The following is a 57671-nucleotide window of genomic DNA, read 5'->3' on the forward strand; positions in this document are numbered from 1 at the left end:
TACAGTCCGGATTTGAACCCGATTGAGCAGGTCTTCTCACAGATCAAAGCACATTTGCGCAAAGCCGAAGCCCGGACCGTCGAGGCGCTCTGGCGGGCCATCGGCGACATCTGTGATCTCGTCGAGCCCGAGGCATGCCGTAACTACTTCACCGCAGCCGGATACGGATTCGTCTGAATGACCGGTGCTCTAGTAGCAACTAAAACGGCGCCCTATCGCCCATAGATCCGGTCGAGCACCTTTGCGACGTCCACCAACTGCTCCGCAGCCGGATCGAAGCGTTCACCGGCCGCCAAGCGTGAGGCCCAGTCCGCAGCCGCGCGTCCGCCCCACTCGTCCGGTGGCGTGGTCACCGTCTCACGTGATGTTCCCCGGTAACGCTCGGCGGTGAAATCATAGAACGAGCCGTTCACGTTGCGCAGTGATACGCCGCCTTGCGTCCCATAGAAGGAGGCGGAGATCATCGCATCGCACCCTGCCTGAAGCCGCCAGGAGCAGGCGAGCTGAACCACGGCACCGGTCTCCAACTCCATAGTCGCGACGGCATAATCCTCCACCTGTGTTGTGACATCGGTCAGCGGCGCACCGCCTGAAAGGAGCTTGCCCGTGACACTTGCGATGTCGGGATTGTCCAGTGCCCACAGTGCAAGATCGACAAGATGGACGCCAAGGTCCATTACACAGCCGCCGCCGGAGAGTACCGGATCATAGAACCATGGCTTGTCTGGCCCATAGGCGTTGTGGAACACGAGATCCACCGCATAGACATGTCCCAGTTCGCCTGAATCGATGATTTCGTGGATACGGCGCATTCCTTCCGTGAAACGATAAGAGAGATCGACGCACAACAGCCGGTCGGCGTTGCGTGCGGCGTCGACCACCGCCTGCACCTCCACGGCCGTCCGGCCAAGTGGCTTTTGGCAAAAAACGGCAACGCCACGCTTCAGAGCCCGGATCGACTGTTCTGCATGCATGGCGCTCGGGGTTGCAATCACGACGCCATCGACACCGAGATCAAGAATGTCATCGAGGGTCGCAACCGGTTGCGCATCAGGCGCAAACTTACAGGCCTCAGCTACCATCTCTGGCGATGGATCCGCGATGGCTGCAACATCGATGGCTCCGGTGCCGAGAATCGCCTGCATACGATGCCGGCCGATCCAGCCGACGCCGAGGAAGCCAAGGCGCGGACGAGCGGGAGGGGTCTCGGGAGCAGCCCGATGTAAGATCTGTCGCGTCATCAAAACGTCACTAGAGCTTTGAGAAAACCGTCTGGCCGGTCTCGCGTGTCATTCAGTGCCTCATCAAGCCTCTCCAAAGGATAGCGGTGCGTATAGAGAGAACTCGGATCGAGACGCCCCGACGCGATAGCATTCACCGCCTCGCGCAGCCCCCGGACATAGACCTTCGGGTCGCGCTCATGAGCATTGATCACATCGATACCACGCCAGTTCCAGAGCCACATATTGACCTGACGCGGTCCGTCCTGATGATAGCCTGCGACAATGAGCTTGCCACGTTCCCGAGTCAGTTCGCCCGCGAGATCGAGAGGCCACTGCTTGCCGACGGCCTCGATAACCCGCTCGCAGAATGTGCCGTTCGTCAACTCCCTGACCCACTCGATGATCGCAGAGTGATCCTCCATCGGGATGGTCTCGGCTGCGCCCATGCTGCGCGCGAGATCGAGCGAAAATGGACGCCGCGAGATGGCAATCACGCGCGCGCCAGCGTCTGTTGCAAGCCTCGTCAGGATCGCGCCGAGAAAGCCGATGCCGATGATCGCGACCGTCTGCCCGGCTTTGATCTCGCTGCGATGAAAGATGTTCATGGCGCAGCCGAGCGGCTCGCCGGGAAACGGTTGGCCCAGGAGGGCATCCGGCAGGCGCACCACCGCATCGGCCTCGGCCAGATCGTATTCGGCATAGGATTTGTAGGAGAGTGCCGCAACCCGGTCGCCGATCGAAAGCCCTTCAACACCCTCGCCGACAGCATCCACGAAGCCCCAGGCCTCGTGGCCGAGGGCGCCTGGCTCGGTGGGATACTGCATCCATTCGGGGCCGGCCCAAGGCGTCAGGTTCGAAGCGCACACGCCACACCCCTCCAAGCGTAGCCTTACCTGACCGGGGGCCGGTTCGGGACGTGCAACCTCGCTGATCTGGATTTGCCCGGGGCCTGTGACAATGGCGGCCCGCATGCGCGGCGGAATCGCGGCCTGCCCATCGCTCCTCTTGCTCAGGGAAGCAGAAACGTCGCTACTCGCACCATTCTCGTTCAGCAAGTTTGTCCCTCCACCATACAGCCCGAGCAATTAGGAACCGGGGAGGAGACTTCAAGGCTTGGCTTTTTGTGTCGTGATGCTGCCCGTTCCGTGGCAGCGTTATCGGGATCATGCCGTGGTCTGGACACCCGTCTCAGCAACGTATTTGATGCGCGCTGCGCTGTCCGGCTCCAAGCCCTTTTCCCTACACCACTTCGCGAAGGTTTCAGGCTCAATCATGGTGCGCGAGATCTGGAGACCCGCCTGGCGGCCGACATTCTCGTTGTTCTCGGCCGCTGCCAGCCAGGCATCGTAGGTGGGGGCAAGATTATGCCGGTCGATCATCATGTCGCGGATGCGGGGATAATCCTCTCGGCTGTACCAGGGCAGCCAGATCCGACGGGGCGTCGCATCCGTCATTCATGGTCTCCAGATAATCGGCACCGGGCCCGATTGATTACTGGGCTCGGTGCCGCAGCATTCCTTCAGCTCAACAGGTAGAACACCGCCGGCGCAGCCGTCAGGAGCCCGGCCGTCGTGAGCAGCATGAGCCGATGATCGGGATTCGCAATGCGATGAACCTTCCGCGCCGTGGAGCCTGCTTCCATGCTCCAGCCATTCATGCAGGAGCAGAGTAGGCGATGGGAGGCTCCATCGGACAATTCAAAGAATTCCATGGCATCCCCGAGCGTGTCACCCTTCAGGCCGGCAGCGCGCAGGACCGGATCCTCGAAGGCCACCGTGATCGGAGATTCGTCGGACCTCAGCTCCGGCCGTTTGTCCTTGGGGACGAACTCGATCTCACCCAGAGATCTCAAGCGCCGCTTCGGCTGGCGCTCCAACACTTCGGCCCAACGCTCGAGGCGTTCGCGCCGGGACAGGAAACCTTGGCTCAACTCATGCACTTCAGCGACGCTACGCAGCTTCTCTACAGGCTTGTGTTCCATAGGTATTCTCCTGCAAGGGAGCCGACCCTCGAAACCAGGGCCGAGCCCAGGGAAACCTATGATCGCGTGAGTCCCTGGCTTTTTTGCGTCAAAGTAGCCCCTCAGAAGAGCGTTTCGTGCGGGTGGGCCACGTGCTCCTGGAAGATCGCTCCGGTGGCCGGCTCCACCTCTTTCAGCACGACTGCATAGCCCCAGAGATTGGCTACCATCTGGAGGACCCGCTGGGCATCGTCCTTGTGCAGCAGGGTCCGATTGAGGACATGATGGTGCAGGATCAGTCGCCGATCCCCGGCAAGATCCACATCGATCACCTGGATGTCAGGGTCACTCCAGCCGACATCGTAATGGCGCGACAGCGAGCGCCGCAGGCGCCGGTAGCCCCGTTCATCATGGATGGCCTCGATCATGAGCTCCGGCCGATCCGGATCGTCGACCAGATGGAACATGCGCCATTTCCGAATCAGATGCGGGCTCAGGAATTGCGAGATGAAGCTCTCGTCACGGTAGTTCGCCCACACGTCACGCAGCACTGCCATTGCGTCGCCGCTGTCGGCGATGTCGGGGAACCATTCTCGGTCCTCCTCCGTCGGCTTTGTGCAGATGCGCTCGATGTCCTGCATCATACCGAAGCCGAGCGCATAGGGATTGATGCCACCGTAATGCGGATCGTCGAATTCAGGCTGGCGAGTGACGTTGGTGTGTGACTGCAGGAATTCGAGAAAAGCTCCATCGCTGATCTGCCCGCGTTCGTGCAGGCGGGTCATGATGCGGTAATGGCAATAGGTGGCGCAGCCTTCGTTCATGACCTTGGTCTGGCGCTGCGGGTAGAAATATTGTGAGATCTGGCGCACGATGCGCAGGATCTCGCGCTGCCAAAGCTGCAGGCGCGGCGCGGACTTTTCGAGAAAGTACAGAAGATTTTCCTGCGGCAATTCGAGAAGGGCGCGGCGGCGCTCCTCGCTCAGTTGCGGCTTGGCGGCGGCACCCTTGGTCGGCACCGTGCGCCATAGATCGTTGAAGGTCTGCTCCAGATGAAGCTGGCGCTCGCGTTCCCTGCGCTCCTCCGAGCGCAGGTCGGGCCGCTTCTTGCGCGGATAGCGGTGAACGCCGTGGGACATCAGCGCATGGGCAGCGTCGAGCACGCGCTCCACGGCGGCATGCCCATAACGCTCCTCGCAGCGCGTGATGTAGCCTTTGGCGAACTCGAGATAGTCCAGGATCCCGTCCGCGTCGGTCCATTCCTTGAACAGGTAGTTGTTCTTGAAGAAATGGTTATGGCCGAAGGCCGCGTGGGCGATCACGAGGGTCTGCATCGTCGCCGTGTTCTCCTCCATGATATAGGAGATGCACGGGTTCGAGTTGATGACGATCTCGTAGGCGAGGCCCATGAGTCCCTGGCGGTAGCTCGATTCATGCAAGGCGAAGCGCTTGCCGAAAGACCAGTGCTTGTAGAACAGGGGCATGCCGATGGAGGCATAGGCATCGAGCATCTGTTCGGCGGTGATCACTTCGATCTGGTTGGGATAGACGTCGAGTCCCAATTCGCCGACGCCAATGGCCTCGACAGCATCATGAATGCGCTGGATCGTCCCGAAATCCCAATCGGGTCCATGGAAGAGCAGATTGTCGTGCTCGATCACGGTCATGGCACCCTTGCTCCGGCTTCCGCATCGCGCCGGCGGAAGAGTTCGCGGAAGACGGGGTAGATCTCTCGACGATGGTTCACCTTGCGCATGGCGAGATTGGCCCCTTCCACCTGGAGCGTTTCATAGGTCTGCCACAGAGACGTCTTGTGATTGATGAATCCGGTCTGCATCCGGTCGCTGTCGCTGCCGACTTCGAGATAGGCATAGTACTGGCAGACCGGCAGGATCACGTCGCGCAGCAGGGTTGCGCTGGTCGCGCCGTCGTTCGGCGAATTGTCGCCGTCGGAGGCCTGGGCCGCGTAGATGTTCCACGCATCCGGCGAATACCTTTCCTCCACGATCCGCTGCATCTCCCGCAAGGCCGAGGATACTACAGTTCCGCCGGTCTCCGGGCTGTTGAAGAAGGTCTCCTCGTCTACCTCCTTCGCCTCATGGGTGTGGCGGATGAAGACGATCTCCACGTGCTTGTAGCGCCGCGTCAGGAAGATGTAGAGCAGCATGTAGAAGCGCTTGGCGAGATCCTTCATGTGCTCGGTCATGGAACCCGACACGTCCATGAGGCAGAACATCACCGCCTGCGCGACGGGCTTCGCGACCGGTTCGAAGCGGCGATAGCGCAGATCGATAGGATCGATGTAAGGAAAACGCTTGGTGCGCAGCTGCAGCTGTTCGAGTTCGAGTTGCAGCGCGGTCAGGCGCTCCGACGGACCCTCCTGCTCCTCGAGCCGATCGATCTCTTCCTGAAGGCGGAGCAGGTCTTCGGATTTGGGTCGCCGCATGGCGATGCGGCGGGATAAGGCATTGCGCATGGAGCGCAACAGCGCGAGGTTCACGGGAGAACCGGTGACCGTATAGCCGGCCCGGCGCAGCCCTTGCGTCTCAACGGTCGCGACGCGCCGCTTGGCGAGGTCCGGCAGTTCCAGATCGTCGAGGAAAAGATCGAGGAACTCGTCGCGGGTCAGGACGAAGCGGAAATCGTCCTCGCCCTCTCCGCTGTCACCACCGGCCGCGCCACCGCTGCCGCCGGGCGGCCGATCGATGGCATCGCCTTCCACGAAGCGCTTGTTTCCGGGAAGGATGTGATCATGCACCCCGCCTTCGCCGGACCGCCGGAAGCTGGGCTCGCGAACACCATCAGCCGGGATCGAGACCTCCCCTCCCCGTTCGAGATCGGTGATGTCCCGATCGCCTGCAGTCTGGCGTACGGCCCTCTGAATCTGCGCCTTGGCTCGGCGAAGAAAACGTTGGCGGTTCGCCAGACTCTTGCCCCCTGGGTTGAGGCGCCGGTCGATGATGTACATAGGAACGCCTGATCTGCCTCCGTCCTCTGTCAGCCCGCCTGCTTCACACGCATGTACCACTCCACCAGGCGCCGCACCTGGCGCTCGGTGTAGCCGCGCTCCATCATCCGGAGCACGAACTCGCCGTGCTTCTTCTCGGTGTCGCTGTCCTTCTTGGACCCGAAGCTGATCACAGGCAGCAATTCCTCGACCTGGGAGAACATACGGCGCTCGATCACGTCGCGGATCTTCTCATAGCTCGTCCAGGACGGGTTACGTCCATGATTGCCCGCCCGTGCGCGAAGCGAGAACTTCACCACCTCGTTGCGGAAATCCTTCGGGTTGGCGATTCCCGCCGGCTTCTCGATCTTGGTCAGCTCCTGGTTCAGGAGCTCCCGGTTCAGGAGCTGGCCAGTATCGGGGTCCTTGAAGTCCTGATCCTCGATCCAGGCATCGGCATAGGCCACGTAGCGGTCGAAAAGGTTCTGGCCGTAATCATGGTAGGATTCGAGATAGGCCTTCTGGATTTCGTGGCCGATGAAATCGGCATAGCGCGGCGCGAGCTCGGCCTTGATGAACTCCAGATACCGCCGCTCCACATCCTGGGGCAGCTGCTCGCGCCTTAAGGATTGTTCGAGCACGTACATCAGGTGAACCGGATCAGCCGCAACCTCGATGGTGTCGTGGTTGAAGGTGGCGGAGAGGACTTTGAAGGCGAAGCGGGTCGAGATACCATCCATGCCTTCGTCGACGCCGGCGGAGTCCTTGTATTCCTGTAGGCTACGCGCCCGGGGATCGACCTCGCGCAGGCTCTCACCGTCATAGACGCGCATCTTCGAGTAGAAGTTCGAGTTCTCGTGCGCCCGGAGCCGCGACAGGACCGAAAACCGCGCCAGCATTTCCAGCGTAGCTGGAGCACAGGGCGCACCTGCCAGTTCCGAGCCGCGGATCAACTTCTCATAGATCTTCTGCTCTTCCGTGACCCGCAGGCAATAAGGCACTTTGATCACGTAGATGCGATCGATGAAGGCTTCGTTGTTCTTGTTGGCCCGGAAAGTCTGCCATTCCGCCTCGTTGGAATGGGCCAGAATGATGCCGGTGAATGGGATGGACCCGATGTTCTCCGTACCGACGTAGTTCCCCTCCTGTGTCGCCGTGAGCAGGGGATGAAGCATCTTGATCGGCGCCTTGAACATCTCGACGAATTCGAGGATGCCCTGGTTGGCGCGGTTCAGGCCGCCGGAATAGCTGTAGGCGTCGGGATCGGCCTGGGACAGGGTCTCGAGCTTGCGGATGTCGACCTTGCCGACGAGGGACGAAATATCCTGGTTGTTCTCGTCGCCCGGCTCCGTCTTGGCGACAGCGATCTGCCGCAAGCGGGACGGGTTGATCTTGACGACGCGAAACTTGGAAATGTCGCCCCGGAACTCATCAAGGCGCTTGATGGCCCAGGGACTCAGAAGATTGGTCAGACGCCGCTGGGGAATGCCATAGCGCTCTTCCAGCACGGAGCCCATCTGTTCCGGGTCGAAGAGCCCGAGCGGACTCTCGAAGACCGGGCTGATCTCGTCGCCCGCCTTCAGGACATAGATCGGATTGACCTCCATCAGAGATTTCAGGCGCTCGGCGAGCGAGGATTTGCCGCCGCCGACGGGGCCGAGCAGGTAGAGGATCTGCTTACGCTCTTCCAGCCCTTGAGCAGCGTGGCGGAAGAAGCTCACGATCATTTCGATCGTCTCTTCCATGCCGTAGAATTCGGAAAAGGCCGGGTACACCCGGATCGTACGGTTCATGAAGATGCGGCCGAGGCGCGGGTCCTTTGACGTATCGACAAGCTGGGGCTCGCCGATCGCTGCCAGGATGCGCTCAGGAGCGCTCGCATACATCATGGGATCGTTGCGGCACCCTTCCAGGTAGTCCGCCAGGGACATCTCCGCCTCGCGGCGGGTTTCATAGGTCTTCAAGAAACTCGAGAACAGGTCGTCGGAATGAAGCATGGCGCCACCGAAATCCAATCCCTCTCAGAGACAACTATTGTGCACCGCTAAGGTTGCCCAGACCATGCGATACTATGATGCGGTCGAAGTGATGCGGCGTACTCCTTTTTGTCGTGGCGGAGAAAAAACAGGTCGCGACAGGTTCGCTTCTGTCCGGGCTGAACCCGTGCGCCTTGAAAATATGCCCGCCCTCGACAACCAGCCTCGCGGATTGCGGGCAGGACAGCAAGTTAAAGTTACTCACAACAACCCGAAATCCACTGTGCCGCATTGCCGCCTGCACATGATGTGGTGGTCTGCTGCGAGCGCCCGCAAGGCTTTCACCGGCAGGCACCCATCAATTGAGCGTTACCGTCATTAAACCGCGCCAGTTCTTAACCAAGGCTGAATCCGGATCGGCGTTCAGGGGATGAGCGGGTCCTAAGCCTCGGTCGGCTCAACTTCCCGAACAAACATCCCGTTCGTCGGTTGACGTCGGCTCGATCGAACCTATCGTCTGTTGCGCTTGAGTGCTCAGCAGGGTCATCGCGCGGTGGCAGGATCTGCTCCGTCCCACGACCGACAATTCGGAGAACTTTCCCGTGATCAAAGCTTTCGGCTATGCCGCCCAGGACGCGACCACCCCGCTCGCCCCCTTCAGCTTCGAGCGTCGGGAGCCCCGCGAAAGCGACGTTCAGATCGAAATTCTATATTGCGGCGTCTGTCATTCCGATCTGCACACCGCCCGTGCAGAATGGGGTGGCACTCTCTACCCCTGTGTGCCAGGACACGAGATCGTCGGCCGTGTCACGGGCGTTGGACCGGGTGTGCAGAAGTTCAAGGAAGGCGATCTTGTCGGCGTCGGCTGCATGGTCGATTCCTGCCGCACCTGCCGCAGCTGTCGTGAGGGCCTCGAGCAGTACTGCGAGGTTGGCTTCACCGGCACCTATAACGGCCCGGAACAGGGCACGGGCGCCAATACCTATGGCGGTTATTCGAACACCGTCGTTGTCGATGAGAGCTTTGTCCTGAATGTGCCGGACGGAATGGACCTTGCCGCCGCAGCGCCTCTTCTATGTGCTGGGATTACCACCTTTTCCCCCCTGCGCCGCTGGCGTGTGCAGCCCGGTCACAAGGTGGGCGTCGTCGGCCTCGGTGGCCTGGGCCATATGGCCGTCAAGCTCGCCCGGGCCATGGGCGCGCATGTGGTGCTGTTCACCACCTCGCCCAACAAGCGGGAGGATGCGCTCGCCCTCGGCGCGCATGAAGTGGTCGTGTCCAAGGATCCGGAGGCCATGAGCGCGCACCGGAACAGCTTCGATTTCATCCTCGACACCGTTGCCGCGCCGCACGACCTCGACAGCTATCTCGTGCTTCTTGCCCGCGACGGGGCCATGGTGCTGGTGGGCGCTCCGGCCGAGCCGCACCCCGCCACGACGGTGTTCAACCTGATCATGAAGCGGCGCCAGCTCGCCGGCTCTCTGATTGGCGGCATCGCCGAGACGCAGGAAATGCTCGATTTCTGCGCCCAGCACGGCATCACGGCCGAGATCGAGATCATTCCGATCCAGCAGATCAACGAAGCCTATGAGCGGATGCTCAAGAGTGATGTGAAATACCGCTTCGTCATCGACATGGCGTCGCTGAAGCAGGAGACTGCGGCTTAAGCCCCAGAGGCCGCCTCTCGATGCTGGTCTACGGGGATGTCGAGCGCACCGAGACGGTAGGAGCCAAGCAGGCTTTCATCAGGGAGGTCCTGTTGGGGATCCGTTCCATGCCGCCCGGAATCGAGCGGCATGGAACGCTTGTGACAGCCTTTATCGGCGCCAGCGAACTCGTCCAGGGCTTAATTGACGCCGAGTTTGGGGACCGCGGCGCCGATACGCTCTCCGCCATCCACCAAAACGGCATGGAATGCCTCTCCCTTCTTGCCCTTGCCATCGAGCAATCGTGGCGCAGTGGGTTCAAGGAAGGCTCCTTGCCGCAGGATTTTCTCGAAAAGCTCCTCAGTTTCGATCCATCCCGGACAATCTGCACCAAACAGGCGGAAGGCTATGCCTTCTATGCCCTCTATCCGGAAGGCTATCTGGAAGCGGCCAGGGCTTCGGGGTTGGGCCCGGACACCCAGGTCGTCGGCATCCGCAGCATCGGCACGGGGCTCAGCACTCTCGTCGCCGCCGCCATCGGGGCTCCGCCCCCTTTCACGCTGCGCCCGATCGGTCACCCTTTCAAGCGTGAGGTGAAAGTCGATCCGGGACTTACGGAGACGCTTGCGGCAGACCATGACAGGTCCTTCGCCATCGTCGACGAAGGGCCCGGCCTGTCCGGCAGCTCATTCGGTGCTGTCGCCGACTGGCTGGAAGAGGCTGGCGTGCCGCGCCACAGGATCCATTTCTTCCCGAGCCACGATGGCCCGCTCGGACCGCAGGCCGGCGCCGGTCATCGGGAGCGATGGGGCACGGCTTCACGCCACATCCACACCATGGATGATCTTCTCCTTCGGGGATCGCCCCCTCACCATCTCACCGCCTGGATCGAGGACCTGATCGGCCCGCTGGATGGCCCGCCCGAGGACCTTTCGGGCGGAGCCTGGCGCAGGCGTCGTTATCGGGACGAGGCGAATTGGCCGCCATGCAATCTCCAGCAGGAGCGCCGGAAATTCCTGGTGTGGAGCAATGGCGCGCCCTGGTTGGTAAAATTCGCAGGCTTGGGGGAGACCGGTACCAGGCAGCTCCGGATGGCCCGCCAGCTGCACGAGGCAGGCTTCACGCCCGAGGTCGCAGGGTACCGCCACGGCTTTCTTGTGCACCGCTGGCTTGAGGATTCCCGAAGCCTCGATCAGGCGACCTTTGATCGAGATCGGCTGATCGAGCAGGTCGGCACGTATCTAGGCTTTCGCACCCGTCATTGTCCCGCAGCCGGGCAGCAGGGTGCATCGTTGGGCGAGTTGCGCCGCATGGCGGTCTACAACACCCGGCAGGCACTAGGGGACGAGGCAGGCACAGCCCTGGACCGATCTCTGCCGCATCCGGATGTTCTCGATGGCAAGGTGCGCCGGATCTGCACCGACAACCGGCTGCACGCCTGGGAATGGCTGGTCTGCGGCGACCGGATCATCAAGGCAGACGCGCTCGATCACAGCGCAGCCCATGACCTGATCGGGCATCAGGACGTCGGCTGGGACATTGCTGGAGCCATCGTCGAGTTGGATCTCTCGGAGGAGGAAGCCATCCGGCTTTGCACCATCGTCGAGCGGGACGGCGCTCACCCGGTTTCTCCCGAACTGCTGGCCTTCCTGCTTCCCTGCTACTGCGCCTTTCACATAGGCGCTCACCTCATGGCCGCAGCCACGCTTGAGGGAGAGGAAGGAGCCCGCCTGCGCAAGGCCGCTGATCGCTACGGCCACCTTCTGCGGCGGCACGAAACCTGAGGCCGCGGCCTTTGATCTTGGCAGGAACAAGGGAAAGTTCCTGCTCGTTAACGGCCAAGTCAACGCGTTTACGGTACCGGGCTCGATCGCCCGGTGGGATCGGCCCTGGTATGCTCTCCGACACATGGCGGCTTTTGAAGGTGGCATTCGCGGGATGGTGGAACGACCGCGCCATGAGCCTCGGCGCATCCATCGCCTTCTTCACCGTCTTTTCTCTCGCCCCCATGCTGCTCGCCGCCATTGCCGTTGCAGGGCTGGCCTTTGGGCGGGAGGCCGCACAGGGCGCCATTGTCACCGAGCTTGGCGGCCTGATCGGGGCCAACGAGGCCTCCGCCCTTGAAGCGATGATCGCCAGCGCCAGCAATGTGGGATCCGGCATCCTGGGCACCATGATCGGCATCGTGACGTTTCTTCTGCTGGTCACCGGAGCCGTGGTGGAACTGCAGGACAACCTGAACATCATCTGGAAGGCAAAGCCGCCGGCGAATTTCGGCATCTTGAGTTTCGTTCGCACCAGGCTCGTCAGCCTGGCCCTGGTGCTGGGGATCGGATTTTTGCTGCTGGTGTCGCTCGTCATCGATACGGGCCTGTCGGCCGTCGGGCACTATCTCGAGGCGAATTTCTCGGGTGCCACCATCATCCTGCGCTTCCTGAACAGTCTCGTCGCCTTTGCCGTCGCGACACTTCTGTTTGCGATGATGTTCAAGCTCCTGCCGGCCGTGGACCTCCGATGGAGCGATGTGTGGACAGGCTCCCTGGTCACAGCGCTCCTGTTCACCCTCGGCAAGTTCCTGATCGGATATTATCTCGGCAAGAGCAACGTTGCGTCGAGCTACGGGGCCGCCGCCTCCATCATCACGATCCTGCTCTGGATCTATTATTCGTCCCTGATCCTGCTCTTCGGGGCCGAGTTCACGAAGGCCTACGCGGAGAGCCGCGGGAGCCTGGGCTCGGGGCACGCCAGGGAGCCTGAACGAGAAACGAGCCGGGACATTCCGGCTCGCCTCCCGTAGACGCCGACTTGGGGCCTACTCGGCCGCCTCCCCCATGGCCGGGGCGGTCGGGACATCGCGCATACCGCCCAAAACCTCCTCGGCCGAGGCCTTGTAGTTCTTCACGGAACTCGTCCATTGGCCCCAGACATTCGGGTCGATCTTGTCACCGTTCCTGCCGAGGTTCTGCAGGCGGCGCTTGTCCTCGTCGGTCAGGGCCTGCTTCGGCAGCGGCGGGAGGTTGCGGACATCGCCGGCCGTGATGCCGAGCATCTCTCCGACGCGGTTCCCATAATCGTCATGCACCATCAGGAAGTGCCACACCATGCGCTCCTGCACGTCCCGCTCGCACTGAGCCAGAAGAGTGCCCATGTTGAGAACGAGATCGTCACGCTCCCAGTCCATCATGGTGCAGTAGCGCCCCCTTGCATGGATGTAATCGTTGCGCCGCTCGATCACGCTGCGGGTCAGCCGTCCGCGAATCTCGGGTGGGTTGTTCGGCTCCTCGCGAGGCGACTCATGCAGGCCGTTATGGATCGACGGCTCGAAGTTCACATGCGGGTTCTGCCCCGGCGCCAGATCGCGGCGGAAGGACATCTGCCCGCCGTTCAGGTTGGTGGATACCCTGGCGTTCTTGGCCTGGTTCACCGGCAGTTGCAGGTAATTGGTGCCGACGCGGTAGCGCTGGGTATCGGAATACGAGAAGGTGCGGCCTACCAGCATCTTGTCGTCGGAAAAGTCGAGCCCATCCACCAGCACGCCGGTGCCCATGGCGATCTGCTCGTTCTCGTTGAAGTGATCCTCCACATTGCGGTTCAGGGTCATGACGCCCACGTGCCTCAAGGGAAAATCCTTCTCCGGCCAGATCTTGGTATCGTCCAGCGGATCCCACTCGAGCTCCGGATGATCATGGTCCTCCATGATCTGCACGTACATGTCCCACTGGGGATACTCGCCGCGCTCGATCGCCTCATAGAGGTCCTTGGAAGCCGAGCCGAGATCCTGGCCCTGCACCTTGGCCGCCTCCTCAGCCGTCAGGCTGGCCAATCCGCACCGTGGATGGAAGTGATACTTCACCAGGACGGTGTCACCCTGGGCGTTCACCATCTTGTAGGTGTTTACGCCAAAGCCCTCCATATGCCGGTAGCCCGCCGGAATGCCGCGCGGGCTGAACAGATGGGTCAGCATATGCATGGATTCGGGCGTCTGGCTCATGAAGTCGAAGATGCGGTTCGGCTCCTGGCGGAAGGTGATTGGATCCGGCTTCAGGGAGTGGATGACATCTGGAAACTTAATGGCATCGCGAATGAAGAAAATTGCCAGGTTGTTGCCAACCAGATCCCAATTGCCGTCCTCCGTGTAGAACTTCACCGCAAAGCCACGTGGATCGCGTGCAACCTCGGAGGAATCGCGCCCGCCGATCACGGTTGAGAAGCGGATAGCGAGCGGCGTCTTCTTGCCGGGGGTCTGAAACAGCTTGGCCCGGGTGTACTTCGAGGCAGGTTCGTCGCCGATCTTTCCGGTGACCTCAAGTTCGCCATAGCACACGAAGCCGCGAGCATGGACGACCCGCTCCGGGATCCGCTCACGGTCGAAATGGGTGATCTTCTCGAGGAATTGATAGTTCTCCAGCGTGGCCGGGCCGCGGCTGCCCACGGTTCGCTGAGACTGATTATCGGTGATGGGATGCCCCTGCCTGTTCGTCAGGACCCGATCGGACGTTCCCGACGGTGCGTTAGGGTTCTTGGCCATGGCGATCTCCCTTGAATGACCGGATGATTGCAGCGCGCCCCCGCTAAGACCGTAAGAGCTTACGGCAATCAGCACCAATCGATAATCCTGCGGTGCACGATCAGATTATCTGATTGAGAACTGCTCACCGGAGGGAGCGTGTTTGCGGAGGCAACATCCATAAACGGCAATGGTTGCGCGTCTCATGCGAATGTGGAGCAGGAACTGGTTCGATGCGGCCCAAGCCAAGTGACCGCCGTTCTCCAATACGCTCAGGCGGATCCATTGTTATCGCTCGAACCATTTGAGAACAGGCTCTCAGCGAAAGATGCGGTCACCCTGCTCGTCGATGATCTGCTTACCCTTGGTGATCGCAAAAGTGACGGCCTCGTCCTTGCTGGGATGCGTCTCGGCCCGCACGAAGCGATGCTCCTTCATGCCCATCTCGAAATCCTTCTCGATCACACCAGCCGTCTGGTACCCGCCCTTGGCGGAGTACGGCGCCGGCCGGATTCGAAACCCCTTGTACTCCACAGCCTCGGCGGCAGGCTCCTCACGCACGCCTGCACTGCCTCCGCCTGCCAGACGGTTCCAGAGGTCTTTCAAGATCGGCGCCATCGCTGCCCCTGAACAAAGGTTGATTCGTGAAGCCGCAGCATACCCGGGACGGTGCAGAGGAGCGAATCCTCCGGGTTCCCCCATCACGATCCGATGATCTGCGCAGGCTCCGCTTTCAAACGCCTTGACGCCAAGCCTCCTGCAGCCAACTCTGACCGCCTGGTCTGGCTCAAGAGACACAGGGGTCCATCATGAAACTTCCTCTGTTCGCATCATGCCTCTCCGGGGCACTCCTGACCGGCGGCATCGCCTTCGCGCATCACGGATGGGGCAGCTACGATGCGACCCGGCTCATGACGATCACCGGCAATGTCGAGCGAGCCGACTGGCAGAATCCTCACGTCCTGGTGGTGGTGCCGTATCAGGGGAAAAGCTGGGAGGCGGTGCTCGCGCCTCCATTTCGCATGAATGCGCGCGGACTGGAGCCCGATCTGATCAAGCCGGGAACGCAGGTCAGGCTCGAAGGCTATCCCTCCACCCGCACGGCGACGGAAATGAGAGCGGAACGGATCAGCGTGAGTGGTAAGACCTACGAGCTGCGCTAGGCCACAATGTATCTCGATCTCCTTGCCGCATTGGAGAGTTCCTGGCTCGGCCATGCGGGGCGCCACTCGGCCTGGCTCTACACAGGTGCGAATCTGCTGCATGTTCTGGGAGCAGCCTTCGTCGTCGGCGGCATTGCCGTCTTCGACCTGAAGGTTCTGGCAGAGCACGGGAAGCATGCCTGGCAGGTCGGGCGCTATGCGATCCCGCTCGCGGCCACCGGTCTCGCGCTTCAAATTCCAACCGGAACGCTTCTTCTCGCCGTGGAGGCTCGTGCGCTCGGAGTGAACCCGGCCTTCTACCTGAAGCTTGCCTTCATTGCCTTGGGGCTCATCAACGTCGCCCTCTTTCACGCCCGCTTCGGAGGGCCCTTGCGGACAGGCGCCTTGCCGTCGGAAGCCCGTGTCTACGCCCTTGTCTCTCTCATCGCCTGGATGGTCGTACTCTTGGCAGGACGAATGATCGCCTATTTGTAGCTTGGCACGTGGCTTCCATTCATTCGATCATCCGACCTTTCAGAGAGGTCCTTCATGCGCTTGTGGCTGGCGCTTTGCGGAATTGCCCTCTGCTGCGGCACGGCCTGGGCCAATCCGGGGGCGTCAACAGAGACCGTCGAGCAGGCCCTGTGCCGACTGATCGAGGGGGCCGCCCGCACCCAGCGAATTCCGCACGATCTGCTCACCAGGTTGATATGGCAGGAAAGCTCATTTCGCCCACGCGTCGTCAGTCCGGCAGGCGCGCAGGGCATCGCTCAGTTCATGCCCGGCACGGCACGAGAACGGGGCTTGGCCGATCCCTTCGATCCCGAGCAGGCCATACCAAAGGCCGCCGAATTCATTGCCCATCTGGCAGAGCAGTTCGGCAATCTCGGACTTGCGGCGGCCGCTTATAACGGAGGGCCCGCACGGGTAACCTCCTGGCTTGCAGGCCAGGGAGGATTACCTGCCGAGACCAGGAATTACGTAATCGCAGTCACAGGCCGATCCGCCGAGGAATGGGCAGCCGATGCCAAGGAGCGAAGAGACGCCGACGACCTGAGTTCATCCGGGCAAAGCTGCCATCAGATCGTCGCCACGCTGCGCCTTCCTGGGCGCGGAGATACCCTCGAAGCGCCGTTTGCGCCTTGGGGCGTTCAGCTTGCCGGCAACTTCTCGAAGGAACGGGCTCTCGCCACGTTCAGGCGCACGAGCCAGTCCTACGCTTCCCTCCTGAAGGATGTCCGCCCGATGATCATCGGAACACGGCTGCGCTATCGCGGCACACGCACCTTCTACCGGGTCCGCGCACCAGCAGAAACGCGGCAGGCAGCGGAGCAGTTGTGCCGGAGCATTCGCACGGCTGGCGGCAGCTGCATCGTACTTCCGAGTTGAAAAGGCCTGCACCACATGAATGGTGCAGGCCTCTTCTCGGATGGATCTCTTCTGGAGCGAACGATCAGCGACGCTGAGGCCGAAGCGAACGGGCGAGCTCACGGATGACGTTGTCCTCGATGTTGAGGTTCAGATCGTTGTCATCGCCAGCATCGTCATCACCCAGATCCGCATCGACCGGAGCAGCGGGCCTCGACAGAACGCCCCGTTGAGGCTGCGCCGTTCTCTCGTTGGCTTGGGCAGGAGCGGGCGGAGGCGCATTGCGCTGTCCTGCCCCGGCTTCCGCCGAGCCACGCGCGGGTGCGTGTGGAGTATAACCGCGTGGTGCGGAGTACCGATTTTCGAGCGTATCGAGCAGGCTGTTGAGAGCCGCGTTCGACATGGGAACGTCAGGCGCCTGAGGTGCGCCTTCCAATGCAATGGACCGGTTCTGATAAGCCACTTCCGTTGTCACATCCGGACCGAACCAGGACAGAGGACGAAAATCCCTGGCCTCTTCGTCGCTCTCGAACGGAACGGAGATCAGGTCCAAAGGTCCTGGTGTCACGAAGCGGACGATCTGAATGTCGCGCGTACCGACAGTGAGATGGGTGAGCAGATAATCGAGCTTTCCGGGCGTAACATCGAGGAGCGCCTCAGCGTGAGCGCGCGGAACCTCTGTACGCTCCTCGCTCGGCCCGTTGGGTCCGGTGTGAAGCAGAACCAAGCTGCCCTTGTCGCCCTCCACAACCACGAAGGAGCTGCGATCAGCCTGATTGGGGAAGTGGCCTTCCGTGACACGATTGCCTCCTCTCTCCTTGCGGATCAGACGCGCAAGCGAAGAAGCAATGAGATAACGCCGGGAAGTAACCATATTAAGTTCTCTACTATTAACGGAGCGCCACTCACCGGCTCGCAGCACTAGCAGCATCCATTTAAATTAGAACGAAGTTGCATTGCAATCTTCCACACTGACAAGCATGGATTTGAACGCAACAATGTTTGCCGCTGCAGGGGTTTGAGCCTGTAAGTACGAGTTCTCTTGGATGCCTATGATGGCGTTCCCGTGGCAAAGTTCAATGGACAGGGCCAAAAGCTGCCCGAGTTTTGTCGATAAAGTTAACACTGGTTCGAAGTGCAATGTCGGCGGCGTGCTGCAATCTAAGAACACGCACCACAGCGCTTGTAAGGGTCACTGTCCGCATGCGTTCAGCCATTACATAAATTAATGGCCTCAGCATCTCGACTGGCGGGATGCTGAGGCCATGCGCCGCGCATGAGTAATTCAGTTACTCGCTTGATTGGGTCTTTGGCACGTATGGGCCGTTTCCGTCGAATGTGTAGGCGGTCTTCACCGTGGTGTAGAACTCCTGCGCGTAGCGGCCCTGCTCGCGCGGACCATAGGACGAGCCCTTCCGTCCGCCGAATGGCACATGGTAGTCCACGCCGGCCGTCGGCAGGTTCACCATCACCATGCCGGCCTCCGCATTACGCTTGAAATGCGAAGCGTGTTTCAGGCTCGTGGTGCAGATGCCGGACGACAGGCCGAACGGCGTATCGTTGGCGAGTTCCAGGGCCTCGTCGTAATCCTTCGCGCGGGTCACGGTCGCCACCGGGCCGAAGATCTCCTCGCGGGCCACACGCATCTGGTTGCTCACCTCCGTGAACAAAGCAGGGGCGAGATAGAAGCCGGGGGTGTCGCGCTTCAGAAGCTCGCCGCCGGCCACGAGCTTGGCGCCTTCCTCCTGTCCGATCCGGATGTACTTCAGATCCTGATCGAGCTGGCTCTGATCGACGACCGGGCCGATCTGCGTGCCGGCCTTCAAGGCATCATCAATGACGAGCCCTTGCATGCGCTCCTGCATGGCGGCCACGAACCGGTCGTGGATGCCCTCGGTCACGATGAGGCGGGAAGAAGCGGTGCAGCGCTGACCGGTGGAGAAGAACGCGCTGTTGACGGCGCATTCCACCGCCACCTTCAGGTCGGCATCATCGAGCACCACCATCGGGTTTTTGCCGCCCATCTCGAGCTGAAGCTTCTTCATCGGATCGGCGGTGATGCAGGTCTGGGCCACCTTCCGGCCGGTCGGTACCGAACCGGTGAAGGAGATAGCAGAAACCTTGGGGCTCTGCAGCATCGCTTCGCCCACCACGGAGCCGCGGCCCATCACCAGGTTGAACACGCCCGCCGGCACGCCGGCCCGGATGATGATCTCGGACAGCGCGTGGGCCGAACCCGGCACGAGATCGGCCGGCTTGAACACCACGGTGTTGCCATAGGCGAGCGCCGGCGCGATCTTCCAGGCCGGAATCGCGATGGGGAAGTTCCACGGCGTGATCAGGCCGACGACCCCCACCGGCTCGCGGGTGATCTCCACATCGATGAAGGGCCGCACGGACGGCACCTTCTCACCGGCCATCCGCAGGCACTCGCCGGAGAAGAAGAGAAAGATCTGCGCGGCGCGGGTCACCTCGCCGATGCCTTCCGGGAGGGTCTTGCCCTCCTCGCGCGAGAGCAGGCGGCCGAGTTCCTCCTTGCGGGCGAGGATCTCGTCGCCGACGGCCTTGAGGATATCATGGCGCTGCTGGATCGAGGAGCGCGACCAGGCCGGGAAGGCATCGTAAGCAGCGGCGATCGCGCGCTCGGCCTCGGCCACCGAGGCGCGGGCGTACTCGCCGACCACATCGTTGGTGTTGGACGGGTTGACGTTCGCTGAAGCGTCCGACGCCGACAGCCACTCGCCTGCGATATAGTTCTTGGTCATCTTTAACCTGCCAGTCTGCTGGTGATAAGGCCCCGTTGGGCCAGGTTGGACATGAAAGCGCCGATGCCGAAGGTCCAGGGCTCACATTCGGAGCTCGGCTTCATGCGGTTGACCAGCGCTCCGAGCTTGGGAGCCGAGATGGTGACGATGTCGCCACGCTTATGCGTGAAGCCCATGCCGGCATCGTCCCGGTCCTGCGTCGGCGCGAACATCGTTCCGAGGAACAGCGCGAACCCATCCGGGTACTGATGGTGGGGACCGACGGTCTGCGCGACGAGATCCTCGGGGTCGCGGCTGATCTTCGTAATCGACGACGAACCTTCGAGCTTAAAGCCGTCCTCGCCCTCGACCGTGAGCGTCACTGTGGTCTGCCGGACATCGTCGAGGGAGAATGTCTCGTCGAAGAACCGGATGAACGGGCCGACCGAGCAGGAGGCGTTGTTGTCTTTCGCTTTCGAGAGAAGCAAAGCGGAGCGCCCCTCGAAATCACGCAGGTTCACATCGTTTCCAAGCGTGGCGCCGACGATCTTCCCTTGAGCGGTGACGATCACCACCACCTCCGGCTCGGGATTGTTCCAGGTGGATTTGGGATGCAGGCCCGCATCCATGAAGGCTCCTACAGCCGAGAGAGTTGGAGCCTTGGTGAACACCTCCGCATCTGGACCGATTCCGACCTCGAGGTACTGGCTCCACGCGCCTTGCGCGACGAGAACCTCCTTCAGAGCCATGGCTTCAGGCGACCCGGGCTTGAGCCGGCTCAGGTCGTCGCCCACGAGCCGCAGAACCTCGGACCGGATGGCCGCTGCCGCACTGGCATCGCCCCGCGCTCGCTCCTCGATGACGCGCTCCAGCATGGAAACCGCAAAAGTGACACCAGCCGCCTTGACGACCTGAAGATCGATGGGGGCCAGAAGCCAGGGCTTCGACGCATCCCGGACGTCCGGGGCAGTGTTGCCGGCAATCTCTTCGAGAGACCCGATTCTCTCGCCTCGAGCGGACTTCGCCACGTCCGCTGGATTATCGACGGCGGCAAGCCCGCTCACCGTGGAGCAGGCGGAGGAAATATCGAACAGACCATCCTCCCGAACCGCGACCACGGAAGGCCCGATACCCGGGCGCCAGACGCGTCCGACAAGGGCTCCTTGGAACCCATCGGCTGGCAGAATTCGGGCTATGTTCATCGAAGACAGGTGGTCCATCGGCTGGCGCTCGCTTTCCGTTCAGGGCCGTTTCCCGACCCTTTCCCTGGAGCATCAGCCCCAACGGGTCCGATGCTCCTTCTTCCGATAGGCGCATCGTTCGGAGCGGAAAACCGGATCCCATTTCCGCACGATGCGCTCGTGCGCCCTTGATATAGCCACCGAGGCGCGAGCGGCTATAGGGAAAATGACTTTCCTCGGCTTCGACCGGGGAAAGCTCGGAACAAAGCCAGTTGGTCGTCGGTTGCGCAGCGCGGTTGAAAGCCCTCTCCCCTTCAAGATCCTGTTATTTCATTTCGCCTGCCCTCGAGAGGTTCCGTTCCAGCCGAAGGGGAGTTAACCCGACTTCGAAATTGTGCTTTGTGCAAGCCGCATGAAAGGAGTCCTATTTCATGGATGACCGCAAGCCTTCGAACGCAGCAAGTCTCAACTCGCCGTCCTATCGTCTGGCCGCGATGGACCAAGACTTCCTCCTGGGTGATTCCATGCGTGGCGTCCGATTCATGCTGGAATACGCCAAGGCCGAGGAAAGTCTGCGAATCTGGGGCGTGCGCTCCACCATCGTCGTGTTCGGCAGCGCCCGGATTCGGGAGAACGGCCCCGGAAAGCACCCGTTCTGGTACGAGCAGGCCCGCGCCTTCGGCGCCATCGCGTCACAGCGAGGCGGCGCGCTGACCGTCACCAGCGGCACTCGGGACAACGTGATCGCCACCGGCGGCGGCCCCGGCATCATGGAGGCGGCCAACAGGGGCGCGTTCGATGTCGGCGCTCCCTCCATCGGCTTCAACATCACCCTGCCCCATGAGCAGGAACCCAATGCCTATTCGACCCCGGACCTGACATTCCGCTTCCACTACTTCGCCATGCGCAAGATGCACCTGGCGATGCGGGCCAATGCTCTTGTGGTGTTCCCCGGCGGGTTCGGAACCCTGGATGAATTGTTCGAAATCCTGACCCTGCGCCAGACCGGCAAGGCGCCCCCCCTGCCGATCGTTCTCTTCGACAAGGCCTACTGGCAATCGGTCATCAGGTTCGATGCCCTGCTGGAACATGGCATGGTGAGCGAGCGCGACCGGGAACTCGTCAACTTTGCCGACAGCGCCGAGGAGATATGGACCGCCCTTATCGAGAACGGACTCGTCGTGCAGACCTTGGAAAGAGATTCCGAGCAGGATTTCTGATCGATACGGCCCCGTCGAATTGATTTGACAAATCCGGAAGGTTGAACTGTGATCCATGCCATGGGGATTGCGATCTCCCCACGAGGCGACATGCCCAAGCATCGCATCCGATCTGAACCAATACGGATGCAACCATGTCGTCGTTCAACACCATCTCCCCTGAAAGGCTCGCACGCCTTATCGGCACGCCGAAATGCCCTCTCCTCATCGATGTGCGCACCGATGATGACTTTGCTAATGATCCTCGCCTGATTCCGGGTTCCAGGCGTCGATCCTTCGATACCGCCGCAGATTGGGCGCATGAACTTGCCAGTCAGTCGGTCGTCGTGATCTGCCAGAAAGGCTTGAAGCTCAGCCATGGCGTTGCAGCTTGGCTCCGCCATGCCGGGTTGTCGGCCGATTCCCTTGAAGGCGGAACATTGGCTTGGGCGCAAGCCGGTCTTCCCATGGTCCCGGCAGATCGGATCCCACCGCTCGATCGTCAAGGGCGGACAATCTGGGTCACGCGCTCGCGCCCCAAGATCGACCGGATTGCCTGCCCCTGGCTGATCCGCCGCTTCGTCGACCCCTGTGCCGTTTTCCTGTTCGTCCCGGCCCCCGAGGTCCAAGGCGTGGCGGAACGCTTTTCAGCCATGCCATTCGATATCGAAGGCGAAGACATCTTCTGGAGCCATCGCGGCGAGCTGTGCACCTTCGATGTCATGGTCGAGGAGTTCGGCCTTCGAACTGCCCCTCTGAAGCATCTCGCCACCATCGTCAGGGGAGCCGACACAGCCCGGCCGGATCTGGCGCCGGAAGTTCCCGGCCTGCTCGCCGCCTCGTTGGGATTGTCACGGATGTATGCGGACGATCTCGCCCAGCTCGAGGCTGGGCTCCTGCTCTACGATGCCTTCTATCGCTGGTGCCGCGATGCTACGGAAGAAACGCATAACTGGCCCTCGAAGAAGCCGGGAGCCTGACGTGAGCGAGACCCTGCAGAACTCGAACCAGCCTGTCGCTAAGGTTGTGCCCAATCATGGGATTTCGCTGGCTGAGGCTTTTCGGGTCTGGCTGCGAGTCGCGGCCCTGAGTTTCGGCGGGCCGGCCGGGCAGATCGCCGTGATGCATCGGATCCTGGTCGAGGAGAAGCGCTGGATTTCCGAGGGCCGTTTCCTCCATGCCCTCAACTATTGCATGCTGCTGCCGGGTCCGGAAGCGCAGCAGCTTGCCACCTATGTGGGCTGGCTCATGCACCGCACCCTCGGCGGCATCATGGCGGGTGGGCTGTTCATCCTGCCCGGCATCGTGGCCATCATGGGCTTGAGCTGGATCTATGCCCTCTACGGCAAGGTCGGCATCGTCGCGGCGCTCTTCTTCGGCCTGAAGGCAGCCGTGCTCGCCATCGTGCTTGAGGCGGTGGTGCGGATCGGCAAGCGGGCGCTGAAGAACCGCATCCTGATCGGGATCGCTGCGGCAGCCTTCGTGGCGATCTTCTTTCTCGATGCGCCATTTCCACTGATCATTCTCGCTGCCGGACTGATCGGCTTTTGCGGCGGGCGGGCGGATCTCCCGGAATTCCAAGTTGGCGGACATGGCAATGACGCGCAGGACAATGACAATCTCCTGGGTGAGCATCTTCCCTCGCATGCTTCTCCAAACATAAGACGAAGCGCACGTGTCGCGACGATCTGGCTGACGCTCTGGTTCACGCCGATCCTGGCCCTCCTGCTGATCCTTGGACGAGACGACGTCTTCACTCAGATCGCGATCTTCTTTTCCAAGATGGCGATGGTCACCTTTGGCGGAGCCTACGCGGTCCTCGCCTATGTGGCACAGCAGGCTGTGGAAACCTATGGCTGGCTGCGGCCCGGCGAGATGCTGGACGGTCTCGGCATGGCCGAGACGACGCCGGGACCATTGATCATGGTGCTGCAATTCGTAGGCTTCATGGCGGCTTTCCGGGAAGCCGGCCCGCTGCATCCACTGCTGGCAGGGACATTGGGCGGTCTTCTCGCCACATGGGTAACCTTCGCTCCTTGCTTTCTCTGGATCTTCCTGGGCGCACCCTACATCGAAATCCTGCGCGGCAATCGGGCCTTGAGCGGCGCCCTGTCCGCCATCACGGCCGCCGTGGTCGGCGTGATCCTGAACCTCGCGATCTGGTTCGGGATTCACACGATCTTCAGGGACATTCGACCCGTCGAATGGGGGCTTCTCGAATTCGATGCGCCTTTGTGGGGAAGCGTGGATCTCTGGGCGCTGCTGCTCTCGGGGGCAGCCGTCGTCGCCATGTTCCGCTTCAGGATAGGGATGCTGCCGACGCTTGCGGCAACGTCCATAATAGGGATTGTTCTTTACTGGGCAGGGATGATCGCATGAGGCGAGGCGTTTTGCGCCCCACCTCATGCTTTGTCACCTTCAGGTCGTGGACGAAATCTGTCCGCCGTCGACGCGCAGGATCGAGCCTGTCATGAATGAGGCCTTCTCGCTCGCGAGGAAGACGGCCGCTGCCGCAAATTCCTCGATCTCGCCGTAGCGGCCTGCCGGAATGCCGGCGCGGGCAGCCTTCGCCACCTCCTCAACGGAGCGACCGGTGCGTTCCGCATTGGCGGCGTCGAGCTGCTTCAGGCGATCGGTGGCGATGCGGCCCGGCGCGATGGCGTTCACGGTCACGCCCGAGGAGGCCACTTCGCTCGCCAGCGTCTTGCCCCAGCCTACGAGCGCAGGCCGGATGGCATTCGAGATCGCGAGGTTCGGGATCGGCTGGATCACGCCGGACGAGATCACCGAAATGATGCGGCCGAACCTACGCTCGATCATGCCGGGGAGAAGTTGATCGGCGATCCGCACGAGATTGACGAACATGGCATCGAACGATTGACGCCACTGGTCGGACGACACCCCCTGCGCCTTGCCGGGCGGCGGGCCGCCGCTGTTGAGAACGAGGATGTCGATGCCGCCCAGCGCTTCCGTCACATCCTTGACCAGGGCATCGACCTGATCGACCTTGCCGGTGTCGCAGATGAAGGGCAGGACGTCCCTGCCGATCTTGTCGGCGGCGGCCTTCGAACCGTCCATCGTGCGGCTGGCGATGGCGACGCGCGCGCCCTCCTCCGCCAAGCCCTGGGCGATGCCGAATCCCAGCCCCTTGCTCGCGCCGAGAACGAGCGCGCGCTTTCCTTTCAACCCTGTTTCCATGCGTGAAACTCCCCTTGTGGTATTTAAGAGCGCTCGATGCGCTCCATCAGCCATTCGATATCGGCAATGGTTTCCGGGCTCAGCTTCGGCCCGGGCTTGCGCAGCGTGTCCGACGCGATGATCCCGCGCCGCTTCAGCACGAATTTACGCACGGCGAGACCAACTCCGGGCTGCGTCTCGTAGCGCACCAGCGGCAGGTGACGGTCGAAGAGATCATGCGCCTCCTTCCGCTTTCCCTGGTTGATGAGATCGACCACACCCACCAGCATTTCGGGGTAAGCGTAGCCCGTCATGGCGCCGTCGGCGCCACGTTCCATCTCGAAGGGGAGGAACATACCGCCATTGCCGCAGAGAATGGATACGCGACGTACCTGACCGGCATCGCTTGCACGGCGCAGGGCCGTGATCTTGTCGAGCCCCGGCCAATCCTCGTGCTTCAGCATCACGCAGGAGGGGTGCTGCTCGATGATCCGCATGATCACCTTCGGCGTCATGACCACATTGGTGGTGAGCGGATAATCCTGGATCACCCACGGTACCTCCGTACCGATGGCTTCGACCGCATCAGCATAATAGGACACGATCTGGTCATCGGTCTTCAGGGTCGAGGGCGGCGCAATCATGACGCCGGCGGCGCCCGCATCCATCACCTTGGAGGACAGGCCCGACATGGCGGCAAAGCCCGCGGCCGACACGCCGACGATCACGGGAACGCGGCCCGCCACCGTGGCGATCACCTGACGGGCGAAGGCCAGCGCCTCATCCGCCGCCAGCTTGGGTGCTTCACCCATGATGCCGAGAATCGTCAGTCCGGTGGCGCCGGCTTTCAGATAGGCCTCGACCATCCGGTCGGTCGAGGCGACGTCCACCCGCCCGTCGCTCTCGAAGGGCGTGGGGCAGATGACGTAGACGCCGGCGGCAGAACTCGTGAGCAAGGCTTCCTCCATGGCAGAGCGGCGAGAGAGATCAGGGCCCCTCCATACACCCGCTATCCGCCCGGCGCACTACCTTAGCTGCCGCCGACGATACGTCTTTAGCCGCGACCGGAACCACTCTTCTTGCCGCCGCCATCCTGCTTGTTGACGGTGGCCCAGGCGCGCCGCTCGGCTTCCTTCTCCGAGAGGCCACGGCTCTCGTAGCCTTCCTCAATGTGCTCGGCCTTCCGCTTCTGCTTGTCCGTATAGGCAGACTTGTCACCGCGAGACATGGTGTTCTCCTCTCAAGCTGAAATCCTAGGATGCATCTCCGCTGGAATGCGCTGTTTAGGACACAACCGGGAAGCCAGGGCTCGGTTCCGAAACTGTGTTTCCTAGCCGCTGTTGCGCAACCCGGCCGCAATGCCGTTGATGGACAGATGAATGCCCTGCACGACCTGCTCGTCCGCATCGCCGGACCGATGACGCTTCAGCAGTTCGATCTGCAGATGATTCAATGGGTCGAGATAAGGGAAGCGGTTGCGGATTGATCGGGCCAAGAGAGGATTGCCGTCGAGCAGGGATTGCTGCTGCATGATGGCGAGCAATTGCCCGATCGAATCCTCCCATTCGTGGCGCAGGCGCGGGAAGATGGCCTCGCGCAGCGCCTCGTCCTCGACAAGCTTAGCATATCGCGAGGCAATGGCGATGTTGCTCTTCGCCAGCACCATGTCCATGTTCGAGAGCAGCGCCTGGAAGAAAGGCCACTCGCGGTACATCTCTTGCAGAAGAGCCAATCCGGTATCGGGCCGCTTCTCGAGCCATTCATTGACCGCTGATCCAAACCCGTACCAGCCCGGCAGCATGAGGCGGCATTGCGCCCAGCCGAACACCCAGGGGATGGCACGCAGATCCTCGATGCGCCGCGAATTGGTGCGTGAGGCGGGCCGGCTGCCGATATTCAGGTTGGCGATCTCGCCGATCACCGTCGATTCCCAGAAATAGCGCTCGAATCCTTCGGTCTCATAGACGAGTGCCCGATAGGTCTTGAAGGCGCTGTTCGAGAGTTCCTCCATGGCCTTCAGGTATTCCTCGCGGGGAGCGGGCTGGCCGGAATGCAGGAGGGAGGCCTCAAGGGTCGCGGAGGCCAGGATTTCCAGATTGCGGCGCCCGAGATCCGGGTTCGAATATTTTCCAGCGATCACCTCGCCCTGTTCGGTGATGCGGATCGCGCCCTGCACCGCCCCGCCCGGCTGCGCCAGAATGGCCTGATAGCTCGGCCCGCCCCCGCGACCCACGGAGCCGCCGCGGCCATGAAAGAGGCGAAGCGCCACGCCATGGCGCTTGAACACCTCGATCAGTTCGATCTCGGCCTTGTAGAGCTCCCATCCCGACGTGAGGAAGCCGCCGTCCTTGTTGCTGTCGGAATAGCCGAGCATCACCTCCTGCGCCTGGCCGCGGCTGCGCAGGAGCCGCATGTAATCTGGCAGCGCGAAGAGCGCATCCATCACACCGCTGCAATGGCGCAGGTCCGCGATGGTCTCGAAAAGCGGAATGATGTTCACATCCATCTCGCCTTCGCGTGGACGCAACAGACCCGCTTCCTTCAGAAGAAGAGCCACTTCCAAAATATCGGACGGATCGCTCGCCTTGGAGATGACGTAGTTTGGCACGGCCGCACGGCCGTAACGCCGATGGGCTTCAGCGGCTTCGTGAACGATGGCTAGCTCGGATGAAGTTTCCGGCGAGTACTCAACATAGGGCGATGTGAGGAGGCGCGGCGTACGGAGCTCTTCGAGGAGAAGGGCGACACGCCTGTCCTCCGGCAGCCCTTCGTAATCGGTGCCGGGAATCGCCTTCTCGAAGAGCTCGGCAATCACACGCTGATGAACGTCGGAATTCTGACGCATGTCGAGGCTTGCCAAGTGGAAGCCGAACACATCGACGGCGCGGCGCAGCTTGCGCAGGCGGCCTCGCGACAGGGAACCCGATCCATTCGAGCGCAGGGAGCGGTGCAGGATCGAGAGATCGCCTTCGAACTCGTCGACACCGTCATAGGCACGCGCCTCGCCCACCGCATGACGCGCCACGTCGCCGTGCCCCAGCCGGACGGCGGTTGCCGCAAGGCGCGCGTAGATGCCCGTAATGGCCCGTCGATAGGGCTCGTCCTGTCGATGAGGAGAAAGATCTGGAGAGGCCTTGGCGAGCTCCTGAGCCTCGTCGGAAACATTCACATAGCGCTCGTCGAGCGACAGTTCGGCGCCCAAGCAATGGAGTTCTTCCAGATAGAAGCCGAGCGCGTGCTTGCTCTGCAGTAGCAGAGCCTGTCGCAAAGCATCCGCTGTCACGAAGGGATTGCCGTCGCGGTCGCCGCCGATCCAGCTCCCCATGCGCAGAAAGGAGGGAACTTCCACCGTTCCCCAGGCGGGATCCATGGCCGCGAGCTGATCCTCCAGGGAGGCATAGACCTGCGGCAGCTCCTTGAAGAAGGTATAATCGTAATAGGAGAGGCCGTTCATGACCTCGTCGATGACCTTGAGCCTGTTACGGCGCAGGATGCTCGTCTGCCAGAGGGTGAGGATGGCGCGGCGAAGAGCCTCCTGGCAGGCCACCTCCTCTTCTGGAGTGAGGTTCTGCCGGTCACGCTGCGCCAGGATCTGCGAGATCTCCATCTCCCGGTCGATGGTGCTCTTGCGGCGCACTTCCGTCGGATGCGCCGTCAGGACCGGGCAGACAAGGGCGGAAGCAAAGAAGGCCTGCAGGGCCGTATGGCTGATGCCCGCCTCCTGGATAAGCGTGAGGGCACGGGCTACCGTTCCCTCACGCGGCGCCGCCGCTCCCATGGCGTGAGCGCCCGCCATCGCATGGGCACGGGAGCGGCGGACATGGTGCTGGTCCTCGGCAAGGTTCGCCAGATGCGAGAAATAGCTGTAGGCCCGGATGATCTGGTTGGTGCGCCCCCGCGAGAGGCTGTTCAGGATCGTCTCGAGCTCGCGGCGGGCGATTTCGTCCTCGTCGCGGTGAAAGCGGATCGAGGTCTGGCGGATGCGCTCCACGATCTCGAAGGTCGCCTCGCCCTCCTGCTCGCGAATCGTGTCGCCGAGGATTCGCCCCAGAAGCCGGATGTCGTCGCGAAGAGGAAAATCCTTCTCAGGGGTGACGTCGGGATTGATCAGGGACATGGGAGGGCTCCCGCTTCAGGCGCGTTTGCTGCACTGCGAAATAAAACCCTTTGTCACCACACGGCAAGCGTAATTTCGTTTTAAATTCAGCCTAATTCGTGACGGCCCAGCGCTCCGGCGCCTCCGTCTGGCCGATGAGAGCCAGCCCATAGGCGATGGATTCGAACTGATCGGCAGAGGTCAATCGAGCCTCGCCGAAGCGATCTACGAACAAGCGGCGGATGGCCGGGACAAAGGACGTGCCGCCGGTCAAGAACACGCGCTCGATCTCCTCCGATTTCACCCCGGCCTCGGAAAGCGCCTCGTCAATCGTACCAGCGATCCGGTCCACGTCTTCGGCAATCCATCCTTCGAAGTCCGTGCGCGTGATTCTGGCTTGGATATCGACGCCCTCGCCCTGGAATCGGAAAATCGTCTCCTCCTCGCTCGATAGCGCGACTTTTGTCGACGACACGGCCCTGTACAGGGCAAAACCCAGATCGTATTCGATGATATCGATGAACTTTTCGAGCGGCTCAGGCTCGAGAGCGACGCGAGCCAGCTCGCGCAATTCCTTCAGGTCGCCGCTGCCCTTCATCATCGCGAGCTGATTCCAGCGTGCAAAATTCGCGTAGTAGTGGTTGGGGATCGACAGGATCTTGTCCATGGAGCGATAGAGCCCACCTTTGCCTAGGCGCGGCGAGACGACCTTGTCGACGATCCGGTAGTCGAAGGCATCACCGGCAAGGCCGATGCCGGCGTGTCCCAACGGCTCGGCCCGCATCACGCCGCCGGCTTTCGTGAAACGCATCACCGAAAAGTCACTGGTCCCACCGCCGAAATCCGCCACGAGCACCGTGGCATCGTGATCGAGCTGGCGCGCATAGAAGAAGGCGGCCCCCACGGGCTCGTAGACATAGCGGGCCTGCTCCGCCCCGAGCCGGCCGAATGCGGCCCGATAGCGCTGCATGGCGAGGTCGTCGTCCGGATTGTAGCCGGCGAATCGGACCGGCCGGCCGATGACGACGTTTCTCGCCCCCCAATTCAGCCGAGAGCCGCCGTGACGCGCGAGCGTGCGCAGGAACGCGCTCAACAGGTCCTCGAAGGCGTATCGCTCGCGAAAGATCCGGGTTTCCTTGAAGGTGGCGCTGGCCGCGAAGGTCTTGAAGGACTGGATGAACCGATGCGCGTGAAGCCCCTCCAGGAACTGCTCGATGGCCCAGGGGCCACCCTCGACCTCGGTGCGCAGGCCGTTGCCGTGCCGCTCGTCCCAGAAGCAGAGCGCCGTGACATAGACTTTGAGGCTCTCCCCGCCATGGTCGAAGGTCAGCGCCTCCACATGCCCTGCCGGATCCGCGATGGCCACGACCGTGTTGCTGGTTCCGAAATCGATGCCAATGGAAAAATCGTGGGACGGGGGCATGGGGACCTCGGAGGATGGCTTGGAGGGCCGGACGGTCTATACGCCAAGGCTTCCCGAGCCAAGAGGAAACGTCAGAAATTCACTTTCCCTACCGGTACTGCGACCCTGGCGCTGTGGACGGGCCGTTGACCCGGAGGCGCCCCGCACCGTAGAAGCCGCGCCTTATGCTTCTTCGGAGACTTTCATGCTATCCATCGGTCAGCGCATTGCGAACGAACTGAATGTTCAGGAATGGCAGGTCAAGGCAGCCGTCGAGCTGCTCGACGGCGGTTCCACCGTTCCCTTTATCGCGCGCTACCGCAAGGAAGTCACGGGAACCCTGGACGATGCGCAATTGCGCACCCTGGAGGAGCGCCTGCGCTACCTGCGCGAACTGGAGGACCGCCGCAAGACGATCCTCGACAGCATCCGCGAGCAGGGCAAGCTCACCGACGAGCTGGCGCTCCAGATCAACACCGCCGACACCAAGGCGCGTCTGGAAGACCTCTACCTGCCCTACAAGCCCAAGCGCCGCACCAAGGCCCAGATCGCCAAGGAAGCAGGTCTTGAACCCCTCGCAGACCTGCTCCTGAGCGAGCCGGCGCGGCAGCCGAAGGAAGCTGCGGCCGCTTTCGTGAATCCGGAGAAGGAAGTCGCCACGCCTGAGGCCGCGCTGGAGGGTGCCCGCTCGATTCTGGTCGAACGCTTCGCGGAGAATGCGGAACTTCTGGGGGCTTTGCGCGAAACCTATTGGGAGCGCGGCACCCTGACCTCCAAGGTGCGCGACGGCAAGGCGACAGAGGGCGCGAAATTCGCCGACTACTTCGACTTTGCCGAGCCCCTGACGAAGCTGCCCTCGCACCGCATCCTCGCGCTCTTCCGGGGCGAGAAGGAAGAGATCCTCGATCTCCGCATGGAGGAAGACAAGGACAGCGCCGAACCCGGCTATGTCAGCCGCTACGAGGGCCGCACGGCACTCGCCTTCGGCATCGCCGATCAGGGTCGTCCCGGCGACAAGTGGCTTCTGGAGACGGTCCGCTGGGCTTGGCGTACGAAATTGCGGTTCTCCATCGAGCTCGACATGAAGATGCGCCTTTGGCAGCTCGCGGAGGACGAGGCGGTGAAGGTGTTCGCCGGCAACCTGCGCGACCTGCTGCTCGCCGCCCCTGCCGGCGCCCGCCCGACCCTCGGCCTCGATCCCGGCTATCGCACCGGCGTGAAGGTAGCTGTGGTAGATGCAACCGGAAAGGTTGTGGCAACCGATACTATCTACCCGCACGAGCCGAAACGCCAATGGGACGAATCCATCGCGACGCTGGCGCGGCTCTGCCGCGTCCACAACGTCGAGCTGATCGCCATCGGCAACGGCACGGCCTCACGCGAGACCGACAAGCTCGCGGGCGAACTGGTGGCGAAGCACCCGGATCTCAAGCTCACCAAGATCATGGTCTCGGAGGCAGGCGCCTCCGTCTATTCCGCCTCCGCCTTCGCCAGCCAGGAGCTGCCGGATCTCGACGTGTCGATACGAGGTGCCGTTTCCATCGCGCGGCGCCTGCAGGATCCCCTGGCCGAGCTGGTGAAGATCGACCCAAAATCCATCGGCGTCGGGCAGTACCAGCACGATCTTGCCGAATACAAGCTCTCCCGCTCCCTCGACGCCGTGGTGGAGGATTGCGTGAACGCGGTCGGCGTCGACCTCAATACCGCCTCGGCCCCGTTGCTCGCCCGGGTCTCGGGCCTCGGCGACTGGGTGGCGCAGAACATCGTGACCCACCGCGATGCCAACGGCCCGTTCAAGACCCGCAAGGCTCTCACCAAGGTCTCGGGCCTGGGCCCGAAGACCTTCGAGCAGGCCGCGGGCTTCCTGCGCATCCCGAATGGCGACGACCCGCTCGATGCCTCCGGCGTCCATCCGGAAGCCTATCCTGTGGTGCGCCGCATTCTCGAGGCCACAAAGAGCGACATCAAGGTCGTGATCGGCAATGGCGCCGTGTTGAAGAAGCTCAACCCACAGAGCTTCACGGACGAGAAGTTCGGTGTGCCGACGGTGAAGGACATCCTGAGCGAGCTGGAAAAGCCCGGCCGCGATCCGCGCCCCGAATTCAAGACCGCCACCTTCATGGAAGGCGTGGAGAAAATCGGCGATCTGAAGCCTGGCATGATGCTGGAAGGTGTCGTCACCAACGTGGCCGCCTTCGGCGCCTTCGTCGACATCGGCGTGCACCAGGACGGTCTCGTCCACATCTCGGCCCTCGCCGACACGTTCGTGAAGGATCCGCGCAGCGTCGTGAAGCCGGGCGACATCGTGAAGGTAAAGGTGCTCGAGGTCGATGTCCCACGTAAGCGCATCTCACTCACCATGCGCATGAGCGATCCGGCCGAGAAGCGGCCGGCAGGCCGCCAGGATGACAACCGGGCTGCGTTCCAAAAGCACCGGGCTCAGAACGAGAGGAAGCCGGCCCCGCAGGCGGCATCCTCGGGTGGTGCCCTGGCCGATGCCCTGCGTCGGGCGGCAATGGCCAACAATAAGGGCAGCCGGAAGTAACCTCGACAGGGGGCGGCTTGTAGCCGCCTCTGATCTGTTCTAGAAGCAAGGCGTCTCACGGGGAGCCCATACAGGGCTGAGAGGTGGCTAGGCCGCCGACCCGTCGAACCTGATCCGGGTCATGCCGGCGGAGGGAATGAGCATGCGACATCGCCACAAAAGCCATGCCCCGTGCAATCTGCGCCGCCCATCCGGCCTGCCTCATGCATGGGAGTGCGCTTAAGATGCTACGCCGACTTCTTCTCACCCTCGCTTCGCTCGGGCTCGCTGCAGGCCTTGCCCAGGCTCAGACCAAGCCGACGCTCACCGTCTACACCTACGGCTCGTTTGCGGGGAAATATGGCCCCGGCAAGCTGGTGAAAGAGCGGTTCGAGGCCACCTGCGGCTGCGAGCTGAACTGGGTCACGGCCGAGGATGCGGGCAGCCTGCTCGGGCGCCTTCGCCTCGAAGGCGAGAACACCAAGGCGGATGCGGTCGTCGGGCTCGACATGAATCTCGTCGCCGAAGCCCGGTCGCTCAATCTCTTTGCGCCGCACGGCGCGGATGGAAAGGATCTGGCACTTCCTATCAGATGGACTGATGACACCTTCATCCCCTTCGACTGGGGCTACTATGCCTTCGTCTACGATGCGATCAAGCTCACCAATCCGCCCGGGAGCCTGAAGGAACTGGTCGAGAATCCCAACGGCCCGAAGGTGGTCCTGCAGGATCCGCGCACCAGCGCGCCGGGCCTCGGCCTGCTGCTCTGGATGCAGAAGGTCTATGGCGACAAGGCAGGGGAGGCCTGGGGCAAGCTGAAGCCGCGCATCGTCACCTTCACCAAGGGCTGGTCCGAAGCCTACGGCCTTTTCCTGAAGGGCGAGGCCGATATGGTGATGTCCTACACCACATCTCCCGCCTATCACATCGTCGCGGAGAAGAAGGACAACTACAAGGCGGCCGCCTTCTCAGAAGGGCACTACCTCCATGTGGAACTGGCCGGCATGACCCGTACGACGAAGCAGCCGGAACTCGCGAAGGCGTTCATGGGCTTCATCCTCAGCGAACCGTTCCAGTCGGCCATGCCCGAGGGCAACTGGATGATGCCGGCCAAGATTCCGGCGGCCGGCCTGCCGGCCGCATTCAAGGATCTCGTGCAGCCGAGCCAAGCGCTTCTCTTCACGCCTGAGGACGTGCAGCAGAACCGCCGCGCCTTCACGGATGCTTGGCTCAACGCCATTGCGCGCTGATCGCTCGTCATGACGATGAAGCTGCCTCATCCCGGAAGCCTCGTGGCCTTTGCCATCCTGGGCCTGGTCGCCGGCGGCTTCATCGCTCTTGTCACCTTCGATGGAGGGACGCCGGCACTTTTCTCCATCGGCCCCTATCTCTGGCGCGTGCTGGCCTTTTCCGTCGTCCAGGCGACGCTTTCGACCGTCCTGTCCCTCGCCCTTGGCATCGGCCTGGCGCTCGCGCTCGCGCGCCGCAGGTTTCCGGGGCGCGATCTCGTTCTGGCAGCCTTAAGCACCACGATGGTGATGCCGACCATCGTGGCCGTCTTTGCGGTCTTTGCCGTCTACGGCCGGAGCGGGTGGATCGCCGAAGGGCTCGCGCTCCTCGGTTGGGAAGGCGGGTTCAGCATCTTCGGCTATCCCGGCATCCTGATTGCCCACGTGTTCCTGAACGGGCCCTTCGTCGCGCGGATCACCCTGGACGGATTGAACCAGGTACCCGCCGAGCACTGGCGCCTTGCCACCGCCTTCGGCTTCACGCCCTTCCAGATCTTCCGCCATCTCGACTGGCCGGTGTTGCGCGGGGAACTGCCCGGCATCGCCGGCCTCATCTTCCTGATATGCTTCAAGAGCTTCGCCATCGTTCTGGCGCTCGGCGGAGGCCCCAGTCGCTCCACCCTTGAAGTCGCGATCTTCGAGGCGCTCAAGATCGATCTCGATTTCGGCCGCGTCGCCTGGCTGGCCCTGATCCAGCTGACGATCTGCCTGTCGATGACGGCCCTGCTGCACTGGGCCTTCACGCGGCCGCCGGTCGGCCACACGATCCGCAGCCTCGTTCACCGGCCCGATGCGAAGAACAACGGCCTGAAAGCCCTCGACACCGTCGTGCTTGCCGTCAGCGCCGTCTTCATCGCGCCCCTCGCCTTCAGCGTGCTGACAGGCATCCGGAACATGCTCGACGTGATCGATGCCGACCTTCTTCGGGCTTTCGTCACGAGCCTTGCCATCGCGACCGCCGCCGCCGTCCTGGCATGCATCCTGGCCCTTGCCCTGGCCTCCGCAGCGCGGCGGCGGCGCATCGTGCTGCGTTCCCCGCGCATCGCCGCCCTCTACGATTTCCTGCCCGATACGCTCCTCGCGGTGCCGCCCTTCGCCCTGACCGCAGGCCTGTTCCTGATGATCCAGCGCTTCGGCGATCCCTCGGCGGCAGGTCTCATTCTCCTGCCGCTCATCAACGGACTGGCGGCCGTGCCCTTCGCCTACCGTTATGTGGCGCCTCATCTGCTGACAACGGAGGAGCGCTACGGCCGCGTCGCGGCGTCCCTCGGCATCACTGGCTGGTCGAAGCTCACGATCATGGATTGGCCCGTTCTCAAGCGGCCGCTCGCGGCGGGCTTCGCACTGGCCATGGCCCTGTCGTTCGGCGACTTTGGCATCATCGCCCTCTTCGGCGGCACGGAACTGGTGACCCTGCCCTATCTTCTCTATGAGCGCCTCGGCGCCTACCGGCTCGATGAAGCGGCGGCCATCGGCCTCGTCATCGTCCTCTTCGCCGTTCTCCTCGCTCATGCTTCAGGCCGATTGTCCGATGCTGGTGATTGAAGACTGCCGCCTGACCTGGCCCGACTTCGAGGCCGATTACGTGCTGTCGGTGAAGACCGGAAACCTGTGCGCCGTCATCGGCCCATCGGGGGGCGGCAAGACCACCCTGCTCCACATGATCGCCGGATTCGAGCGGCCTGAAAGCGGCACGCTGACATTCAACGGCCAGAACCTCCGGCCGCTCGAACCGGCCAAGCGTCCGGTCGCCATCGTGTTCCAGGATCATAACCTGTTTCCCCACCTGAGCGCGGCGCAGAACGTGGCGCTGGGTCTGCGTCCCTCTTTGCGGTTGAGCGCAGATGAGAGGCTGCTCGTGAGCGAAATGCTGGAATCGGTGGACCTCAAAGGCTTCGAGGAGCGCAGGCCGGGCGAGATGTCGGGAGGGCAGCGCCAGCGGGTGGCGTTGGCCCGGGCGCTCATCTCAGGCCGCCCCTTGATCCTTCTCGACGAGCCGTTCAGCAGTCTCGACCCAGGCCTGCGCCGCGACATGATCCTGCTCGTCGACGCATTGCGGCGCAAACGCCCGGTTACCATCATCATGACGATTCATACGCCGGAAGATGTAGCCGACATCGCCGACCAGATGGCCTTCGTGGCCGATGGAAGAGTGGTGGCATCGGGACGACCCGCGGACATCCTCAGCAGTAATCTCGCGCCCAGGATTGCGGCGGCCGTTTCGGATTCGTGAAGGACGATCCGGGCGCCAGCTTGCTTACCCCTGCTATTGAAAGGACACCTTCGCTCGTCATCACCGGCCTTGTGCCGGTGATGACGAGCGGAAAGGGCAGCGCCTCTCAACATCGGGATGGCCGGGTCAAGCCCGGCCATGACATGGCGGTATCATCCCCGGTGGCCGCAAGGCGAAAAAGAGGGTTCCCAGAGCAGCACGCGTGTGGATTCCCTTCCCCTCCGCTGATGCTCCGGCCGGGAATGGCATCGGTCGGGCATGCTCAACGGCTCAAATTCGCTCCGCGAGAACCGAGACGCCCGAGGCATCGAAGACATGAAGGGCGCGAGTTGGGACATGGGCGGTGTAGGATCCGCCCGCCGCCGCATCGGTTTCTCCGGGGGCGCGGACGATCACATCGTCACCGCTGGCGAGCTTCATGTAGACATAGCTCGACTCGCCCAATTGCTCGACGGCATCGATGGTGCCGTGCAGGGAGGTGGCGCCGGCCCCGCCCGCCTCCATGTGCTCGGGCCGGATGCCGACGGTCACGGGGTCGCCGGCTGCCAAACGGCCCGGCGCGACATTCACGACAGCGTCCGTCCCGGCAAAGCCGAGGGTGGCGCTGTTGCCTGCGATGCGTAGAACCTGCCCCTTGATGAAGTTCATCCGCGGCGAGCCGATGAAGCCCGCGACGAACAGGTTGCCGGGACGGCGATAGAGCTCCAGCGGTGCGCCGACCTGCTCGATCCGGCCTTGGTTCATCACCACGATCTTGGACGCGAGCGTCATCGCCTCGACCTGATCGTGCGTGACGTAGATCATGGTCGCGCCGAGATCCCGGTGAAGCTTGGCGATCTCGAGGCGCGTGTTGACGCGAAGCGCCGCATCGAGGTTCGAGAGCGGCTCGTCGAAGAGGAAAACGCTCGGGTTGCGCACGATGGCACGGCCGATGGCCACGCGCTGCCTCTGCCCGCCCGACAGCTCCCGCGGCTTGCGGTGGAGAAGAGGCGTGAGCTTCAGGATCTCCGCCGCCTGCCGCACCCGGCGGTCCGCCTCCGCCTTGTCGGTCTTGGCGAATTTCAGGCCGAAGGCCATGTTCTTGTAGACGTTCATATGCGGGTAGAGCGCATAGGACTGGAACACCATGGCGATCTTGCGATCCGCCGGCGGCAGCTCGTTGACCCGCTGGCTGCCGATCCTGATCTCGCCGCCGCTGACCGTCTCGAGACCGGCGATGATGCGAAGCAGGGTGGACTTGCCGCAACCGGATGGACCGACGAAGACGACGAATTCCCCGTCGTCGACGGAAAGATTGATGTCGCGCAGGATCTCCGTCGCCCCGAAGGATTTGGCAACACCGTGCAGGGAAACCTCAGCCATTGCGGTCAATTCCAAACATGAAATGTCACTTCACGGCGCCGGCCGTCAGGCCGCGCACGAGATAGCGCGAGAACAGAAGATAGAGGGCGAGGACGGGCGCGATCGCCAGCGTCAACGAGGCGAGCACCGCGTTCCAGTCCGTCACGTACTGGCCGATGAACTGCTGCACGCCGAGCGTGATCGTCTGCTTGCCGTCCCCGGGAGCGAGGATCAGCGGGAACCAGAGATCGTTCCAGACCGGCACCATCGTGAACACGGCGACCGTCGCGATGGCGGGACTGATCAGGGGCAGGATGATGCTGAAGAAGATCCGGTACTCGCTTACCCCGTCGCACCGGGCGGCATCGCGCAGGTCCTTCGGGATCTGCTGGATGAACTCGCCCAGGATCAGGATCGCGAGCGGCAACCCCTGCGCCACATAGACGAGGATCAGCGCCGTCAGGGTGTTGACGAGGTTCAGCTCCACCATCATGCGCAGGATGCTGACGCTGCCCAGCCTGATCGGCACCATGATGCCGATGGCGAGATAAAGCCCGATCAGCATGTTGCCGCGAAACTTGTATTCCGTCAGTGCCCAGGCGGCCATCGCTCCGATCAGCACGATCAGCACGAGGGAGACCACCGTCACTGTCAGACTGTTGAAGAAGTAAAGGCCGAAATCGGAATTGGCGAAGACCCGGTCGAACCCGATGGTCGTGAACGTCTGGCCGTTGGGAAAGCCGAGCGGGTCGGCGAAGATCGCCCGCCGGGTCTTGAACGCGTTGATCAGGATGAGGAAAATCGGTCCGAGCGCCAGGATCGTGTAAAGGATCAGGGCGATGTGAACGGCGATGCGGCCGGGCCTGAGGGTCATGTCCCGGTCTCCCTCAGAAGCTATGCCGCTGCAGCCGCCGCTGCACGCCGAAGAGATAGATCAGCACGCCCACCAGGATGATGACGAGCATGGCGGTCGCGACCGCCGCCCCCATGGTCGGGCTGCCGACCTGAAGCTGGAAGCCGAAGAAGGTGCGATAGAAGAACGTGCCGAGAATGTCGGTCGAGAAGTTCGGACCCGCGAGCGCGCCCTTGATGGCATAGATCAGATCGAAGGCGTTGAAGTTGGCAACGAAGGTCAGGATCGACACCACACCGAGCGTCGGCAGGATCAGGGGCAGGCGCACGAACCAGAACACGCTGAAGGGCCCCGCTCCGTCGACGGTGGCGGCATCGAGCAGATCGTCGGGAATGTTCAGGAGCGCGGCGTAGATCAGCATCATGGGAATGCCGACGAATTGCCAGACCGAGATGAGGGAGACCGTCAGCAGGGCCGTGGATTCCTGGCCGAGCCAGGGTCCGAAGAGGCTTCCCAGGCCGACAGCTTTCAGAAGACTCGGCGCGATGCCCCAGAGAGGGTTGAGCATGAGCTGCCAGATGAAGCCGATGATGACCACGGACAGCATGGTCGGCAGGAAGATGAGCGTGCGATAGACGCTGCCGCCGATCAGGCGCGGCAGGCTGAGCAGCATGGCAAGCCCCAAGCCGATGCCGTTCTGCACCACCATGTGAATGGCGAAGAAAATTAGGTTGTTGCGAAACGCGTTCCAGAACTGGCTCGACCAGTTGGGATCGGTCAGGAGGGTTTGGAAATTCCGGAGGCCGACGAAGCTGCGCAATCCCGTCTCGTCGCCCGCGTAGAGGCTCAGGCGGATCGTGTCGATCAGCGGATAGATCGAGAACAGGGTGTAGATTGCAAGCGCCGGCGCCAGGAACACCGCGATATGGACAGGGAAGCGCGAGCGGGCGGGAACCACATCGGTCGGCTGAACGCTTGAAGCCGTGAGATCCGTCATGCTGCTCCAGGCGGAAGGAGAATGGAAGGACGGGCCGCTCCGGATGAGCGACCCGCCTCGATGCTTTCAGCGCTTACTTCTTGTGCGGCTCGTACCAGCTGGCAAGGCCATCCTCGGCCTTCTTGGCCGCCTCTTCAGGCTTCATGCTGCCGTTCAGCACCTGGGCGCTCACGTTCCAGAGCTCGTTCTCGAGATTGGGCGTGCCGCGGGACAGGATCTGGTAGGAGTTGCGGATCGAGCTTTCGCAGGTGCCGCGCCAGCCCACGAACTTGGCCGCCACCGGGTCCTTCACGTCGACCTTGGCTTTGGAGAGCGGGAAGAAGCCCGGCAGCTCGTTGGCATAGATATCGGCGAATTCGGGCGAAGCCACCCATGACAGGAAGGTCTTGGCCGCCTCGACATTCTTCGACTTGGCGTTGATGCCGATCGCGATATCCGTGTGGTCGCTGATGTAGCACTTGTCGCCGTCCTTCACGACGGGCGGCGCGAAGGCATCGAACTCGAAATCCGCCTGCTTGCGGAAGATCGGCACATCCCAGGAGCCGGCCGGATAGATGGCCGCGCGGCCCAGGGTGAACAGGTTCTGCGTATCCGGATATTTCTGGGACTTGTAGCCGTCGCCCATATAGGGCGCCCAGCTCGCCAGCTCCTTGAACACGTCCACATAAGCCGGATCGGTGAATTTCTGCTTGCCCTCGATGAGCGCCTTGCGGCCCTCCTCGCCCTTCCAGTAGTTCACGCCGATGTTCTGGAAGCCCATGGTGGCGGCCTCCCATTGATCGGCCGTTCCCATGGCGATCGGCGTGTACTTGCCGTCGGCCTTGATCTTGTCGAGCACCGCATGGAACTCGGCCACCGTCTTCGGCGGCGTGAGCTTCAGCTCGTCGAAGATTTCCTTGTTGTAGACGAAGCCGTGGATCACCGAAGCCATCGGCATGCAGAAGGTGGTCTTGCCGTCGTCCGTCGACCAGGCGCTCTTGGCCACGTCGGAGAAGTTCTCGATGCCCTTGACGTCGTTGACGGAGGTCAAGCTGCCCTTCTTGAACAGGTCGAGGGAGGCATCGAACGGGCGGCAGGTGATGAGATCGCCTGCGGTACCGCCGGCCAAGCGTGCATTGAGGGCGGCATTGTACTCGGTGGGAGGATCGGCCTTGAACTGCACCTTGATGTCGGGATGCTTCTTGTTGAAGGCCGGAATGATCTTGGTATTCCAGACATCCGCATCGTCGTTGCGCCAGCTCTCGATGGTGAGCGTCTGGGCCGAGGCGGCATTGGCGAAAGCAAGAGCCGCCGCGGCCACCGAGGCGCTCGCGAGCAACTGCCCCGCACGGCGCAGGACCGCTTTCGAATGAAGTTTCGTCATTGTCTTTGTCCTCCGTAATCGAGAGGCGCCTGGAAACGCCCCTGATAATGTGTTCCTCTGGATCCTCGCGTTCCGATCTTATTGCATTCTACGCTTTCCAGCGGGTCAGCCTGACTGTTCCATCGGAAAGCTCTTTGGACAAGTGACCTCATATTGGTATCGGCGAAATTCAAAGACAACTCCTCTTTGATGTCGTCCGCCACAATTTGCCCGCTCTTCTTTTTCACCTCTTTGCGCCCTTGCCTGAAGAAGCTCCCTCGTCCTGTGGACAAAGCGCCTGGGTATTCCATGCCGGCACCTCTTCCCGAACTGGACATTAAGTGGCATGGTGCCCGTTCATAAGATCGCTCCCTGAGATCCCGTTTCCCATGACCGAGCTCCTGTTCCTTGGCATTGACGGCGGCGGCACCAAGTGCCGGGCCCGCCTGCGCGATGCGCACGGAAAGCTGCTGGGGGAAGGAACCGGCGGACCATCCAACCTCCGCCTCGATCCCGATCTGGTCTGGACCTCGATTCTCACGGCCTGCCGCGAGGCGCTCGCCCAGGCGGGGCTTCCCGAGAGCCACCTTGAGCGGATTCATGCCGGCATGGGAGCCGCCGGCGCCGGGCAGACCAGCGCGGTCGAGCGCCTTCTGTCGCGCCCCCATCCTTTCACGTCCTTCGAGATCGAGACGGATGCCCATACCGCCTGGCTCGGCGCCTTCGGGGGCGGCGACGGAGCGATCCTGATCGTCGGCACGGGCTCCTGCGGCTATGGCGGCACCAGCGGCCAATGCCATTATGTCGGCGGATGGGGCTACGAGATCTCGGACGAAGGCAGTGGCGCCGCCATCGGGCGCGAACTCCTGCGCCGCTGCATCTGGGCTCATGACGGACGTGCGTCGCCGACGCCGCTTTCGGATGCGGTCCTGGCGGAGTTCGACAACGATCTAGAGATCCTCGTGGACTGGGTCGGCAAGGCACGTCCGGCCGATTACGGGCGCTATGCGCCGCTCGTCCTGCAGCATGCCGAGCAGCGCGACCCTCTCGGCATCGCCATCATCGAGGATGCCGCCGCCGGGCTGAGCGCAATCGGCACGCGCCTCCTCGACCTCGGGGCTCCGGCCATCTGCCTCTTCGGGGGCCTGGCGGAGCCGCTCCGGTCCTGGCTTTCGCCGCCTGTCCAGCGAACCATCGCGGCTCCCATGGCCGATGCGCTCGATGGCGCCATTCTCCTGGCCCGCATGGCTCTCCAGGGGAGAGCGCCATGAACGAGCAATCCGGCGAATCGCTCACCTTCGTTCCTCTGGATGAGGGAAATCCCACGCCGCTCTATCTGCAGCTCCAGCAATCCATCGAGGAGGCGGTCCGCAAGGGAGCGCTCAAGGCGGATGCCGCGCTTCCGGGCGAGCGGGATCTTGCCAAGCAGCTCGGCATCTCGCGCGTCACGGTGCGCAAGGCCATCACGGGATTGGTGCAGAAGGGCGTGCTCGTGCAGCGCTGGGGCTCGGGCACCTTCATCGCGCCGCAGATGCGGCTCGAGCAGCCCCTCTCCCGCCTGTCGAGCTTTACCGACGACATGTCGGCCCGCGGGCTGAACTCCTCGGCCGTGATGCTGAGCCGTTCGACCGGGCCGGCTTCGACGGACGAGCTGATGGCGCTCGGCCTCTCGCCGGGCGATCTGGTGAGCCGCGTCAACCGCCTGCGCCTCGCCAACGGGATTCCCATGGCGATCGAGAATGCGGTCATTCCGTCAAAAGTCCTGCCCGATCCTTCCCTCGTCAAGCAATCGCTCTATGCGGTGCTGCACGAGCAGGGCTTCATGCCCACCCGCGCCCTGCAGAGATTGCACGCGGTTCTGCTGAACGAGGAACAGGCCTCGCTGCTCAGCGTTCCGCCTCAGAGTCCGGCGCTCTACATCGAACGCCGCTCGTTCACCGCCGCGGGCGAAGTGGTCGAGTTCACCTCGTCCTATTACCGGGGCGACGCCTATGATTTCGTGGCCGAGCTGACCATCAGCCAGCCCGAACGGATGCACAATGATGATGCCTGACACGAATGCTTCTGCCCTGACCGCCATGCTGCGCGAGGCCCAGGAAGCGCCCCAGGTGGTCGCACGCCTGCTCGCGAGCAACGCGCCCCTGTGCCGCGAGCTCGGCGAGCGCCTGCGCGCCTCCCCGCCGCCTTTCGCAGTCACCTGCGCACGCGGCAGCTCCGACAATGCGGCGACCTTCGTCAAATATCTTCTCGAAATTCATTCCGGTCTCGTGACGGCGTCCGTCGGCCCTTCGGTGACGTCCGTCTACGAGGCGCGCCCGCGCATGCGCGACGCCCTGTTCCTCGCCGTGTCGCAATCGGGCCGCAGCCCCGACATTCTCAATCTCGCCCAAGCCGGACGGGACGACGGAGCACTGACGGTCGCGCTCGTGAACGACACGACCTCGCCGCTCGCGTCCACCTGCGAGGTCGTGCTGCCGCTTCATGCGGGCCCTGAGAAGAGTGTGGCCGCCACGAAGTCGTTCATCGCGGCTCTGGCTGCAGGACTGCAGCTCGTGGCGCACTGGTCGCAGGATCGGGAGCTTCTGGATGCCCTCGAGACATTGCCGGACGTGCTCGCCCGGGCTTCCACAGCCGACTGGTCGGCCGCGCTTCCGGCTCTGACCGAAGCGGACAACCTGTTCGTCGTCGGGCGCGGCGTGGGCTTTGCCGTCGCGCAGGAAGCCGCGCTCAAGCTCAAGGAGACATCCGGCGTTCACGCGGAGGCGATGAGCGCCGCCGAACTCATGCACGGACCGTGGACGCTTGCGGGCGATCACTTCCCGATCCTGGTGCTCAGCCAGCGTGACGAGACCCTGAGCGGGGTCAACGATCTGGTCACGAAGCTGAACGAGCAGGGCGTGCCCGTCATCGTCGCCGGTGCCGCCGAAGGCCCTGCCACCGTCATGCTGCCGCCGGTCGAGGACGCGCATCCCTATCTCGCGCCTATTGCTCTGATCCAGAGCTTCTACCCTCTCGTGAATGCCATCGCCTTGGGCCGCGGCCGCAATCCCGACAATCCACCGCGCTTGCGCAAGGTGACGGAGACCGTCTGATGTCCATTGCCCTCGTGGGAGCCCGCATCTTCGACGGCGCGCACATGCTCGACGGCCGAGCCGTCGTTATCGCGAGCGGCCGTGTCCTCGGTCTTCCTCGTGAGCAGGATCTGGGTGCCGGAATCGAGCGCCGCCGCATCGATGGCCTGCTGGCTCCCGGCTTCATCGACGTGCAGGTCAATGGCGGCGGCGGCGTGCTCTACAACGACGTGCGGTCCGTGGACGGCATCAGGACCATCGCCGAGGCTCACAGGATCTATGGCACCACGGGCCTTCTGCCGACTTTCATCACGGACACCCGTGAGGCGATGGGAGAAGCCGTGGAGGCCATGCGTGAAGCTTTGGCCGCGCGCGTTCCAGGCGTTCTCGGCATCCACTTTGAAGGCCCCTTCATCAATCCCGAGCGCAAAGGCGTGCACAATCCCGGCTTCATGCGCCCGATGGAGGATGAGGACATCGCGATCATGACGTCCTTGCGCGAGGGCCGCACGCTCGTGACGCTGGCGCCCGAGCGCAACAGCATGGAGGCGATCGCACGCCTTGCCTCGGCAGGCGTACTGATCTGCGCCGGCCATACGGCCAGCGACTATGAAACCGTCATGGAGGCCACCCGCCATGGCCTGCGGGGCTTCACGCATCTTTACAACGCGATGCCGCCATTGGCCGGGCGCGATCCGGGCCCGGTGGGTGCGGCGCTCGACAGTCTGGACACCTGGTGCGGTCTGATCGTCGACGGGCACCACGTGAGCGACGCCGCCCTGAGGATTGCCATCGCGGCCAAGGGCATGGAGCGCACGATGCTCGTGACCGATGCCATGGCGGTGACCGGCACGGACCTCGAGAGCTTCGAGCTCCACGACCGTACGATCTACCGCAAGGATGGCCGGCTCACCACGGCGGACGGAACGCTCGCCGGCTCCGATCTCGACATGGCGTGCGCCGTGCGCAACAGCGTGCAACGCTTGAGCCTCGCTCTGCCGGACGTGCTGCGCATGGCTTCGCTGATCCCGGCCCAGTTCCTGCGCCTCGATCACGAGCTGGGCCGGATCGCACCGGGCTATCGTGCCGACCTCGTTCTGCTCGACGAAAGCCTGCAGGTGCGGCAGACGTGGATCAACGGAAACAGCAACTGAACAGGGATCGTTCGATGAGCGCACAAAGGGTTCTCGTGGTCGGCCTCGGGAACATGGGGCTGTCCCATGCTCTCGCCTACAGCCGGATCGACGGCTACGACATCGTGGGGCTCTGCACGCGCAATATCGAAGGTATGAGGCTTCCGGCCGCCTTGCAGGAGGCGCAGCGATTCAGCGACTTCGACGAAGCGCTCGCCGCCACGAAGCCGGATGTGGTGTCGATCAATACCTGGTCCGACACGCACGCTCCCTATGCGATCCGCGCCATGGAAGCAGGCGCGCACGTCTTCGTGGAGAAGCCGCTCGCCGATACGGTGAAGGATGCCGAGCGTGTCGTCGAAACGGCCATCCGTACGAAGCGCAAGCTCGTGATCGGGTACATCCTCCGCCACCACCCCTCCTGGATCAAGTTCATCGAAATCGCCAAGACGCTCGGCACCCCCCAGGTCTTCCGCATGAACCTCAATCAGCAATCGAGCGGAGCGGCCTGGGAGGCTCACAAGCGCCTGCTGCAATCCCTCTCCCCCATCGTCGATTGCGGCGTGCATTACGTCGACGTCATGTGCCAGATCACGAAGGCGAAGCCCGTGCAGGTCCATGGGGTCGGCACGCGCCTGACCGAGGACATGCCGGCCGGGATGTACAATTACGGCCATCTCCACGTGACCTTCGATGACGGCTCCGTCGGCTGGTACGAGGCCGGCTGGGGGCCTATGATGAGCGAGACGGCCTATTTCGTGAAGGACGTGATCGGTCCGAAAGGCAGCGTGAGCATCGTCATGGCCGAGACGGTCGGGGACATCCGGTCCGACGACATCAACGCGCACACCAAGACCAACCAGATCCTGCTCCACCATGCCGCCCTCAAGGACGACGGAAGCTTCGCGAAGGCGGACGAGCGCATCGGCACCACGGACGAGCCGGACCACGATGCCCTCTGCGAGCGGGAGCAGCGCTTTCTCCTGCACGCGATCCGGGAGGATATGGATCTGACGGATCACATGAACGATGCGGTCCGCTCCCTGCGCATCGTGCTGGCGGCCGACGAGGCGGTGCGGACGGGCAGGGTCATATCGCTCTGAGCGCGCGGGTGTTGCGTCCTCTCCTTACTCACAAACATCGAACGTCATGGCCGGCCTTGTGCCGGCCATCCCGATTGAAAGAACGCCGCGCCTCACCGAAACGAGATCACCGGCACAAGGCCGGTGATGACGTTGGAGTGAGGTCTATGGCCGACATCGATCAACCCTTCTCATAAAGGACGAAGCTGCGGCTGCGCCCGGCGAACTCACGCTCGTATTCCCGTTCCACTCGCCAGCCATGACGTTCGTAGAAGCGTCGGGCGGCGTGGTTGTCGCGAAAGCATTCAAGGCTCTTTGCACCCAAAGTTTCCGCCTCCCGCAAGAGCACCGCACCGCCACCCCTGCCGCTGGCAGCGGGTTCCATGAACAGCATGTCGATATGCCCGTCGGTCATGAGCAGGAATCCGACGGGAGTCTTGCGCTCGAGAGCAACCAGCATGCGCGCCCATGACGAGGCGAAGCGCTCGGCAAAGAAAGCGGCGTTCCGGCCGGTGAGCACATCCTGCTCCAGAATGCCTGCAAAGGCCGCCCGATAGGAGCGTTCGGCAAGTGTCGCCAGAACCGGAATATCCTCGACCCTGGCAGGCCGCACGATCACGGCTGTCCTCTCAGGCGCGGATCGAGGGTATCGCGCAGGGCATCGCCCAGGAGGTTGAAGCCGAAGGACAGGAACAGGATGGCGAAGCCTGCGAAGATCGCGCTCCAGGGAGAGAGCATGAGGAAGTTGCGGCCTTCCGACAGCATCAGGCCGAGCGACGGAGTCGGCGGCTGCGTGCCCAACCCTAGGAACGAGAGCGAAGCCTCAACCAGGATGGCGGCGGAGAGCAGCAGGCTCGTCTGGACCAGGATGACGGAGGCGAGGTTCGGCAGGATGTGCAGGAAGATGATGCGGGGATCCGAAGCCCCGATGGCCTTCGCTCCTGCCACGTACTCGCTCTCGCACAGGACGAGAGCCGGACCGCGCAGGAGGCGGGCGAAAATCGGCGTGTAGACGACCGCGATGGCGGCGGCCGCGCTGTAGGTGTGAGGCCCCAGGACGGCGATGATGCCGATGGCGAGCAGCATCACCGGGAAGGCGAAGAGCACGTCCATGATGCGCATGATAATGCGGTCGAGCCAGCCCCGATAATAGGCGGCGACGAGGCCGAGCGCGCCGCCGGCGAGAAGCGCGATGCCGACCGCGAGCAGGCAGGCGATCAGCGACGTGCGATAGCCGTAGAGAATGCGCGTCAGCACGTCACGACCCAATTGATCGGTACCGAACCAGTTCAATCCGGTCGGTGCCCGCAGACGCCGCGCGACGCTCTGCGCCATGGGATCATAGGGTGCGAACAAAGGCGCCCCAACGGCGAGGATGAGCTGGATTGCCACCAGGACGACGGCGAAGGCGAGAAGCTTGTTCTTGGCCAGACGCGACACGGCTCAGGCCCTCACGCGGGGATCGACGATGATGTAGAGGAAGTCGACCAGGAAGTTCACGAAAACGAACCCTGCCGTCACCACGAGGATCGTGGCCTGGATCAGCGGATAGTTGCGCTCGGCAATGGCGCCGAGGATCAGGCGCCCGAGGCCCGGAATGGCGAAGACCTGTTCGACCACGATCGCGCCGCCGAGCAGGTAACCGGTCATGATGCCGACGCTGGTGAGGAACGGGATCAGGGCGTTGCGCAGGGCATGCTTGTAGACGACGCGCCGCTCCGGCAGGCCTTTGGCCCGAGCGGTGCGGACGTAATCCTGCCCCAGCGCGTCGAGCATGGCCGAGCGCACGAGGCGCGAGAGATTGGCGAGAATCGGCAGAGCCAGGGCGAAGGCAGGCAACGCCATGCGCTGGAGATTGCCGACGGGATCCTCCGAGAAGGGCACATAGCCAAGGGACGCAAATCCCGGCGCCCAGCTGGAGAGGAGCAGGATCAGCACGATCCCGAGCCAGAAGGAGGGAATCGTCAGCCCGGCGATGGCAGTCACCCGCATGGCAACATCGGCCGCGCCGCCACGCGTCTGCGCCATCAGGCAGCCGACCGGAACGGCGAGAACCGCGCCGATGACGAGCGACAGGAAGGTGAGTTCCAGCGTCGGCCACAGATGCAGGAGAATCTCGCTCGCGACCGGGCGGCCCGTCCAGAGGGAGGTGCCGAAATCGCCGCGAAGCGCAGAGCCGGCCCAGAGCAGGTATTGCTCGACGATGGGGCGATCGAGCCCGACACGACGGTTGAGCTCTGCCATGCGCTCGGGCGTGATCTCGGTATTGGCTCCCAGCATGATCGCCACCGCATCGCCGGGGATCATCCGGATCATCAGGAACACGATGATCGATACGCCGAAAAGGACGATGACGAGATCGATGAAGCGTGCGAGCAGGACGCGGTTCATTCAGCCAGGCTCTTTTCAAGAAAGATCCCGGCGCCATACGAAGACAGCGCCGGGACGATGAAGGATGTTCAGTAGGACGCGCTGCGCAGACTCAGGAGCGAGCGGTTCGGCATCGTGTCGAAGCCCTGCAGCTTGCTGTTCATGGCCGAGAACAGGGTGCCGTAGGTCAGATGCGCCACCGGGCCCGAGCAGGCGAGCTTCTGCTGCACCTTGTCATAGGCTGCCTTCCGCGCGGCCTGATCCTGAGAGGTGCGGGCCTGATCGAGCAGTCCGTCCATCTCCGCATCGGAGTATTTGAACACGTTGGTCGAACCGCCCGTGCGGAAAGTGCGGTAGAAATAATCATCCGGATCGGGCTGCCCCGCATTGAGGGACGCGAACAGGTCGAAGTTGCTGTTGCGCCAATCCTGGATGAACTGGCCCTGCTCCTGGTTGATCAGCTCGACCTTGAAGCCTGCCTTGTTCAGTTGCTCCTGCACCACCTGGGCGATGTCCTTGATGTCCTGACGCGGCAGGACCTTCATGGTGACGGCGACGGGCGTTGCCACGCCCGCCTCCTTCAAGAGGGCCTGCGCCTTGGCAGGATCGGGCTTGTAGCAGGCGAACTGGTTCACATCGAGCGCCCAGGATTTCAGGGCCGGCGAGAGCGGGCCGCCCGGGACGCCGGCGCCGAAGAGGGCCGCGTCCACGATCTCCTGGCGGTTGATGGCGTAGTTCACCGCCTCACGCACCTTCGGGTTGTCGAAGGGAGGCTTCGACACGTTCATGCCGATGAGCGTGTAGGCGAGATCCATGGTCTCGGAGAGCTTCACGTTCGGCTTGCCCTTGAGCTGGAGCGCTGTGGCGGCGTCGATGTTGGGCAGCAGCGCATATTGCCCGTTGCTCAAGCCCACCTGACGGGTCGCCGATTCCGGCACGATGTTGAACTTCAGTCCTGCGAGCTTCGGCAGTCCCTTGTCCCAATAGGCCTCGTTCCTGGTGAGCAGGATGAAGCCGTTCGGCTGCCATTCCTGGAACTTGTACGGGCCGGTGCCGACCGGCGCCTTCTGCAGGGCATCCTTGTTCGCCTCCATGGCGCTCGGCACGATGGCAATGGTGGCGAGCGAACTCAGAAGAGCCGCAGACGGCTCCTTGAGCTTCAGTTCCACGGTGGTGGCATCGACCGCGTTGGCGCTCTCGACAGCGGAGAGGCGGCTTGCCAGCGGCGACGCGATGTCCTTGCTCAGCAGGCGCTTGATCGTGGACACCACATCCTCGGCCTCCATGGCGGAGCCATCGTGGAATGTCACGCCCGGGCGCAGCTTGAAGGTATAGGTCTTGCCGTCTGACGACACGGTCCAGGACTCGGCAAGGCCCGGGATGGTCTTCAAGTCCTTGTCGATGGCAGTGAGGCCCTCGTAGATGTTGCCGTTCACCACCATGAAGCTCGGAAAGGCGGTGATGAGATGCGGATCGAGGCCCGTCGGGCCATTATCCACGCCGATCTCCAGAACCTGAGCCGAAGCGGAAGCCATCGCCGCCACCATGAAACCTGCACCGATTGCGCTGCGCAGTGCTGACCTGACCATGCGTCATTTCTCCCTTGGAAGCCGCCAGAGGTTTATAGGCCATCGCCGGGAACCTGTCATGGTCCAATCTCATACCACTCTGGACCCCCTCACGGCCTGTGCTATGGTCGGCGGATCAACGAGAGCATCCCGGAGCATCAAATGACGCAACGCCCCATCGTCAAGGCCATCGGCGTGATCAGCGGCACGTCCATGGACGGGATCGACGTCTCCGTCGTGGAGACGGACGGCGATACCGTCGTGAGGCCCGGACCCGGGCGGACCTTCTCGTATCCGGAGGATTTGAGAAAGACTCTCCAGGCGCTGGTCGCCGAGCCGGCGCGTGCCCAGAGCGAGCCGCTTCAGGATCTCGAGCAGGCGGTGACGGATGCCCATATCGTGGCGATCCGGCGCTTCATGACGGAAGCCGGAATTGCCGCCAGTGACGTGAGCCTGATCGGCTTCCACGGCCAGACCGTCTACCACCGGCCTGAAGCGCGCTTCACGCGCCAGCTCGGCCTCGGCGACCGGGTGGCATCGGCGCTCGGCATCGACACCGTCTATCGCTTCCGTCACGCCGATGTGGCCTCGGGCGGGGAAGGCGCGCCGTTCGTTCCGCTCTATCACCGCGCCTTGGCGAGCAAGCTCGCCCAGCCCGTCATGATCCTCAATCTCGGCGGCGTCGGGAACGTCACCTATATCGACGGCGACGTGGTGATCGCCTTCGACACCGGCCCCGCGAGCGCGCTGCTCGACGATTTCATCCTGCGCCGTCGGGGCCTGAGCTTCGACGAGAATGGACAATTGGCCGCCTCCGGCAAAGCGGACACGACGCTCGTCGCGGAGTTCATGAACAACCCGTTCTTCGACCGCCCTGCCCCGAAATCCCTCGACCGTCAGGACTTCCACGCCCGCGCCAAGGGTGTGGAGGCGCTGTCAGATGCGGACGGTGCCGCCACCTTGGCGGAGTTCACCATTCAATCCGTCATCGCCTCGCTGCGCCATGTTCCGCGCGCGCCGCAACGCTGGCTCGTCACCGGCGGCGGGCGGCGCAATGCCCATTTCATGACGCGCCTGCACGAGGAACTGGGCGTCGCCGTCGATCCGGTCGAGGCGGTGGGCTGGGACGGCGACTTCCTGGAGGCCCAGGCCTTCGGCTATCTCGCCGTGAGATCCACGCTCGGGCTGCCCCTGAGCCTGCCCACCACGACGGGCGTGCCGCATCCCATGCCGGGCGGCGAACTGCACCGCGCCGCGTGATCCTGCCATGGCTCCGTCTGCTCTGATCGAACAAGCCTTCGCGCCTGCCGCCGCCTCCATTCGCGACGGCAACATTCCGGCCGCGGTGCTCGGCATCGTCACGGCCGGCGGCGAGCGTGCCGTGCAATGGGCGGGACATGCGCAGATCGAGCCGGAGCGGGACATTGTTTCCCGTGAAACATGGTTCGACCTTGCGTCCCTGACCAAGGTGATCTTCACGACGACGCGCATTCTGCAACTGGTCGAAGCAGGCAGGATATCCCTCGACGATCCACTGGTGACGGTCATCCCGGATCTGCGCCAATACGACATGAACGCGGTCGAGCGGCGCCTTACGTTCCGTCAATGTCTGGCGCACCAGACGCATCTGCCCGCGGTCGAGCCGCTCTACACCTACGGCCAGGACCCGAACACCTTGCGGGCCTTCATCCTGCAGCGCGTCTGGCAGGCCGGTCCGCCGGTCTATTCCGACATCAACTTCATGCTGCTCGGCATCGCCATCGAGCGCATCACGGGTCAGGCGCTGATCGATCAGCCCCTGCCTGAAAAGCTCTCGTTCCGGCCCGATCCGAAACTCTGCGCCGCAACGGAAAGAGACACCTGGCGCGGACGCGTGATCCGGGGCGAGGTGCATGACGAGAACGCCTTCGCCCTCGGCGGCGCCTCGGGCCATGCGGGACTGTTCGGAACCATCGACGGCGTGCTCGATTTCGCTCACTCGCTGTTCGACGGCTCCGCCCTTTCGCCCGATTCCATCGAGGCCATCCGCACGCGTCAATCGGAGAAGCGCACGGTCGGCTGGGAGGGCTTCCATCCCGGCTGGCACGGAGGCGATTCCTGCTCTCCCGATACCATCGGTCATACGGGCTTCACGGGCACCGGACTCTGGATCGATTTCGACCGCGGTCTTGCTTGGTCGCTGCTCACCAACCGCGTCCATCCGAGCCGGCACAAGGACAGCGGAATCCTGGCGCTTCGCCGTGCAACGGGCGAGCAGGTGATCGCGTTGTTCGACCGACGGTAGCGACTTTAAGGATGCCAACAGAAAGTTGACTGTTCCTCTCGCCTGATCGCCCTGCGGGCCATTGTTGCGGCTGCCAACTGGTCCTATACTGGTCTGGAAGAAAGTTGGTATAATGGCGACAGAACATTTCAGTACCCGCTACCAGGATCTCGACACCTGGCCGAGCCTCGACGTTCTCTCGGCCTTCTACGAAGGTCAGCTCTCGGCGGTGGCAGCCGTCAGGCCGTCCCTCCCGGCCATCGCGGCGGCGGCGGAAGAGGCGGTCAAGCGCCTGCGCCGCGGCGGACGGCTCGTCTATGCGGGCGCCGGCACCTCGGGCCGCATCGGCGTCCAGGATGGAACGGAACTGCCGCCGACCTTCAACTGGCCCGATGAAAGGGTGGTCTATCTGATCGCCGGCGGCACGGGCGCCATTATGCAGGCCGTCGAAAACGCCGAGGATTCGGTCGAGGAAGGCATTGCCGGAATCCGCAACAACAATATCGGCCCCGACGACGTGGTGATCGGTGTCGCGGCCAGCGGCCAGACACCGTTCACCATCGCGGCCCTGAAGGAGGCGGCCTCCCGCGGCGCACAGACCATCGGCATCTCCAACAATCCCGACACGCCCATTCTCGAAGCCTGCTCCCACCCGATTCTCGCCGATACCGGCGAGGAGGTGATCGCCGGCTCGACACGCATGAAGGCGGGCACGGCGCAGAAGATCATCCTCAACCTGCTCTCGACCCTGATCATGGTGCGCCTCGACAGGGTCTATCGCGGCCTGATGGTCAACATGCGCGCGACGAACGCCAAGCTGCGCCGGCGCAGCGAGATCATGGTCTCGCAGATCACCGATTGCGACGATGCCACGGCCATCGAGGCGATCCGGCAATCGGACGGCGACCTGAAAACGGCCGTCCTCATCGCCTTGGGCGCCGGCCCGGCGGAAGCGCGCGGCGCGCTCGAACGAAACGGCGGCAATCTGCGCAAAGCCCTGGCAGACTTCTCCAAGTCTCCCTAAACTTCTCGAAGTCTCCCTAATAAGGACGACATAACGGGCCGGCCGGGTGACCGGCTGAAAGAAGAGGCAAGGGGTCATGGGGCTGGGGCTTGGCATCGACGCGGGGGGCACCGCCACGCGCTGGCGGCTGGCGGATGCAAGTGGCCGATGCATCGCCCAGGGCTCCGTCGCTCCCCTGACCGGCCATCTCTTCTCCGCCGCCGCCGAGGAGCGCGCCCGGCAGATTGTCCTCGACATGACCCAGGCGGTGATGAAGACGGGTCGCCCCTTGGGCATCATCGCCGGCATCACGGGACTGACCCGCGACACGCCGGCTGAAGCGACCATGCGCGCCCTGTTCGCCGAAACCTTCGAGCTCTCTCCCGACAAGGTCTTCGTCGCGGAAGACATGTGGATCGCCTACCTGGCTTATTTCGCCCTCGGCGAAGGCATCCTGGTCTATAGCGGCACCGGCTCCATCGGCTATTACCTGTCCGAGGCCAAGGAGGTCATCCGGGTCGGCGGGCGCGGGAACCTGATCGACGATGGCGGCTCCGGCTTCTGGATCGCCCGTGAGGCCCTCAGGGCTGTCCTGCGCGCCGAAGAGGAAGGCCCCGGCACGGGCTGGACGACGACGCTCGGCACCTGTCTGGCCAAGGCGCTGGGCGGGACCGACTGGAACATCGTGCGGTCCTTCGTCTATGGCGGCGACCGCGGCAAGATCGGCTCGCTCGCCCGCGCCGTGGGCGAGGCGGCCCAGGCCGGCGATGCAACGGCCCTGGCCATCTTGAGGGACGCGGGCGAGGAACTGGCCCGCCTCGCGAATGCTCTCATCAAGCGTCTGGGCCCCCGGCCCGTGACCCTGGTGGGTGGGACGGCACGGCTTCACCCCGTCTTGTCTGACGCCTTCCGGAGGCGGCTGGCCGCTCCCGTCGAATTCATCGCGACCGATCTGGACGCGGCGCTGACGGCGGCACGCCTGGCCGCGACGCTCAACAAGGCGTGACGGGTCCTCCAGCGCATCGTGCGGCCCCGAAGGGCCACGCCAGTGAAAAGTGGACCCGGTTTTCGCTGACGCGGCCCTCTGGGTCCGCGCAGAACGATGCGCTATCCAAAGAGTGGAGCATCGGATTCAATCCCAAAATTGGATTCCACTTTTGGGTCCGATGCTCTAGCGCCAGGCCGGGGTTGTGAATCCCCTTCCCTGGCATCCGGCTCGCCAGGGATGACACCCTCCCGTCATGGCCGGGCTCGTCCCGGCCATCTCGATTAGGAAAAGCGCCCCTCTGATCGGGATCACCGGCACAAGGCCGGTGATGACATGGAACGGCGAGACTCTCATCTCTTTGCAATCCAGACCCACAAGCCTGCCAGACCGGAAGATCTTGCCTAATCGGCCCTGCTCGTCCAAGACTCCAGCGGCGAAACCAGATCCAAGACGAATTTTGCGATGCATGCTCTCTTCGTGGGCCAGACCTATATCGACGTGACCTTCCTGGCGGACGAGCTTCCGACCGGAGACGAGAAAACCGTGGCGCGGGATTATGCGATCTCGTTCGGCGGCAATGCGGTCACGGCCGCCTTCGCCTGCGCGAAGCTGGGGCTGCCACCCGATCTCCTGACCTCGATCGCGGACGACTGGCTCGGCCGCATGTTCATCGACATGGCGGCGAAATACGGCATCTCGGTCCATCACCGGAAGGTCCACGAATCGTCCCTTTCCTTCATCATGCCGCGGGGCGGCAAGCGTGCCATCGTCCGCTGCCGCGACGATCACTATCTGCACCCCGTGCCGCCGCTGAACCTCCAGGGCTGCAGGGCCCTGCATCTCGACGGCCACCAAGCCGATGCGGCCATGCATTATGCCAAGATCTGCCGCGAGTCCGGCATCCTCACCTCCCTCGACGGCGGCGGCCTGCGCTCCAACACGCACGAGCTCCTGGAATTCATCGACGTGGCCATCGTGGCCGAACGCCTCTGCGAGCAGATGGACCTGACCCCGGCCGGAATGCTGGGCTACCTCAAGAGCCGCGGCTGCAAGATCGGCGGCGTGACCTTGGGCGAGCGCGGCCTTGTCTGGTACGACGAGACCGGCCAGGAAGGCGTCCTGCCGGCCCTCAACGTGCCCGGCGAGGCGGTGGTGGACACCAACGGCGCCGGCGACATCTTCCACGGCGCCTATGTCTATTCCGCCATGGCCCGTCCCGACCTGCCCTGGCGGGAGCATTTCATCTTCGCCCGCGCCGCCTCGGCCCATGCCATCCAGCACCTCGGCAACGAGGCGAGCCTGCCGACCATCGAGAACATTGCCCAGGTGCAGGAGCGCTACGCCGAGCGCAAGCTGGCGGCCTGAGCCGGGTCCTTCCCGGTCAGTCCCCCGGATCCGAGAGATCCAGCCTGCGCGAGATCCCGATGGCTTCCAGGAAGGTCTCGTCGTGGCTGACGATCAGCAGGGCCCCGTCATAGGCCCTCAACCCGGCCTCGACCGCTTCGATGGAATCGATGTCGAGATGGTTCGTCGGCTCGTCGAGGATCAGCAGAGCGGGAGGTCTCGGCCCGCCCAGCACGCAGGCGAGCCCCGCCCGCAGCAACTGCCCGCCGCTCAAGGTCGAGACGATCTGCAGCGCCGCATCGGCCCGGAACATGAACCGGGCCAGGGCCGCCCGGCACGCGTTCTCGTCCGCCCCAGGGTTGATGCGGCGGAAGTTGTCGCGGATCGAGGCAGACGCGTCGAGCAGGCTCACCCGCTGGTCGAACAGCGCGAATTCGGTCATGACCCTCACGCGTCCGCTCCAGGGCTGCAGCTGCCCGGTGACGAGGGCGAGCAACGTCGTCTTGCCGGAACCGTTCGGCCCGGTGACGGCGACGCGCTCCGGCCCGGTGATGGCGAAGGACAAGTCGCGCAGGATCGGCCGCTCCGGTTCGTAGCCGACGCTTGCGGCATCGATGGCGAGAACCGTCCTGCCGGCCGGCAGATGCGTCGGCGGCAGCACCACGGAAAACGGCTGCAGGATCTCGATGCGCTCGCGCGCCACGGCGGCGGCCTCGCGGGCCTCGGCGCGGCGGCTTTCGGTCAGGCGGGCGTTCCTGCCGTCCGTTTCCTCACTTCGATTCTTCAGCCCGTTCATGAGGATGCGCGGCATGTCGCCTTTGGCGCGCTTTCTCTGGGCCGTCCCGTCCTTGCGCGCCTTTCTCTCGGCGGTCTCCTGTGCTTTCCGGTCGATCTCGGCAACGCGCTTCTCGGCATCCGCCAGATCGCGCCGGACTGCCCCGAGTTCCAGAGCCTTGCTTTCGCGGTACTGGCTCCAGTTGCCGCCATAGCGCGTGGCACCGAGCGAGGTCAGCTCGACGATGGCATCCATCATGTCGAGCAGTGCCCGGTCGTGGCTGACGACGATCGCCCCTCCCCGCCAACCGGCAAGGAGGTCGATCACGGCCTGACGTCCATCTCGGTCGAGGTTGTTGGTCGGCTCGTCAAGAAGCAGGACGTCGGGCTCCGCGAGGACGAGCGCCGCGAGGCGAGCCCGCGTGTTCTGGCCGCCTGACAGGCTCGAGAGAGGCGTGTCCGGCCGCGCGTCGAGGCCGACACGCGCGAGGGCGGATGCCATGCGGGCCTCCAGGGTCCAATCCGCATGGGCTAGCTCCTCGGCCGTGGCTTCGCCGGCCTCGGCGCGGCGCAGGAGGGCCAGGGCGTCGTCGACACCGAACAGGGACGCGATGGTCTCGGCCGGATCGACCTGAACGATCTGGCGCAGGAGCCCCAGGCTGCCATGGACGGCGACCGTCCCGGAATGGGCGCGCAGTTCGCCGGAGATCAGCTTGAGGAGCGTGGTCTTGCCGACGCCGTTGCGGCCGACGAGCCCCGTCCGTTCCGAGCCGAAACTCAGGTCGAGATCGGAAAGGAGTGAACGGCCGTCAGGCGCGGACCATGAAACATGGGAGAGAGTGATCGAGACAGGCATGGATATGGATTTCCCCAGTGGCAAGGCAGAGCGGCATTGCTGTCGGGTTGAAATCCATTGCGGCGCACATCC

Annotated in this window: 48 protein-coding genes, 2 pseudogenes and 1 riboswitch; of the genes and pseudogenes, 24 read left to right on the forward strand and 26 right to left on the reverse strand. The window is 63.2% G+C overall.

Annotated features, from left to right (window positions below; genetic code table 11):
* Nucleotides 1-177, forward strand: a pseudogene (locus KHP60_RS06580) (IS630 family transposase); the annotation flags it as partial.
* Between the two features lie 35 nt (nt 178-212).
* On the opposite strand, the gene KHP60_RS06585 reads toward KHP60_RS06580, so the two are convergent.
* From KHP60_RS06585 to KHP60_RS06615, 7 genes are all read right to left on the reverse strand, one after another.
* Entirely contained in the window at nt 213-1241 is a 1029-nt protein-coding gene (locus KHP60_RS06585) for a Gfo/Idh/MocA family protein (RefSeq protein WP_213562838.1), read from the reverse strand.
* Nucleotides 1241-2194, reverse strand: a complete 954-nt coding sequence (locus KHP60_RS06590; RefSeq protein ID WP_213563347.1) for a zinc-binding dehydrogenase — start codon at nt 2192-2194, stop codon at nt 1241-1243. Before KHP60_RS06590 ends, KHP60_RS06585 begins: the two co-directional genes overlap by 1 nt.
* 192 nt (nt 2195-2386) lie before the next feature.
* Nucleotides 2387-2677 carry a hypothetical protein gene (locus KHP60_RS06595; RefSeq protein ID WP_213562840.1) on the reverse strand — a complete coding sequence of 97 codons (291 nt, stop codon included), beginning with the start codon at nt 2675-2677 and terminating at the stop codon, nt 2387-2389.
* A gap of 65 nt (nt 2678-2742) precedes the next feature.
* The gene (locus KHP60_RS06600) at nt 2743-3204 is read right to left on the reverse strand and encodes a hypothetical protein (protein ID WP_213562842.1); all 462 of its coding nucleotides are present in this window, start codon (nt 3202-3204) and stop codon (nt 2743-2745) included.
* A 101-nt stretch (nt 3205-3305) separates the two neighbouring features.
* Nucleotides 3306-4850, reverse strand: a complete 1545-nt coding sequence (locus KHP60_RS06605; RefSeq protein ID WP_213562844.1) for a SpoVR family protein — start codon at nt 4848-4850, stop codon at nt 3306-3308.
* Nucleotides 4847-6151, reverse strand: coding sequence for a YeaH/YhbH family protein (locus KHP60_RS06610; protein WP_213562846.1), 1305 nt, complete (start codon nt 6149-6151; stop codon nt 4847-4849). Before KHP60_RS06610 ends, KHP60_RS06605 begins: the two co-directional genes overlap by 4 nt.
* A 29-nt stretch (nt 6152-6180) precedes the next feature.
* The gene (locus KHP60_RS06615) at nt 6181-8127 is read right to left on the reverse strand and encodes a PrkA family serine protein kinase (RefSeq protein WP_213562847.1); all 1947 of its coding nucleotides are present in this window, start codon (nt 8125-8127) and stop codon (nt 6181-6183) included.
* Between the two features lie 581 nt (nt 8128-8708).
* Between KHP60_RS06615 and KHP60_RS06620 the strand changes: the two genes are divergently transcribed.
* The 3 genes from KHP60_RS06620 (at nt 8709) to KHP60_RS06630 (ending at nt 12549) form a co-directional block, all read left to right on the forward strand.
* Nucleotides 8709-9773 carry an NAD(P)-dependent alcohol dehydrogenase gene (locus KHP60_RS06620; protein ID WP_213562849.1) on the forward strand — a complete coding sequence of 355 codons (1065 nt, stop codon included), beginning with the start codon at nt 8709-8711 and terminating at the stop codon, nt 9771-9773.
* Between the two features lie 20 nt (nt 9774-9793).
* Nucleotides 9794-11536: a hypothetical protein gene (locus KHP60_RS06625; protein ID WP_213562854.1), complete on the forward strand. Its 1743-nt coding sequence runs from the start codon at nt 9794-9796 to the stop codon at nt 11534-11536.
* A 110-nt stretch (nt 11537-11646) separates the two neighbouring features.
* Nucleotides 11647-12549, forward strand: a complete 903-nt coding sequence (locus tag KHP60_RS06630; RefSeq protein WP_213562856.1) for a YihY/virulence factor BrkB family protein — start codon at nt 11647-11649, stop codon at nt 12547-12549.
* Between the two features lie 15 nt (nt 12550-12564).
* Here the strand turns inward: KHP60_RS06630 and KHP60_RS06635 are convergent, their stop codons facing one another.
* A complete protein-coding gene (locus KHP60_RS06635) occupies nt 12565-14280 on the reverse strand; it encodes a catalase (protein ID WP_213562858.1) in 1716 nt (571 codons plus the stop codon).
* 297 nt (nt 14281-14577) lie between these two features.
* Nucleotides 14578-14877, reverse strand: a complete 300-nt coding sequence (locus KHP60_RS06640) for an HlyU family transcriptional regulator (protein WP_213562860.1) — start codon at nt 14875-14877, stop codon at nt 14578-14580.
* 191 nt (nt 14878-15068) lie between these two features.
* Here KHP60_RS06640 and KHP60_RS06645 point away from each other — a divergent pair, with 191 nt between their 5' ends.
* From KHP60_RS06645 to KHP60_RS06655, 3 genes are read left to right on the forward strand one after another with little or no spacing between them, the layout of a single operon-like run.
* Entirely contained in the window at nt 15069-15422 is a 354-nt protein-coding gene (locus KHP60_RS06645; protein WP_213562862.1) for a DUF6152 family protein, read from the forward strand.
* A 6-nt stretch (nt 15423-15428) separates the two neighbouring features.
* Entirely contained in the window at nt 15429-15896 is a 468-nt protein-coding gene (locus KHP60_RS06650; RefSeq protein ID WP_213562863.1) for a hypothetical protein, read from the forward strand.
* 54 nt (nt 15897-15950) lie between these two features.
* Entirely contained in the window at nt 15951-16790 is an 840-nt protein-coding gene (locus tag KHP60_RS06655) for a lytic transglycosylase domain-containing protein (protein WP_213562864.1), read from the forward strand.
* A gap of 64 nt (nt 16791-16854) precedes the next feature.
* On the opposite strand, the gene KHP60_RS06660 is transcribed toward KHP60_RS06655, so the two are convergent.
* From KHP60_RS06660 to KHP60_RS06670, 3 genes are all read right to left on the reverse strand, one after another.
* Nucleotides 16855-17643 carry a hypothetical protein gene (locus KHP60_RS06660; RefSeq protein WP_213562867.1) on the reverse strand — a complete coding sequence of 263 codons (789 nt, stop codon included), beginning with the start codon at nt 17641-17643 and terminating at the stop codon, nt 16855-16857.
* Nucleotides 17644-18058: 415 nt separating this feature from the next.
* Nucleotides 18059-19534 (reverse strand): aldehyde dehydrogenase family protein, encoded by a 1476-nt coding sequence (locus KHP60_RS06665; RefSeq protein ID WP_213562874.1) that lies wholly within the window; start codon nt 19532-19534, stop codon nt 18059-18061.
* A gap of 2 nt (nt 19535-19536) precedes the next feature.
* Nucleotides 19537-20733, reverse strand: a complete 1197-nt coding sequence (locus KHP60_RS06670) for a fumarylacetoacetate hydrolase family protein (RefSeq protein WP_213562876.1) — start codon at nt 20731-20733, stop codon at nt 19537-19539.
* A 392-nt stretch (nt 20734-21125) separates the two neighbouring features.
* Here KHP60_RS06670 and KHP60_RS06675 point away from each other — a divergent pair, with 392 nt between their 5' ends.
* From KHP60_RS06675 to chrA, 3 genes are all read left to right on the forward strand, one after another.
* Nucleotides 21126-21914, forward strand: a complete 789-nt coding sequence (locus KHP60_RS06675) for a TIGR00730 family Rossman fold protein (protein WP_213562878.1) — start codon at nt 21126-21128, stop codon at nt 21912-21914.
* A 134-nt stretch (nt 21915-22048) separates the two neighbouring features.
* Complete coding sequence (locus KHP60_RS06680) at nt 22049-22873, forward strand: sulfurtransferase/chromate resistance protein (protein ID WP_213562880.1); 825 nt, start codon at nt 22049-22051, stop codon at nt 22871-22873.
* On the forward strand, nt 22824-24272 hold the full coding sequence (gene chrA / locus KHP60_RS06685; protein ID WP_213562882.1) for a chromate efflux transporter: 1449 nt from the start codon (nt 22824-22826) through the stop codon (nt 24270-24272). Before KHP60_RS06680 ends, chrA begins: the two co-directional genes overlap by 50 nt.
* A 39-nt stretch (nt 24273-24311) precedes the next feature.
* On the opposite strand, the gene KHP60_RS06690 is transcribed toward chrA, so the two are convergent.
* From KHP60_RS06690 to KHP60_RS06710, 5 genes and pseudogenes are all read right to left on the reverse strand, one after another.
* On the reverse strand, nt 24312-25091 hold the full coding sequence (locus KHP60_RS06690) for an SDR family oxidoreductase (protein ID WP_213562883.1): 780 nt from the start codon (nt 25089-25091) through the stop codon (nt 24312-24314).
* A gap of 23 nt (nt 25092-25114) precedes the next feature.
* Nucleotides 25115-26026 (reverse strand): dihydrodipicolinate synthase family protein, encoded by a 912-nt coding sequence (locus KHP60_RS06695; RefSeq protein ID WP_409366261.1) that lies wholly within the window; start codon nt 26024-26026, stop codon nt 25115-25117.
* 101 nt (nt 26027-26127) lie between these two features.
* Nucleotides 26128-26298: pseudogene (locus KHP60_RS06700) on the reverse strand (plasmid stabilization protein); the annotation flags it as partial.
* A 102-nt stretch (nt 26299-26400) separates the two neighbouring features.
* Nucleotides 26401-29187, reverse strand: coding sequence for a phosphoenolpyruvate carboxylase (gene ppc, locus KHP60_RS06705; protein WP_213562889.1), 2787 nt, complete (start codon nt 29185-29187; stop codon nt 26401-26403).
* 91 nt (nt 29188-29278) lie between these two features.
* Nucleotides 29279-30589: an Hsp70 family protein gene (locus KHP60_RS06710; protein WP_213562891.1), complete on the reverse strand. Its 1311-nt coding sequence runs from the start codon at nt 30587-30589 to the stop codon at nt 29279-29281.
* Nucleotides 30590-30773: 184 nt separating this feature from the next.
* On the opposite strand from KHP60_RS06710, the gene KHP60_RS06715 reads away from it, so the two are divergent.
* From KHP60_RS06715 to KHP60_RS06730, 4 genes are all read left to right on the forward strand, one after another.
* A complete protein-coding gene (locus KHP60_RS06715) occupies nt 30774-33113 on the forward strand; it encodes a Tex family protein (RefSeq protein ID WP_213562893.1) in 2340 nt (779 codons plus the stop codon).
* Nucleotides 33114-33161: 48 nt separating this feature from the next.
* Nucleotides 33162-33267, forward strand: a riboswitch (TPP riboswitch).
* Nucleotides 33268-33337: 70 nt separating this feature from the next.
* Entirely contained in the window at nt 33338-34342 is a 1005-nt protein-coding gene (thiB, locus tag KHP60_RS06720; RefSeq protein WP_213562895.1) for a thiamine ABC transporter substrate binding subunit, read from the forward strand.
* 9 nt (nt 34343-34351) lie between these two features.
* A complete protein-coding gene (locus KHP60_RS06725) occupies nt 34352-35926 on the forward strand; it encodes an ABC transporter permease subunit (protein ID WP_213562900.1) in 1575 nt (524 codons plus the stop codon).
* Entirely contained in the window at nt 35913-36614 is a 702-nt protein-coding gene (locus tag KHP60_RS06730; RefSeq protein WP_213562908.1) for an ATP-binding cassette domain-containing protein, read from the forward strand. The genes KHP60_RS06725 and KHP60_RS06730 overlap by 14 nt, the downstream gene beginning before the upstream one ends.
* 270 nt (nt 36615-36884) lie before the next feature.
* On the opposite strand, the gene KHP60_RS06735 is transcribed toward KHP60_RS06730, so the two are convergent.
* From KHP60_RS06735 to KHP60_RS06750, 4 genes are all read right to left on the reverse strand, one after another.
* Nucleotides 36885-37976, reverse strand: coding sequence for an ABC transporter ATP-binding protein (locus tag KHP60_RS06735; RefSeq protein ID WP_213562910.1), 1092 nt, complete (start codon nt 37974-37976; stop codon nt 36885-36887).
* A 25-nt stretch (nt 37977-38001) separates the two neighbouring features.
* The gene (locus KHP60_RS06740) at nt 38002-38829 is read right to left on the reverse strand and encodes a carbohydrate ABC transporter permease (RefSeq protein WP_213562912.1); all 828 of its coding nucleotides are present in this window, start codon (nt 38827-38829) and stop codon (nt 38002-38004) included.
* 13 nt (nt 38830-38842) lie between these two features.
* Nucleotides 38843-39805, reverse strand: a complete 963-nt coding sequence (locus KHP60_RS06745; protein ID WP_249688580.1) for a carbohydrate ABC transporter permease — start codon at nt 39803-39805, stop codon at nt 38843-38845.
* Between the two features lie 73 nt (nt 39806-39878).
* The gene (locus KHP60_RS06750) at nt 39879-41168 is read right to left on the reverse strand and encodes an ABC transporter substrate-binding protein (protein WP_213562914.1); all 1290 of its coding nucleotides are present in this window, start codon (nt 41166-41168) and stop codon (nt 39879-39881) included.
* A 368-nt stretch (nt 41169-41536) separates the two neighbouring features.
* On the opposite strand from KHP60_RS06750, the gene KHP60_RS06755 reads away from it, so the two are divergent.
* From KHP60_RS06755 to KHP60_RS06775, 5 genes are read left to right on the forward strand one after another with little or no spacing between them, the layout of a single operon-like run.
* Nucleotides 41537-42418, forward strand: coding sequence for a BadF/BadG/BcrA/BcrD ATPase family protein (locus tag KHP60_RS06755; protein WP_213562916.1), 882 nt, complete (start codon nt 41537-41539; stop codon nt 42416-42418).
* Nucleotides 42415-43200, forward strand: a complete 786-nt coding sequence (locus KHP60_RS06760) for a GntR family transcriptional regulator (RefSeq protein ID WP_213562918.1) — start codon at nt 42415-42417, stop codon at nt 43198-43200. The genes KHP60_RS06755 and KHP60_RS06760 overlap by 4 nt, the downstream gene beginning before the upstream one ends.
* Nucleotides 43193-44239 (forward strand): SIS domain-containing protein, encoded by a 1047-nt coding sequence (locus tag KHP60_RS06765; protein WP_249688581.1) that lies wholly within the window; start codon nt 43193-43195, stop codon nt 44237-44239. The genes KHP60_RS06760 and KHP60_RS06765 overlap by 8 nt, the downstream gene beginning before the upstream one ends.
* On the forward strand, nt 44239-45372 hold the full coding sequence (gene nagA, locus KHP60_RS06770) for an N-acetylglucosamine-6-phosphate deacetylase (protein ID WP_213562921.1): 1134 nt from the start codon (nt 44239-44241) through the stop codon (nt 45370-45372). The genes KHP60_RS06765 and nagA overlap by 1 nt, the downstream gene beginning before the upstream one ends.
* A gap of 14 nt (nt 45373-45386) precedes the next feature.
* The gene (locus tag KHP60_RS06775; RefSeq protein WP_213562923.1) at nt 45387-46454 is read left to right on the forward strand and encodes a Gfo/Idh/MocA family protein; all 1068 of its coding nucleotides are present in this window, start codon (nt 45387-45389) and stop codon (nt 46452-46454) included.
* Nucleotides 46455-46614: 160 nt separating this feature from the next.
* Here KHP60_RS06775 and KHP60_RS25070 read toward each other — a convergent pair whose 3' ends face one another.
* The 4 genes from KHP60_RS25070 to KHP60_RS06795 form a co-directional block, all read right to left on the reverse strand.
* On the reverse strand, nt 46615-47052 hold the full coding sequence (locus KHP60_RS25070) for a GNAT family N-acetyltransferase (protein WP_213562924.1): 438 nt from the start codon (nt 47050-47052) through the stop codon (nt 46615-46617).
* Entirely contained in the window at nt 47049-47873 is an 825-nt protein-coding gene (locus KHP60_RS06785) for an ABC transporter permease (protein WP_213562926.1), read from the reverse strand. The genes KHP60_RS25070 and KHP60_RS06785 overlap by 4 nt, the downstream gene beginning before the upstream one ends.
* A 3-nt stretch (nt 47874-47876) precedes the next feature.
* Entirely contained in the window at nt 47877-48824 is a 948-nt protein-coding gene (locus tag KHP60_RS06790) for an ABC transporter permease (protein ID WP_213562928.1), read from the reverse strand.
* A 68-nt stretch (nt 48825-48892) separates the two neighbouring features.
* Nucleotides 48893-50392, reverse strand: coding sequence for an ABC transporter substrate-binding protein (locus KHP60_RS06795; RefSeq protein ID WP_213562930.1), 1500 nt, complete (start codon nt 50390-50392; stop codon nt 48893-48895).
* A 141-nt stretch (nt 50393-50533) separates the two neighbouring features.
* Here KHP60_RS06795 and KHP60_RS06800 point away from each other — a divergent pair, with 141 nt between their 5' ends.
* The 5 genes from KHP60_RS06800 (at nt 50534) to KHP60_RS06820 (ending at nt 55990) form a co-directional block, all read left to right on the forward strand.
* Nucleotides 50534-51631: an anhydro-N-acetylmuramic acid kinase gene (locus KHP60_RS06800; protein ID WP_213562932.1), complete on the forward strand. Its 1098-nt coding sequence runs from the start codon at nt 50534-50536 to the stop codon at nt 51629-51631.
* 7 nt (nt 51632-51638) lie between these two features.
* Nucleotides 51639-52655: a serine hydrolase gene (locus KHP60_RS06805; RefSeq protein ID WP_213562933.1), complete on the forward strand. Its 1017-nt coding sequence runs from the start codon at nt 51639-51641 to the stop codon at nt 52653-52655.
* Nucleotides 52656-52767: 112 nt separating this feature from the next.
* Nucleotides 52768-53658: an N-acetylmuramic acid 6-phosphate etherase gene (locus KHP60_RS06810; protein WP_213562936.1), complete on the forward strand. Its 891-nt coding sequence runs from the start codon at nt 52768-52770 to the stop codon at nt 53656-53658.
* A 76-nt stretch (nt 53659-53734) separates the two neighbouring features.
* Nucleotides 53735-54643, forward strand: a complete 909-nt coding sequence (locus KHP60_RS06815; protein ID WP_213562938.1) for an N-acetylglucosamine kinase — start codon at nt 53735-53737, stop codon at nt 54641-54643.
* A gap of 444 nt (nt 54644-55087) precedes the next feature.
* Nucleotides 55088-55990 carry a sugar kinase gene (locus KHP60_RS06820; protein ID WP_213562940.1) on the forward strand — a complete coding sequence of 301 codons (903 nt, stop codon included), beginning with the start codon at nt 55088-55090 and terminating at the stop codon, nt 55988-55990.
* 16 nt (nt 55991-56006) lie between these two features.
* Here KHP60_RS06820 and KHP60_RS06825 read toward each other — a convergent pair whose 3' ends face one another.
* Nucleotides 56007-57599 (reverse strand): ABC-F family ATP-binding cassette domain-containing protein, encoded by a 1593-nt coding sequence (locus KHP60_RS06825; protein WP_213562942.1) that lies wholly within the window; start codon nt 57597-57599, stop codon nt 56007-56009.
* Nucleotides 57600-57671: the final 72 nt, after the last annotated feature.

The sequence above is a fragment of the Microvirga sp. 3-52 genome (assembly GCF_018383585.1).
In the GTDB taxonomy this organism is placed as follows: Bacteria; Pseudomonadota; Alphaproteobacteria; order Rhizobiales; family Beijerinckiaceae; genus Microvirga.

What these genes read in the sequence shown, in the direction of transcription:
- KHP60_RS06630 (WP_213562856.1), top strand. Translation starts at nt 11,647, where the DNA reads ATGCTCTCCGACACATGGCGGCTTTTGAAGGTGGCATTCGCGGGATGG.
- KHP60_RS06810 (WP_213562936.1), top strand. Translation starts at nt 52,768, where the DNA reads ATGGCGACAGAACATTTCAGTACCCGCTACCAGGATCTCGACACCTGG.
- KHP60_RS06765 (WP_249688581.1), top strand. Translation starts at nt 43,193, where the DNA reads ATGCCTGACACGAATGCTTCTGCCCTGACCGCCATGCTGCGCGAGGCC.
- KHP60_RS06595 (WP_213562840.1), bottom strand. Translation starts at nt 2,677, where the DNA reads ATGACGGATGCGACGCCCCGTCGGATCTGGCTGCCCTGGTACAGCCGA.
- KHP60_RS06750 (WP_213562914.1), bottom strand. Translation starts at nt 41,168, where the DNA reads ATGACGAAACTTCATTCGAAAGCGGTCCTGCGCCGTGCGGGGCAGTTG.
- KHP60_RS06680 (WP_213562880.1), top strand. Translation starts at nt 22,049, where the DNA reads ATGTCGTCGTTCAACACCATCTCCCCTGAAAGGCTCGCACGCCTTATC.
- KHP60_RS06650 (WP_213562863.1), top strand. Translation starts at nt 15,429, where the DNA reads ATGTATCTCGATCTCCTTGCCGCATTGGAGAGTTCCTGGCTCGGCCAT.
- KHP60_RS06635 (WP_213562858.1), bottom strand. Translation starts at nt 14,280, where the DNA reads ATGGCCAAGAACCCTAACGCACCGTCGGGAACGTCCGATCGGGTCCTG.
- KHP60_RS06790 (WP_213562928.1), bottom strand. Translation starts at nt 48,824, where the DNA reads ATGAACCGCGTCCTGCTCGCACGCTTCATCGATCTCGTCATCGTCCTT.
- KHP60_RS06615 (WP_213562847.1), bottom strand. Translation starts at nt 8,127, where the DNA reads ATGCTTCATTCCGACGACCTGTTCTCGAGTTTCTTGAAGACCTATGAA.
- KHP60_RS06735 (WP_213562910.1), bottom strand. Translation starts at nt 37,976, where the DNA reads ATGGCTGAGGTTTCCCTGCACGGTGTTGCCAAATCCTTCGGGGCGACG.
- KHP60_RS06800 (WP_213562932.1), top strand. Translation starts at nt 50,534, where the DNA reads ATGACGCAACGCCCCATCGTCAAGGCCATCGGCGTGATCAGCGGCACG.
- KHP60_RS06805 (WP_213562933.1), top strand. Translation starts at nt 51,639, where the DNA reads ATGGCTCCGTCTGCTCTGATCGAACAAGCCTTCGCGCCTGCCGCCGCC.
- KHP60_RS06600 (WP_213562842.1), bottom strand. Translation starts at nt 3,204, where the DNA reads ATGGAACACAAGCCTGTAGAGAAGCTGCGTAGCGTCGCTGAAGTGCAT.
- KHP60_RS06730 (WP_213562908.1), top strand. Translation starts at nt 35,913, where the DNA reads ATGCTGGTGATTGAAGACTGCCGCCTGACCTGGCCCGACTTCGAGGCC.
- KHP60_RS06610 (WP_213562846.1), bottom strand. Translation starts at nt 6,151, where the DNA reads ATGTACATCATCGACCGGCGCCTCAACCCAGGGGGCAAGAGTCTGGCG.
- KHP60_RS06820 (WP_213562940.1), top strand. Translation starts at nt 55,088, where the DNA reads ATGCATGCTCTCTTCGTGGGCCAGACCTATATCGACGTGACCTTCCTG.
- KHP60_RS06605 (WP_213562844.1), bottom strand. Translation starts at nt 4,850, where the DNA reads ATGACCGTGATCGAGCACGACAATCTGCTCTTCCATGGACCCGATTGG.
- KHP60_RS06795 (WP_213562930.1), bottom strand. Translation starts at nt 50,392, where the DNA reads ATGGTCAGGTCAGCACTGCGCAGCGCAATCGGTGCAGGTTTCATGGTG.
- KHP60_RS06760 (WP_213562918.1), top strand. Translation starts at nt 42,415, where the DNA reads ATGAACGAGCAATCCGGCGAATCGCTCACCTTCGTTCCTCTGGATGAG.
- KHP60_RS06675 (WP_213562878.1), top strand. Translation starts at nt 21,126, where the DNA reads ATGGATGACCGCAAGCCTTCGAACGCAGCAAGTCTCAACTCGCCGTCC.
- nagA (WP_213562921.1), top strand. Translation starts at nt 44,239, where the DNA reads ATGTCCATTGCCCTCGTGGGAGCCCGCATCTTCGACGGCGCGCACATG.
- KHP60_RS06655 (WP_213562864.1), top strand. Translation starts at nt 15,951, where the DNA reads ATGCGCTTGTGGCTGGCGCTTTGCGGAATTGCCCTCTGCTGCGGCACG.
- thiB (WP_213562895.1), top strand. Translation starts at nt 33,338, where the DNA reads ATGCTACGCCGACTTCTTCTCACCCTCGCTTCGCTCGGGCTCGCTGCA.
- chrA (WP_213562882.1), top strand. Translation starts at nt 22,824, where the DNA reads ATGCTACGGAAGAAACGCATAACTGGCCCTCGAAGAAGCCGGGAGCCT.
- ppc (WP_213562889.1), bottom strand. Translation starts at nt 29,187, where the DNA reads ATGTCCCTGATCAATCCCGACGTCACCCCTGAGAAGGATTTTCCTCTT.
- KHP60_RS06740 (WP_213562912.1), bottom strand. Translation starts at nt 38,829, where the DNA reads ATGACCCTCAGGCCCGGCCGCATCGCCGTTCACATCGCCCTGATCCTT.
- KHP60_RS06815 (WP_213562938.1), top strand. Translation starts at nt 53,735, where the DNA reads ATGGGGCTGGGGCTTGGCATCGACGCGGGGGGCACCGCCACGCGCTGG.
- KHP60_RS06660 (WP_213562867.1), bottom strand. Translation starts at nt 17,643, where the DNA reads ATGGTTACTTCCCGGCGTTATCTCATTGCTTCTTCGCTTGCGCGTCTG.
- KHP60_RS06775 (WP_213562923.1), top strand. Translation starts at nt 45,387, where the DNA reads ATGAGCGCACAAAGGGTTCTCGTGGTCGGCCTCGGGAACATGGGGCTG.
- KHP60_RS06825 (WP_213562942.1), bottom strand. Translation starts at nt 57,599, where the DNA reads ATGCCTGTCTCGATCACTCTCTCCCATGTTTCATGGTCCGCGCCTGAC.
- KHP60_RS06670 (WP_213562876.1), bottom strand. Translation starts at nt 20,733, where the DNA reads ATGGACCACCTGTCTTCGATGAACATAGCCCGAATTCTGCCAGCCGAT.
- KHP60_RS06690 (WP_213562883.1), bottom strand. Translation starts at nt 25,091, where the DNA reads ATGGAAACAGGGTTGAAAGGAAAGCGCGCGCTCGTTCTCGGCGCGAGC.
- KHP60_RS06665 (WP_213562874.1), bottom strand. Translation starts at nt 19,534, where the DNA reads ATGACCAAGAACTATATCGCAGGCGAGTGGCTGTCGGCGTCGGACGCT.
- KHP60_RS06755 (WP_213562916.1), top strand. Translation starts at nt 41,537, where the DNA reads ATGACCGAGCTCCTGTTCCTTGGCATTGACGGCGGCGGCACCAAGTGC.
- KHP60_RS06725 (WP_213562900.1), top strand. Translation starts at nt 34,352, where the DNA reads ATGACGATGAAGCTGCCTCATCCCGGAAGCCTCGTGGCCTTTGCCATC.
- KHP60_RS06745 (WP_249688580.1), bottom strand. Translation starts at nt 39,805, where the DNA reads ATGACGGATCTCACGGCTTCAAGCGTTCAGCCGACCGATGTGGTTCCC.
- KHP60_RS06625 (WP_213562854.1), top strand. Translation starts at nt 9,794, where the DNA reads ATGCTGGTCTACGGGGATGTCGAGCGCACCGAGACGGTAGGAGCCAAG.
- KHP60_RS06590 (WP_213563347.1), bottom strand. Translation starts at nt 2,194, where the DNA reads ATGCGGGCCGCCATTGTCACAGGCCCCGGGCAAATCCAGATCAGCGAG.
- KHP60_RS06645 (WP_213562862.1), top strand. Translation starts at nt 15,069, where the DNA reads ATGAAACTTCCTCTGTTCGCATCATGCCTCTCCGGGGCACTCCTGACC.
- KHP60_RS06640 (WP_213562860.1), bottom strand. Translation starts at nt 14,877, where the DNA reads ATGGCGCCGATCTTGAAAGACCTCTGGAACCGTCTGGCAGGCGGAGGC.
- KHP60_RS06715 (WP_213562893.1), top strand. Translation starts at nt 30,774, where the DNA reads ATGCTATCCATCGGTCAGCGCATTGCGAACGAACTGAATGTTCAGGAA.
- KHP60_RS06710 (WP_213562891.1), bottom strand. Translation starts at nt 30,589, where the DNA reads ATGCCCCCGTCCCACGATTTTTCCATTGGCATCGATTTCGGAACCAGC.
- KHP60_RS06585 (WP_213562838.1), bottom strand. Translation starts at nt 1,241, where the DNA reads ATGACGCGACAGATCTTACATCGGGCTGCTCCCGAGACCCCTCCCGCT.